This is a genomic window from Brevundimonas sp., from assembly GCF_036676055.1.
In the GTDB taxonomy this organism is placed as follows: domain Bacteria; phylum Pseudomonadota; class Alphaproteobacteria; order Caulobacterales; family Caulobacteraceae; genus Brevundimonas.
This window is the reverse complement of record NZ_JAKFDS010000050.1, coordinates 1-54685: the sequence shown is the minus strand read 5'-3', so window position 1 is coordinate 54685 and position 54685 is coordinate 1. Positions and strand designations below refer to the sequence as shown.

52 protein-coding genes and 1 tRNA gene are annotated in these 54685 nt (G+C 68.8%); 24 read left to right on the top strand and 29 right to left on the bottom strand.

Annotated elements, in window-relative coordinates; translation table 11 throughout:
- The 3 genes from V6M45_RS08495 to V6M45_RS08485 all read left to right on the top strand — a co-directional run.
- A partial coding sequence (locus V6M45_RS08495) for a response regulator (protein ID WP_332655478.1) occupies positions 1 to 3206 on the top strand: 3206 nt, incomplete at its 5' end.
- Positions 3206 to 5242, top strand: a complete 2037-nt coding sequence (locus V6M45_RS08490; RefSeq protein WP_332655476.1) for a response regulator — start codon at positions 3206 to 3208, stop codon at positions 5240 to 5242. The genes V6M45_RS08495 and V6M45_RS08490, both read left to right, overlap by 1 nt.
- A 56-nt stretch (positions 5243 to 5298) precedes the next feature.
- The gene (locus V6M45_RS08485; protein WP_332655475.1) at positions 5299 to 6447 is read left to right on the top strand and encodes an acyltransferase family protein; all 1149 of its coding nucleotides are present in this window, start codon (positions 5299 to 5301) and stop codon (positions 6445 to 6447) included.
- 11 nt (positions 6448 to 6458) lie between these two features.
- Here the strand turns inward: V6M45_RS08485 and V6M45_RS08480 are convergent, their stop codons facing one another.
- The 4 genes from V6M45_RS08480 to flgB form a co-directional block, all read right to left on the bottom strand.
- Complete coding sequence (locus V6M45_RS08480; protein WP_332655474.1) at positions 6459 to 7778, bottom strand: amidohydrolase family protein; 1320 nt, start codon at positions 7776 to 7778, stop codon at positions 6459 to 6461.
- A 98-nt stretch (positions 7779 to 7876) separates the two neighbouring features.
- Positions 7877 to 8176, bottom strand: coding sequence for a flagellar hook-basal body complex protein FliE (gene fliE / locus V6M45_RS08475; protein WP_332655473.1), 300 nt, complete (start codon positions 8174 to 8176; stop codon positions 7877 to 7879).
- 9 nt (positions 8177 to 8185) lie between these two features.
- Positions 8186 to 8572, bottom strand: a complete 387-nt coding sequence (gene flgC / locus V6M45_RS08470; protein WP_332655482.1) for a flagellar basal body rod protein FlgC — start codon at positions 8570 to 8572, stop codon at positions 8186 to 8188.
- 46 nt (positions 8573 to 8618) lie between these two features.
- Complete coding sequence (flgB, locus tag V6M45_RS08465) at positions 8619 to 9023, bottom strand: flagellar basal body rod protein FlgB (RefSeq protein WP_332655472.1); 405 nt, start codon at positions 9021 to 9023, stop codon at positions 8619 to 8621.
- 164 nt (positions 9024 to 9187) lie between these two features.
- Here flgB and V6M45_RS08460 point away from each other — a divergent pair, with 164 nt between their 5' ends.
- From V6M45_RS08460 to V6M45_RS08450, 3 genes are all read left to right on the top strand, one after another.
- Positions 9188 to 9475: a FliO/MopB family protein gene (locus V6M45_RS08460; protein WP_332655470.1), complete on the top strand. Its 288-nt coding sequence runs from the start codon at positions 9188 to 9190 to the stop codon at positions 9473 to 9475.
- Between the two features lie 32 nt (positions 9476 to 9507).
- Positions 9508 to 10314 carry a flagellar type III secretion system pore protein FliP gene (gene fliP / locus V6M45_RS08455; RefSeq protein WP_332655480.1) on the top strand — a complete coding sequence of 269 codons (807 nt, stop codon included), beginning with the start codon at positions 9508 to 9510 and terminating at the stop codon, positions 10312 to 10314.
- A gap of 121 nt (positions 10315 to 10435) precedes the next feature.
- The gene (locus V6M45_RS08450) at positions 10436 to 10714 is read left to right on the top strand and encodes an HU family DNA-binding protein (protein ID WP_324799332.1); all 279 of its coding nucleotides are present in this window, start codon (positions 10436 to 10438) and stop codon (positions 10712 to 10714) included.
- A gap of 12 nt (positions 10715 to 10726) precedes the next feature.
- On the opposite strand, the gene V6M45_RS08445 is transcribed toward V6M45_RS08450, so the two are convergent.
- Together V6M45_RS08445 and V6M45_RS08440 are read right to left on the bottom strand one after the other, a co-directional pair.
- Positions 10727 to 13597: a tetratricopeptide repeat protein gene (locus tag V6M45_RS08445; RefSeq protein WP_332655465.1), complete on the bottom strand. Its 2871-nt coding sequence runs from the start codon at positions 13595 to 13597 to the stop codon at positions 10727 to 10729.
- A gap of 37 nt (positions 13598 to 13634) precedes the next feature.
- Positions 13635 to 14147 (bottom strand): CinA family protein, encoded by a 513-nt coding sequence (locus V6M45_RS08440; RefSeq protein ID WP_332655463.1) that lies wholly within the window; start codon positions 14145 to 14147, stop codon positions 13635 to 13637.
- 105 nt (positions 14148 to 14252) lie between these two features.
- On the opposite strand from V6M45_RS08440, the gene V6M45_RS08435 reads away from it, so the two are divergent.
- Positions 14253 to 14660 carry a DUF983 domain-containing protein gene (locus tag V6M45_RS08435; protein WP_332655461.1) on the top strand — a complete coding sequence of 136 codons (408 nt, stop codon included), beginning with the start codon at positions 14253 to 14255 and terminating at the stop codon, positions 14658 to 14660.
- Between the two features lie 7 nt (positions 14661 to 14667).
- On the opposite strand, the gene V6M45_RS08430 is transcribed toward V6M45_RS08435, so the two are convergent.
- From V6M45_RS08430 to V6M45_RS08415, 4 genes are read right to left on the bottom strand one after another with little or no spacing between them, the layout of a single operon-like run.
- Entirely contained in the window at positions 14668 to 15102 is a 435-nt protein-coding gene (locus V6M45_RS08430; RefSeq protein ID WP_332655459.1) for a DUF805 domain-containing protein, read from the bottom strand.
- 22 nt (positions 15103 to 15124) lie between these two features.
- Positions 15125 to 18106, bottom strand: coding sequence for a hypothetical protein (locus V6M45_RS08425; protein WP_332655456.1), 2982 nt, complete (start codon positions 18104 to 18106; stop codon positions 15125 to 15127).
- Between the two features lie 6 nt (positions 18107 to 18112).
- Positions 18113 to 18544 carry a hypothetical protein gene (locus tag V6M45_RS08420; protein ID WP_332655454.1) on the bottom strand — a complete coding sequence of 144 codons (432 nt, stop codon included), beginning with the start codon at positions 18542 to 18544 and terminating at the stop codon, positions 18113 to 18115.
- A gap of 25 nt (positions 18545 to 18569) precedes the next feature.
- Positions 18570 to 19016 (bottom strand): DUF3617 domain-containing protein, encoded by a 447-nt coding sequence (locus V6M45_RS08415; protein WP_332655452.1) that lies wholly within the window; start codon positions 19014 to 19016, stop codon positions 18570 to 18572.
- Positions 19017 to 19238: 222 nt separating this feature from the next.
- Here V6M45_RS08415 and V6M45_RS08410 point away from each other — a divergent pair, with 222 nt between their 5' ends.
- Positions 19239 to 19709, top strand: coding sequence for a pyridoxamine 5'-phosphate oxidase family protein (locus V6M45_RS08410; protein WP_332655450.1), 471 nt, complete (start codon positions 19239 to 19241; stop codon positions 19707 to 19709).
- The gene (locus tag V6M45_RS08405; RefSeq protein ID WP_332655448.1) at positions 19706 to 21046 is read left to right on the top strand and encodes a GAF domain-containing protein; all 1341 of its coding nucleotides are present in this window, start codon (positions 19706 to 19708) and stop codon (positions 21044 to 21046) included. Before V6M45_RS08410 ends, V6M45_RS08405 begins: the two co-directional genes overlap by 4 nt.
- A 39-nt stretch (positions 21047 to 21085) precedes the next feature.
- Here V6M45_RS08405 and V6M45_RS08400 read toward each other — a convergent pair whose 3' ends face one another.
- The 5 genes from V6M45_RS08400 to V6M45_RS08380 all read right to left on the bottom strand — a co-directional run bounded on the left by V6M45_RS08400 (position 21086) and on the right by V6M45_RS08380 (position 30292).
- Positions 21086 to 22600 (bottom strand): tryptophan halogenase family protein, encoded by a 1515-nt coding sequence (locus tag V6M45_RS08400; protein ID WP_332655446.1) that lies wholly within the window; start codon positions 22598 to 22600, stop codon positions 21086 to 21088.
- Positions 22601 to 22625: 25 nt separating this feature from the next.
- Positions 22626 to 24569, bottom strand: coding sequence for a glycoside hydrolase family 3 protein (locus V6M45_RS08395; RefSeq protein ID WP_332655445.1), 1944 nt, complete (start codon positions 24567 to 24569; stop codon positions 22626 to 22628).
- Between the two features lie 106 nt (positions 24570 to 24675).
- The gene (locus V6M45_RS08390; RefSeq protein ID WP_332655444.1) at positions 24676 to 27510 is read right to left on the bottom strand and encodes a TonB-dependent receptor; all 2835 of its coding nucleotides are present in this window, start codon (positions 27508 to 27510) and stop codon (positions 24676 to 24678) included.
- Positions 27511 to 27662: 152 nt separating this feature from the next.
- A complete protein-coding gene (locus V6M45_RS08385) occupies positions 27663 to 29114 on the bottom strand; it encodes a glycoside hydrolase family 30 protein (RefSeq protein ID WP_332655442.1) in 1452 nt (483 codons plus the stop codon).
- 110 nt (positions 29115 to 29224) lie between these two features.
- Positions 29225 to 30292, bottom strand: coding sequence for a LacI family DNA-binding transcriptional regulator (locus V6M45_RS08380; RefSeq protein WP_332655440.1), 1068 nt, complete (start codon positions 30290 to 30292; stop codon positions 29225 to 29227).
- Positions 30293 to 30385: 93 nt separating this feature from the next.
- Between V6M45_RS08380 and V6M45_RS08375 the strand changes: the two genes are divergently transcribed.
- Positions 30386 to 31612 (top strand): MFS transporter, encoded by a 1227-nt coding sequence (locus V6M45_RS08375; protein WP_332655438.1) that lies wholly within the window; start codon positions 30386 to 30388, stop codon positions 31610 to 31612.
- A 20-nt stretch (positions 31613 to 31632) separates the two neighbouring features.
- Here V6M45_RS08375 and V6M45_RS08370 read toward each other — a convergent pair.
- Positions 31633 to 31709: transfer RNA gene (locus V6M45_RS08370), tRNA-Arg, on the bottom strand.
- 300 nt (positions 31710 to 32009) lie between these two features.
- Between V6M45_RS08370 and V6M45_RS08365 the strand changes: the two genes are divergently transcribed.
- Together V6M45_RS08365 and V6M45_RS08360 are read left to right on the top strand one after the other, a co-directional pair.
- Entirely contained in the window at positions 32010 to 34484 is a 2475-nt protein-coding gene (locus V6M45_RS08365; protein WP_332655436.1) for a helicase-related protein, read from the top strand.
- On the top strand, positions 34481 to 34777 hold the full coding sequence (locus V6M45_RS08360) for an RNA-binding S4 domain-containing protein (RefSeq protein WP_332655434.1): 297 nt from the start codon (positions 34481 to 34483) through the stop codon (positions 34775 to 34777). The genes V6M45_RS08365 and V6M45_RS08360 overlap by 4 nt, the downstream gene beginning before the upstream one ends.
- On the opposite strand, the gene V6M45_RS08355 is transcribed toward V6M45_RS08360, so the two are convergent.
- A complete protein-coding gene (locus V6M45_RS08355; protein WP_332655432.1) occupies positions 34764 to 35387 on the bottom strand; it encodes a YceI family protein in 624 nt (207 codons plus the stop codon). The two genes, V6M45_RS08360 and V6M45_RS08355, sit on opposite strands and share 14 nt — an antisense overlap.
- Before the next feature lie 180 nt (positions 35388 to 35567).
- On the opposite strand from V6M45_RS08355, the gene fdxA reads away from it, so the two are divergent.
- Positions 35568 to 35909 carry a ferredoxin FdxA gene (fdxA, locus tag V6M45_RS08350; RefSeq protein WP_332655430.1) on the top strand — a complete coding sequence of 114 codons (342 nt, stop codon included), beginning with the start codon at positions 35568 to 35570 and terminating at the stop codon, positions 35907 to 35909.
- Positions 35910 to 36235: 326 nt separating this feature from the next.
- Entirely contained in the window at positions 36236 to 36793 is a 558-nt protein-coding gene (locus V6M45_RS08345; protein WP_259548078.1) for a CarD family transcriptional regulator, read from the top strand.
- Between the two features lie 53 nt (positions 36794 to 36846).
- On the opposite strand, the gene V6M45_RS08340 is transcribed toward V6M45_RS08345, so the two are convergent.
- Together V6M45_RS08340 and V6M45_RS08335 are read right to left on the bottom strand one after the other, a co-directional pair.
- Positions 36847 to 37227 carry a c-type cytochrome gene (locus tag V6M45_RS08340; RefSeq protein ID WP_332655425.1) on the bottom strand — a complete coding sequence of 127 codons (381 nt, stop codon included), beginning with the start codon at positions 37225 to 37227 and terminating at the stop codon, positions 36847 to 36849.
- Between the two features lie 64 nt (positions 37228 to 37291).
- Positions 37292 to 37765 (bottom strand): DUF3617 domain-containing protein, encoded by a 474-nt coding sequence (locus V6M45_RS08335; RefSeq protein ID WP_332655424.1) that lies wholly within the window; start codon positions 37763 to 37765, stop codon positions 37292 to 37294.
- 209 nt (positions 37766 to 37974) lie between these two features.
- Between V6M45_RS08335 and rpmB the strand changes: the two genes are divergently transcribed.
- From rpmB to V6M45_RS08320, 3 genes are all read left to right on the top strand, one after another.
- A complete protein-coding gene (gene rpmB / locus V6M45_RS08330; protein WP_332655423.1) occupies positions 37975 to 38274 on the top strand; it encodes a 50S ribosomal protein L28 in 300 nt (99 codons plus the stop codon).
- Positions 38275 to 38357: 83 nt separating this feature from the next.
- Positions 38358 to 38696 carry an MmcQ/YjbR family DNA-binding protein gene (locus V6M45_RS08325; RefSeq protein WP_332655421.1) on the top strand — a complete coding sequence of 113 codons (339 nt, stop codon included), beginning with the start codon at positions 38358 to 38360 and terminating at the stop codon, positions 38694 to 38696.
- A gap of 59 nt (positions 38697 to 38755) precedes the next feature.
- Positions 38756 to 40513, top strand: a complete 1758-nt coding sequence (locus tag V6M45_RS08320; RefSeq protein ID WP_332655419.1) for a M1 family metallopeptidase — start codon at positions 38756 to 38758, stop codon at positions 40511 to 40513.
- Here the strand turns inward: V6M45_RS08320 and V6M45_RS08315 are convergent.
- From V6M45_RS08315 to V6M45_RS08295, 5 genes are all read right to left on the bottom strand, one after another.
- Positions 40510 to 41286 carry a transglutaminase-like domain-containing protein gene (locus V6M45_RS08315; RefSeq protein ID WP_332655417.1) on the bottom strand — a complete coding sequence of 259 codons (777 nt, stop codon included), beginning with the start codon at positions 41284 to 41286 and terminating at the stop codon, positions 40510 to 40512. The genes V6M45_RS08320 and V6M45_RS08315 overlap by 4 nt on opposite strands.
- A gap of 55 nt (positions 41287 to 41341) precedes the next feature.
- Positions 41342 to 41563 carry a hypothetical protein gene (locus V6M45_RS08310; RefSeq protein ID WP_332655415.1) on the bottom strand — a complete coding sequence of 74 codons (222 nt, stop codon included), beginning with the start codon at positions 41561 to 41563 and terminating at the stop codon, positions 41342 to 41344.
- A 191-nt stretch (positions 41564 to 41754) separates the two neighbouring features.
- Positions 41755 to 42315 carry an HNH endonuclease gene (locus tag V6M45_RS08305; RefSeq protein WP_332655413.1) on the bottom strand — a complete coding sequence of 187 codons (561 nt, stop codon included), beginning with the start codon at positions 42313 to 42315 and terminating at the stop codon, positions 41755 to 41757.
- A 133-nt stretch (positions 42316 to 42448) separates the two neighbouring features.
- Positions 42449 to 43099, bottom strand: coding sequence for a trimeric intracellular cation channel family protein (locus V6M45_RS08300; protein ID WP_332655411.1), 651 nt, complete (start codon positions 43097 to 43099; stop codon positions 42449 to 42451).
- Positions 43096 to 43752 (bottom strand): DNA-3-methyladenine glycosylase family protein, encoded by a 657-nt coding sequence (locus V6M45_RS08295; RefSeq protein ID WP_332655409.1) that lies wholly within the window; start codon positions 43750 to 43752, stop codon positions 43096 to 43098. Before V6M45_RS08295 ends, V6M45_RS08300 begins: the two co-directional genes overlap by 4 nt.
- A gap of 44 nt (positions 43753 to 43796) precedes the next feature.
- Between V6M45_RS08295 and V6M45_RS08290 the strand changes: the two genes are divergently transcribed.
- A complete protein-coding gene (locus V6M45_RS08290) occupies positions 43797 to 44936 on the top strand; it encodes a JmjC domain-containing protein (RefSeq protein WP_332655407.1) in 1140 nt (379 codons plus the stop codon).
- Positions 44933 to 45784, top strand: a complete 852-nt coding sequence (gene gluQRS / locus V6M45_RS08285) for a tRNA glutamyl-Q(34) synthetase GluQRS (protein ID WP_332655405.1) — start codon at positions 44933 to 44935, stop codon at positions 45782 to 45784. Before V6M45_RS08290 ends, gluQRS begins: the two co-directional genes overlap by 4 nt.
- On the opposite strand, the gene ppk2 is transcribed toward gluQRS, so the two are convergent.
- On the bottom strand, positions 45785 to 46534 hold the full coding sequence (gene ppk2 / locus V6M45_RS08280) for a polyphosphate kinase 2 (protein ID WP_332655402.1): 750 nt from the start codon (positions 46532 to 46534) through the stop codon (positions 45785 to 45787).
- Positions 46535 to 46693: 159 nt separating this feature from the next.
- On the opposite strand from ppk2, the gene V6M45_RS08275 reads away from it, so the two are divergent.
- From V6M45_RS08275 to V6M45_RS08265, 3 genes are all read left to right on the top strand, one after another.
- Entirely contained in the window at positions 46694 to 47818 is a 1125-nt protein-coding gene (locus V6M45_RS08275; RefSeq protein WP_332655400.1) for a serine hydrolase domain-containing protein, read from the top strand.
- Positions 47819 to 47866: 48 nt separating this feature from the next.
- Complete coding sequence (locus V6M45_RS08270) at positions 47867 to 48625, top strand: extensin-like domain-containing protein (RefSeq protein ID WP_332655399.1); 759 nt, start codon at positions 47867 to 47869, stop codon at positions 48623 to 48625.
- A gap of 220 nt (positions 48626 to 48845) precedes the next feature.
- Positions 48846 to 49049: a cold-shock protein gene (locus tag V6M45_RS08265; RefSeq protein WP_183254651.1), complete on the top strand. Its 204-nt coding sequence runs from the start codon at positions 48846 to 48848 to the stop codon at positions 49047 to 49049.
- Positions 49050 to 49218: 169 nt separating this feature from the next.
- On the opposite strand, the gene V6M45_RS08260 is transcribed toward V6M45_RS08265, so the two are convergent.
- Positions 49219 to 50130, bottom strand: coding sequence for a DMT family transporter (locus V6M45_RS08260; RefSeq protein ID WP_332655395.1), 912 nt, complete (start codon positions 50128 to 50130; stop codon positions 49219 to 49221).
- Positions 50131 to 50320: 190 nt separating this feature from the next.
- Positions 50321 to 50866: a hypothetical protein gene (locus V6M45_RS08255; protein WP_332655393.1), complete on the bottom strand. Its 546-nt coding sequence runs from the start codon at positions 50864 to 50866 to the stop codon at positions 50321 to 50323.
- 483 nt (positions 50867 to 51349) lie between these two features.
- Here V6M45_RS08255 and V6M45_RS08250 point away from each other — a divergent pair, with 483 nt between their 5' ends.
- Together V6M45_RS08250 and V6M45_RS08245 are read left to right on the top strand one after the other, a co-directional pair.
- Positions 51350 to 52162, top strand: a complete 813-nt coding sequence (locus V6M45_RS08250; RefSeq protein ID WP_332655391.1) for a BglII/BstYI family type II restriction endonuclease — start codon at positions 51350 to 51352, stop codon at positions 52160 to 52162.
- A gap of 131 nt (positions 52163 to 52293) precedes the next feature.
- Positions 52294 to 52941, top strand: coding sequence for an MT-A70 family methyltransferase (locus tag V6M45_RS08245; RefSeq protein WP_332655389.1), 648 nt, complete (start codon positions 52294 to 52296; stop codon positions 52939 to 52941).
- Between the two features lie 11 nt (positions 52942 to 52952).
- Here V6M45_RS08245 and V6M45_RS08240 read toward each other — a convergent pair whose 3' ends face one another.
- Together V6M45_RS08240 and V6M45_RS08235 are read right to left on the bottom strand one after the other, a co-directional pair.
- Positions 52953 to 54176: a GTP pyrophosphokinase gene (locus V6M45_RS08240; RefSeq protein WP_332655387.1), complete on the bottom strand. Its 1224-nt coding sequence runs from the start codon at positions 54174 to 54176 to the stop codon at positions 52953 to 52955.
- A 2-nt stretch (positions 54177 to 54178) separates the two neighbouring features.
- The coding region (locus V6M45_RS08235) for a UvrB/UvrC motif-containing protein (RefSeq protein WP_332655385.1) at positions 54179 to 54685 on the bottom strand (507 nt) is incomplete at its 5' end.

Here is a 54685-nt window from a genome sequence, read left to right as displayed (position 1 = left end):
TGGACGCCAAGGGCGAGATCGCCTCGCTGGCCGACACCATCAACGGCATGATCGAGACCCTGGCCATCTTCGCCGACCAGGTGACCAACGTGGCCCGCGAGGTGGGGATCGAGGGCAAGCTGGGCGGACAGGCGCGGGTGCCGGGCGCCGCCGGCCTGTGGCGCGACCTGACCGACAACGTCAACCAGCTGGCCGGCAATCTGACCACCCAGGTGCGCGCCATCGCCGAGGTGTCGACTGCGGTGACCAAGGGCGAGCTGACCCGCTCCATCACCGTCGAGGCCTCCGGCGAGGTCGCGGCGCTGAAGGACAACATCAACGAGATGATCCGCAATCTGAAGGATCAGACGCTGAAGAACACCGAACAGGACTGGCTGAAGACCAACCTGGCCCGGTTCACCCGCATGCTGCAGGGCGAGCGCGACCTGGCCACGGTGTCGAACATGGTGCTGTCGGAACTGGCCCCGCTGATCAACGCCCAGCACGCCGTCTTCTATGTCGCCGACAAGGACGCCGAGGAGGAACCGATCCTGGTGCTGGCCGCGGCCTACGCCTCGACCGAGCGCGAACAGCTGTCGCCGACCTTCCGCCTCGGCCAGAGCCTGATCGGGCAGTGCGCCAAGGAAAAGGAGCGCATCCTGCTGACCAATGTGCCCCGCGATTATGTCCAGATCGGCTCGGGTCTGGGCGGGGCGGCGCCGCTGAACATCATCATCCTGCCGGCCCTGTTCGAGGGCGAGGTCAAGGCGGTGATCGAGCTGGCCACCTTCGGCGAGTTCTCGGAGACCCACCAGTCGTTCCTGAGCCAGCTGATGGAGTCGGTCGGCATCGTGCTGAGCACCATCGCCGCCAACATGCGGACCGAAGGGCTTCTGAGCCAGTCCCAGCTGCTGACCGCCGAACTCCAGGCGCAGCAGGAAGAGCTGAAGATGACCAACGACCGGCTGGAGCAGCAGGCCGCGAGCCTGCGCCAGTCCGAGGAGCTGCTGCGCGCCAAACAGGAGGAGCTGCAGCAGTCCAACGCCGAGCTGGAGGAAAAGGCGGTCCTGCTGTCGGCCCAGAACAAGCAGGTGGAGGCCAAGAATTTCGAGGTCGAGCAGGCGCGTTTCGCGCTGGAGGAAAAGGCCGAACAGCTGGCCCTGACGTCGAAATACAAGTCCGAATTCCTGGCCAATATGAGCCACGAGCTGCGGACGCCGCTGAACAGCCTGCTGATCCTGTCGAAGATGCTCAGCGAGAACACCCAGGGCAATCTGACCGGCAAGCAGGTGGAGTTCGCCAAGAACATCCACGCCGCCGGCTCCGACCTGCTGGGGCTGATCAACGACATCCTCGACCTGTCGAAGATCGAGTCCGGCACCGTCACCCTCGACATCGGCGAGACCCGTTTCGACTCCCTGCGCGACCAGATGGAGCGGACCTTCGCCCAGATCGCCCAGGACAAGAAGCTGGGCTTCCGGATCGATCTCGATCCCGCCCTGCCGGCGGCCATGTACACGGACGACAAGCGGCTGCAGCAGATCATCAAGAACCTGCTGTCCAACGCCTTCAAATTCACCGCCGCCGGCGAGGTGAGGCTGAGCGTGAAGCGGGTTGAGAGCGGCTGGAGTCCCGGCAACGAGCACCTGAACACCTCCGGCCAGGTGCTGGCCTTCTCGGTGTGCGACAGCGGCATCGGCATTCCCGAGGACAAGCAGCGGATCATCTTCGAGGCCTTCCAGCAGGCCGACGGCACGACCAGCCGCAAATACGGCGGCACCGGCCTGGGCCTGTCGATCAGCCGCGAGATCACCCGCACCCTGGGCGGCGAGTTGAAGGTCGAGAGCGAGCCCGACAAGGGCTCGACCTTCACCCTCTATCTGCCGCTCAACTTCAGCCCGAGCGCGGTCGTTGCGGGTCCGGCCGGGCGCGAGCCGGGCCAGGCCGTCACCGTGCGCACCGTGCCCGTCGAGGAAGAAGCGGAGACGGTGGAGACGGTCAGCGACGACCGCGACAGCCTGGCGGCCGGAGAGCCGGTGATCCTGATCGTCGAGGACGATCCCCGCTTCGCCTCCATCCTGCTGGGTCTGGTCCACGATCGCGGCTTCAAGGGGGTGATCACCCAGCAGGGCGCCGCCGTCGCCTCGCTGGCGCGGCGTTATGCGCCGGAGGCGATCATCCTCGATGTCGGCCTGCCGGACATGGACGGCCTGGCCCTGCTGGACCTGCTGAAGCGGACCCCCGAGACGCGCCATATCCCGGTGCATGTCATTTCGGGCGACGACCAGGCGTCGCTGGGTCTGGCCATCGGCGCCTTCGGCTTCACCGCCAAGCCCGTCGACCGCGAGGGCGTCACCGCCAGCCTGGACGAGGTGCGGACCTTCATGACCGCCCCCGACCGCCGGCTGGTTTTCGTCGGTCCAAGCGGCCCGGCGGCGGCGAGCCTGAAGACCGCGTTCCGGTCGGTGACGCGCGTCGAGGGTCTGAAGGGGCTCGGCCGGGCGAAACTGAAGCCGGCCGACAGTCTGGTGGTGGACACGGCGGGCACGCCCGTGCCGGCTCTGGTCGACTATATGAAGGAGGCCGACCGGACCGTGCTGGTCTATGCGGGGGACCGGCTCGACGCGGCCGACGAGCGCCGGTTGCGGCTGGCGGTCTTCGCCGGTCAGGCGCGGCTGGCGCGGACGCCGGAACAGCTGCTGGAGCAGGCCACCCTGCTGCTGCACGCGCCGACCGACCGGCTCTCGGAAGCGGCCCGCGCGACCCTGGCCCAGACCCGCAAGGAGGACGCCATCCTGACCGGGCGGACGGCGCTGGTCATCGACGACGACATCCGCAACATCTTCTCCATGGCCAGCGCGCTGGAGGAGTTCGGCGTCGACCTGCATTACGCCGAGAGCGGCCGGGCCGGGCTGGACCTGCTGAGCCAGCATCCGGAGATCGACATCGTCCTGGTCGACATCATGATGCCGGACATGGACGGCTACGAGACGATCCGGGAGATCCGCTCGATCGCCCGGTTCGCAGACCTGCCGATCATCGCCGTCACCGCCAAGGCGATGAAGGGCGACCGGTCGAAATGCATCCAGGCCGGGGCCTCGGACTATGTCTCGAAGCCGGTCGACATCGACTATCTGATCTCGGTCATGCGGGTGTCGATCCAACGCACCGACGCGCAGCGGCTGGGCCGGCGGCCCGAGGCCGTCCGCCTTCCGGCGGACGCCTGATGGCGGGCGCGCGCAAGACCGCCGCCGCGCAGCCGCTCAAGGCGCGGGTGCTGATCGTCGACGACGACGAGCGCAACGCCTTCGCGGCCTCCGAGGCGCTGGAGGTGCTTGGGCACGAGCTGGTGGTGGCGCGCTCGGGCGAGGAGGCGCTGCGCCTGCTGCTGGGCCAGGAGTTCGCGGTCATCCTGCTGGACCTGCACATGCCGGGCATGGACGGCTACGAGACGGCGCGGCTGATCCGCGAGCACCCCCGCACGAGGGACACGCCGATCGTCTTCGTGACGGCCGTGTTCCGCGACGAGTCCCACATCTTCCAGGCCTATTCGGTCGGGGCGGTGGACGTGGTGTTCAAGCCGGTCGACCCCTTCATCCTGCGCTCCAAGGTGGCGATCCTCGCCGACCTGCACCTGAAGACGATCGAGGTCCGCCGCCAGGGCGAGGAGCGCTCCGCCCTGCTGGAGGAGAACGCCCGGATCAGCGAACAGAAGCTGGCGGCGGAGATGGCCCTGCGGGCGGCGCGGGAACGGCAGGACGCCATTCTAAAGTCGCTGCCGGTGGTGTTCACGGCCCGCACCAGCGTCCACCCGTTCGGAGCGCGGTTCGTCAGCGACAGCATCACGCCTCTGACCGGCTTCGAGCCCAATCGCTTCGTCGAGGAGCCGGAGATCGGGCTGGGACGGATTCACCCCGACGATGTCGAGGGGGTGATCAATTGCCTGCTGAAGGCGTCGGAGACCGGAGCCTACGCCTGCGAATACCGGTGGCAGTGCGCCGACGGCCAGTACCGGACCTTCCTCGACCAGGGCGTCTGGACCGTGGACGAGGACGGCGAGAGCCAGATCCTCGGCACCCTGCTGGACGTGACCGAGCGGCGGCATCTCGAGGAGCAGCTGACCCAGGCGCGCAAGATGGAGGCCGTCGGCCAGCTGACCGGCGGTGTCGCGCACGATTTCAACAATCTGCTGACCGTGGTGCTGGGCAACGCCGACATCCTGCTGCGCCGGATCGAGGACCAGCCGAACGTGGTCAAACACCTGACGGCCATCCGCGCCGCGGCCGACAAGGGCCAGACCCTGACCCGTCAGCTGCTGGCCTTCTCGCGGCGACAGCAGTTGAACCCGAGCGTGGTCGACCTGAACGGTCTGATCCGGGACTTCCTGCCGCTGATGAGACAGGCTGTGGGCGAGGGAGTGGCGATCGAGCTGGAGCTGGGGGCGGAGCCGCTCCACGCCATGGTCGATCCGACCCATCTGGAGACCGCCCTGTTGAACCTGGCGGTCAACGCCCGCGACGCCATGGACAGCGACGGCGTGCTGACGATCCGCGCCCGGCGCGCGGTCGGCGACGACGGCGCCGCCGTCGGGGAGATCCGGGTATCCGACACCGGCTCGGGGATGAGCGCGGAGGTGGCCGACCGGGTGTTCGAGCCGTTCTACACCACCAAGGACATCGGCCGGGGCTCGGGGCTGGGCCTGTCCCAGGTCTACGGCTTCGTGGCCCAGTCCGGCGGACGGGTCGAGGTGGACAGCACCCCGGGCGAAGGCGCGGCCTTCACCCTGACCCTGCCCCTCACCACGGACCTTCCGGCGGAGATCGCCGCGCCCGGCGAAGTGATCGAAGCCGAGACCGGGTCGGAGCGGATCCTGATCGTCGAGGACGACCCGGCGGTGCTGAGCGTCTGCCTCGATATGCTCAACGGGCTCGGTTACCGCTGCGACGTGGCGGCGGACGCGGCCGGAGCCCTGCACCGGCTGGCCGGCGACCAGAGCTACGACCTGCTGTTCTCGGACGTGGTCATGCCCGGCGGGCTGAACGGGATCGAGCTGGCGCGCCGGGCCCAGAAGATGCGGCCGGAGCTGAAGGTGCTGCTGACCTCGGGCTATCTGGGTGACGCGGTGCAGGGCCTGTCGCACGAGTTCGCCCTGATCGAGAAGCCGTACGAACGGGCGGCGCTGGCGGCGCAGATCCGCGGCGTGCTGACGAGCCCCCCGGCGGCCGCCCCCCGCCCCGCCGGTCTCAAGGCGTCGCCGGCCTGACCACGGGCGGCTGCGGCCCGGTCCTTGCGGATTGCGCCTCGAAGGAGGCTCTTCCGATGGCCTGGACGGCGATATCGACCCGAAATGAGACACTTCCCATCGTCCGGGGAGGATGGCTCGACGCGCTGCGTTTCATCGTGGCCGGGCTGATCATTCTGCATCACTTCCAGGGCGCGGGACCGATCGCCCTGGCCGAGAGCCTGCATCCGGTGTTCGAGCGGGGCGGCTTCCTGCTGACCAATTTCTTCCTGATCGACAGCGGCTATGTGCTGATGCGGGTCTACGGCGCCTCGGTGGCGGCGGGCCGGATGTCGGCGGGCGACTTCTTCCTGAAGCGCTATCTGCGGGTGCTGCCCGCCCACCTCATGATGGGGCTGAGCCTTGTCGTCCTGATCGTCGGCGGCGGCCTGCTGGGCTTCGCGCCCCGGGCGCCGGAGTGGTTCCGCTGGGACCAGCTGTGGGCCCAGCTGACCCTGACGCAGGCGTTCGGCGTGCCGGGCGGCTACGGCTGGAACGCGCCAAGCTGGTCGATCTCGGCCCTGATCGGCTGCTACCTGGTCTTCCCGTGGCTGCTGAAAGGCCTGTCGCGGCTGGGGCCGTGGAGCGTGCTGGCGCTGGGCGTCGGCGGCTATCTGCTGGTCAACCAGCTGACCTGGAGCCTGCTGGGTTATCCGGTCTACCAGATGCCGATGGGCTACGGCTTCATCCGCGCCCTGCCCCTGTTCGCCCTCGGCATGGCGCTGGCCTGGTTCGCCCAGAAGGTCTGGATCAGCCCGCGGCTGGCGGGTTGGGCCGGGATCGGCGCGGCCTTGGCGCTGGCCTTGGTCCAGTATTTCGACAAGCACGCGCTTGTCTCGCTGGCCTGCATCTCGATCATCATCCTCGCGGCGGGCGCGACGCCGACGCCCCGGCCTTCGAAATGGGTCGAGAAGGCGGCCCAGGTCTCGTTCTCGATGTTCATCACCAACGAGGTGGTGCGGATCGCCTGGTTCGGCGTCGTCAATGTCGCCATCGCCCGCTTCGCCCTGCCTGTCGGCGTGCAGTGGGCGCTGTGGGCGGCGGGCGTGGTCGCGGCCTTCGCCTTCGCCTTCCTGTTCCACTTCACCATCGACAACCCGATCCAGAACCGCATCCGGGCCTGGCTGAAGCGGCGGTCACGTCGCCCCGCGGCCGCGACCCAGCCGGTCGTGTCGCTGGAGGGCTGACCCTCGCAGGATCAGCCGGCGCAGCCCGTCGCGTCGCCGGCCTCGGTCCGCCCGCCCTTCATGACCAGACGCGGCGTGCGCAGCGGCGCCAGGCCCTGCGTCGGATCGCCTTCGACGGCGACCAGATCGGCCCAGGCGTTCGTCCGCAGGACGCCGAGCCCGTCATCGCCGAGCAGACGCCCCGCCTCCCAGGTCGCCGACTGCAACGCCTGCGTCGGCGAAAGGCCGGCCTCGACATAGCCGTCCATGGTCGCGCGCGAGCCGGCGCCCCGCCCGGGGCCGTAGGGGATGTAGAGATCCGAGCCCAGGGCGATGCGCACGCCCAGCCGATGCGCGCGCGCCAGCCGTTCCCGGCCTGTCTGGAGATGACGGTCGATTTCCTCGCGCGGCGGCTGTTCCGGCCAGGTGGAGGTGAACTCAAGCGCCATCTCCAGCGACGCGTCGGTCGGCACCAGCCAGACGCCTTTCGACGCCATCAGCCGAAGGGTCTCGTCAGAGACTTCATAGGCGTGCTCGATCGAGGTGACGCCGGCCTCGACGGCCTCGCGGATCGCCTCGTCCGAGGTGGCGTGGGCAGCCACGGGAATGTCGTGGCGCCGGGCCTCGGACACCACGGCCGCCATCTCGGCCACAGACATACGGGTGCGCTGAGGCGTCGCCTCCGGGTACATCTTGATGACATCGGCGCCGCGGGCCACGGCGTCGCGTACAGCGGCGCGGGCGTCGTCGGGGCTGCTGACGATGCGGTATTCGGCGTCGACGAGGTGGTGCGGATCGGACGGCATCGGCTCCATCTGGCCGCCAGCGGGCGCCAGACCGGGGCCCGATCCATAGATGCGCGGTCCGGAGACGAGGCCGTCGTTGATCCCGCGCTCCAGCATCAGGTCCAGATATCCGCCGGAATTGCCGAGGTCGCGAACGGTGGTGAAGCCGGCCTCCAGATACTGACGTCCCCGACGGGCCCCGCTCAGCACCCTGTACACGTCGCCCTGGGCCGCCTGGTCGCGCGCGGCGACGTCGGACAGGCCCTCGCCCTCGCGTTGTTCCAGCAGCAGGTGGGTATGGGCGTCGATCAACCCCGGCAGGACCGAACAGCGGGACAGGTCGACGACGGTCGCGCCTTCGGGGGCCGCCAGTCCCTGCCCGACCTCGGCGACGCGCTCGCCGCGGATCAGGATGTCGCGCGGCCCGACCATGCGGCCGGCCTCCGAGTCGAACAGGTTTCCGGCTCTCACCAGGGTGACAGGCTGGGGCCCGCGCTGCGCGGCGGCCGCGGTGGGGAGGCAGGCGGCGAGCAGGGCCGCGGCGGCGGCGAAGGTCAGGCGGGACATGGCGGCTCCGGATCTGGGTCCTGACTCGAGGCCCGCGCCCGGCCCGGCGGATGCGAACCGCCGGATGAAATCGCTGTAAGGTTCGATGCAGACGACCGTCAGATCGGCATCCGCATGATCTCCTGATAGGCGGAGATGACCTGGTCGCGGACGGCCATGACGGTCTCCAGCGAGGCCTCGGCCGAGCTGACCGCGGTGACGACGTCGATCAGGCTGCCCTGACCCTGGACCATCGAGGTCATCTGGGTCTCGGCCGCGCGCGTGGTCTGTGTCATGTCGCCCATGACGCTGCTCAGCATGTCGGCGAAGCCGGGCCCGGCCGGAGCGGCCGCGGGCGCGACCGGCGTCGCGCCGCCCTGGATCGCCGCATAGGCCTTGGCCGCCATCAAGGGGTTCATCGCTCAGTCCTATTTCTTGAGGATGTCGAGGGTGCGGGTGTCCATCGACCGCGCCGTCTCGATGACGTTGAGGTTGGCCTCGTAGGCCCGCTGGGCCTCGCGCATGTCCATGGCCTCGACGAGGGTGTCGACGTTGGGACGCAGCACATAGCCCTCGGCGTTGGCGGCCGGGTGGGACGGGTCGTATTCGCTCTTGAAGTCGCCCATATCGGGCCGGACCTCGGCCAGGGTGACGCCGGTGGCCCCGTCGATCTCGCGGGCCTGAAAGACCGGGATCTGGCGGCGGTAGGGCTGGCCGCCGGCGACATCGGCCGTCGACTGGGCGTTGGCGATGTTCTCGGCGATGACGCGCATCCGCGACTGCTGGGCCTTCAGCGCGCTGGCGGCGACGGCCATGGCGCTGTTTCTCGGGGGGACGGGATCGGTCATCGGCTATCGTTCCTCAGCGGCCCGGCGCGCGGGCGGCCATGCGCAGCATCTGCATGGATTTCTGGTAGAGACCGATGGCGGCGTCATAAGCCATGCGGCTCTCGGCCATCTTCAGCATCTGCTCCTCGACCACGACGGAGTTGCCGTCGAGCGTGGTCTCGGAGTCGGGCGCCTTGTGAGCGTCGAAGCGGGCGGCCGGACCCGCGGGCGCGATGTGCATGGCGCTGGTGCGGGTCATCGGCAGGGCGCCGCCGCCGCGCAGGGCCGCCGCGAAATCGGTCGGCTGGTTGAGGTCCCGGCCGACATAGCCGGGCGTATCGGCGTTGGCGACGTTCTCGGCGATGACGCGCTGGCGCTCATCCAGCCACGACAGGCGGCCCTTGATCTGGCTAAGCAGCGGCAGGTCGGCGATGGCCAAGGGCGTCTTCCTCCCTCTGTGCGGGCCGGGCGCGATTCGCCCACGGTTCGATGGGCAGAAACTGCCGCCTCCATGGTTAATGGGAGGTTATCTCAACGCGTCGTTAACCATGATCGCGGAAGGCTGGAGCGCCGGACAAGCTTCGCCGGCGGGGCGGCTGTCGCATGAATTTCCTCGATCTGCTGCGGGCGCTGTTCGCCCTGGCCTTCACCCTCGGCATCATCGGCCTCGCCGCCTGGGCCGCGCGCCGCTATGCGCCCCAGCTGATGGCGAAGCTCAGCGCCGAGCGCGGCGAGCGACGCATGACGGTGGTCGAGACCTTGGTGCTGGACCCCGCGCGCCGGCTGGTGCTGGTCCGGATCGACGACGAGGAGCGGCTGCTGATCCTCGGCGAGGGGCGGGAGCTGATCGAGCCGCGCGGCCCCGGGACGGATGCGGGAGCGGGCGCGTGAGCCCCAGGGCCGTCTTCGGGGGCGTCTTCGTCATGCCCACCCGCGCCGAACTGAAGCGCGCGGCGCTGCTGTCGCTGATGACCACCGCCCTGTGTCTGGTGTGGCCGCTGGCGGCGTTGGCCCAGGACCTGGCCGGGGCGACGGCGGGCGGGTCGGGCGCGGCGATCAATGTCGACCTCGGGACCGGCGCGGGACTGACCGAGCGGGTCGTGCAACTGGTCGGACTGATGACGGTGCTGTCCCTGGCGCCGTCGATCGTGATCATGACCACCAGTTTCGTGCGCATCGTCGTGGTGCTGTCGTTGCTGCGCACCGCGCTCGGCATGCAGCAGTCGCCGCCCAACGCCGTGCTGGTGTCCCTCGCCCTGTTCCTGAGCGCCATCGTCATGGCTCCGACGTGGCAGGACGCCTATGATTCGGGCATCCGCCCCCTGCTGGACCAGCAGATGGAGCTGCCCCAGGCCTTCGATGCGGCCTCCGAACCTGTGAAGACTTTCATGCTCGAGCAGGTCGACCGGGACGACCTCGCCCTGTTCACCCGGCTGTCCAATGTGGAGGCGCAGACTCCCCTCGCCGACCTGCCCCTGAGGGTGGTCACTCCAGCCTTCATGATCAGCGAGTTGAAGCGGGCCTTCGAAATCGGATTTCTCCTTTTCGTTCCGTTCCTTGTGATCGATCTGGTGGTCGCCAGCGTACTCATGTCGATGGGCATGATGATGCTGCCTCCGGTAGTGATTTCCCTCCCGTTCAAGCTGATCTTTTTCGTGCTCGTGGACGGCTGGAGACTGGTCGCCGGAAGCCTTGTCGAGAGCTTCCAGAGGGCCTCGGGAACCGGTTAAATCCCCAGCCCGTGGGGGTTTGAACGGCAATGTCGCTTGCCAAGGGAATAAAAACCGGCGTCAATCCGTCCGTCATCGCCCTTGAATCGAGGGGCGAGCTTCAATCGGGAAACCACCCACAATGACCACTCAAGCCGAACTCATCGCCGCCGTCGCCAAGGACGCGGGCGTCTCGCAAGCCGACGCCGGCAAGGTGCTGGCCGCCATCGTCGAGAACATCCAGAAGTCCCTGACCTCGGGCGGCGATGTTCGCATCTCGAACCTGGGCGTGTTCGACACCGCCGCCCGCGCCGCCCGCGAAGGCCGCAACCCGGCCACCGGCGCGACCATCAAGATCGCCGCTTCCAAGGCCGTGCGCTTCCGGGTGTCGAAGCCGCTCAAGGATGCGGTCAACAAGTAAGACCTTCACAGGTCAGGCGGCCGGTCTCGCAGGAGCCGCCGCTGCAGCTTGAGGACGGGCGGGGGCCGCGGGTCGGTTCCCGCCCGTTTTCTGTCTGAGATCGGCCTTCATGGTCGCCACCCAGCCGGCGAAGGTGTCGGCCGAAGCCGTCAGGCCGGCGAAATCGCCGGCGGAGGGGCCGTCTCCCTCCCCTGCATCCAGAGCGATCGACAGGGCCGACTTCGCCCGCGCTCCGGCGACGAAGGGGCGGTAGTTGCGGGACAGGCGCGTCAGGGCCGGCGCGTTGCGGCCGAGAGAATAGCCGACCCCCGCCCGAATCAGACGGGCCTCCTCGTCCGCCGTCAGGGCGGTCGGATCCTTGAAGCGGTCGCCGAGACGGGCTTCGTACAGGGCGGCGGCCTCGGCCCATTTCTCCTGTTTCCATAAGATCTCGGCGCGGACATCGCGGGCCTCGGCGGTGGAGTCCGAGCCCAGCACCTCCAGCGCGTGGTCATAACGGCCAAGTCCCGCCAGGGCCCGGGCCTCCAGCGCGCGGCGCTCCGCGTTCAGGGCGGACGGCAACAGGGTGGTGCGCGAGCTCCAGATGGCCTGCAGCGCGGCTTCGGGCTGGCGGTCCATCAGATAGACGGTGGCGAGATCGGTGGCGACCTGGGCCTTGGCCACGCCGTCCAGCCGGTTGTCGACCTGGTATTTGAGCAGTTCGGCGGCTTGGTCGAGCAAATCGACGTCGACCAGCCGGCGGGCGAGACGGCGAACCATCTCGTCCCCGTCGGCGCCGATCGGGGTCAGTTCGCGGAAGTCGTAGAACAGACCCAGCGCCTGCACCGGCTGCAGCCCATCGGCGCCGCCCTCGAGGAACAGCATGCGGAAGGCGGCGCCGAGGTCAGCCTGGATGTCGGCGGCGCCCTCGAGGCGGTGCAGGCCGGGACCGGCGCCCTTCAGGGCCGTCAGCGCCTCTCGGTACAGACCCTGGGACAGGTAGAGCTGGCCCAGCTGGCGGATCACGGCCAGTTCGGTGGCGTCGCCACGCCAGCGCCAGCGCAGGCCCTCCAGCGCTGCGGCGGCGTCGGCGGGCGTCATCTTGCCCCCGGCCAGCGACATGCGGACGGCCCCCAGTTTGGCCGGCACGGCGACGGCGTCGAGGGGCGCGCGGCCGATGACGGTGTAGACCGCCAGCGCCCGGTCCGACTGACCGTCGATCTCGAACAGCTTCGCCTGCACCAGACGGGCGGTCAGCTGATCGGCGGCGGGGGCTTCCTGGCTGAAGCTGTAGGCCAGCAGCGCGCGGGCGGCCTCAAGGTCGCCGGTCTCCAGCGCCGACAGGGCGTGGGCGGCGCCGAAGCGGGCCCGCCAGGCGGCCGGAAAGGCGTCGACGGCCGCGGCCCCGGCGGCGAAGGCCTGCCGGGCCGCGGCGTGGTCGCCCTGGGCCGAGGCCATGTAGCCGCGCCAGACGGCGGAAGCGGGGTCGCCGGCGACGGCGGCGGAGGCGAAGTCGCCCTGCGCCTCCTCGAACCGGCCGATGGACGCGCGGGCGGCCCCGCGCAGGCCGCGGACCTCGGGCTCGCCGGCCATGTTGGGCGCCTTGGCGACGATGGCGTTGAGCACGCCGACGGCCTCATAGCCGAGCCCCGAACCGACCAGGAAGCGGGCCAGGGCGAGGCGGGCCTCGATCGGGGCGCGGGGATTTTCGCCGGCGTCCATGGCCTCGGTGGCGGCGGCGTCCTGCAGCTGGCGGTGGCGAGCCGAAAAGCCGGCGTGGCCGACCTCGGCCCACTGGCTGAGGATCAGGCCGGGATAGCGGGCGCGGGCCGGGGCGCCGCCGTCGGCGGCCGCGGCGTCCAGCCCGGCCGACGGGAGCGACAGGGTCAGGCCCCCGGGTCGGCTGAGGGTGACCAGATCGCCGTCGGCGTGGACGGCCAGGTCCGCCGCCGAGGTCTCGACCGCAAGGCCGTGGGCCGTCGGCAGCAGGGCCAGGTCCACCATCTTGCGCCGGTCCGCGAATCCCTTGCCCGGGGCCAGGGCGGTGACGGCGGCGAAGCGGTCGCCGACCAGCGGATCGGTCAGCCAGACGGCGCGGGTGGCGCCGGCCATACGAGCGACCAGGGCGGGCTTGCCAGCATCGTCGCGGTCGATCCGGACGCCCTCGACGGCGACCGGCGGGCCGCCGATGGTCACGGTCCAGGTCGTGCCGTCGGCGACAGCGGAGACCGGCGCTCCGGTCGGCGCCGCGAGGCGGACGGCGACGTGATCCGGGCCGGCGGTCCAGTGGGCGTCGGAGGCAGGGCCGAGCTGCGTCGCGCCAGACATGTCGAGCCGGGCCGGCGTGTCGAACACGATCCAGACGGCCTCGCCGCGCCGGAACACGGCGGCGCCCACGGCGGTCGGCCAGCGGAAGGCCAGGCTGACCCTTGCGGCTGAGGCCTGGGCGACCACGGGCACGGTGGCGACCGGCGATCCGGCCCGCGGCGGAGGGGCCTCGGCGTACAGGTTCAGATAGACGGACCCGTCGGCGCTGCCCGAGCGGGCGTCGGCGCCCTCGGCCAGAGTCAGGACCAGTTCGGTCGCGCCCTCGACGGCGCGGGTCTCGACCTTGCTGACCCCGCGGGGCGGATCGACCTTCAGGCGCGAGACGTCGGGGGCGGCGGTCGAGCCGATGCGGACGATGACCTTGTCGCCCTCGCGGCGTACGCGCGACCGGGCGCCGATGACGCCGGCGAACTCGATCCGGGTGAACTCGGCGTTGGCTCCGATGCGGATGGTGATCGGGTCGACGGCGCCGCCCGCCTCCTGGGCGAGCGGGGCCAGGGGCGCGAAGGCGACCGCGCCGGCCGCGGCGGCGGCGACGGTGGTGCGAAGGATGCGCTTTGACGAGGCCCCGGACATGCGCGCGCACCCTCGCGCGCGTCGCCTTTCAACGCGGTTAACGGTTGGTGACCGCCGTCTCCAGCAGTCGCAGGGCGACGCGAAGGCAGTCGAGCCGGACCGGCCCGCGCCCGATGTCGCCGAAATGATGCTCCTCATGCACCGTGGGCGACCCGGCGGCGGCGAGCGCGAAATGCACCAGGCCGGGCTCATCGTCGGGGCCGGCGGCGCCCGCGAAGCCGGTGACGGACACGGCGATGGTGGCGCCGGAGCACCTGAGCGCCCCCTCGGCCATGGCCCGGGCGACCGGCTCGGACACCGCGCCATTCTGGTCGATCAGACGCGACGGCACCGCCAGCTCCTCGGCCTTGGCGTCGTTGGTGTAGACGACATAGCCCCGCTCGAAGACATGGGACCGGCCTTCCACATCGGTCAGAACGGAGGCGACCAGCCCGCCTGTGCAGCTTTCGGCTGTGGCGAGGGTCAGGCCCCGCTCGCAGGCCTGCTGCAGAACCCGATCGATCAGCGCCTCAACATCGTCCGGCAGGGCCGGGCTCAGGGTTTCCGTCATGAATCCGGAACGGTCACGCTGGCCCCGTGTTCCCGCGACAATGACGCCGCTTGTCCCGTCCCTCCTTCGGGCCGACATGAGGAGCCTCCCCGTCAGGACTTCGCCGTGACTCCGACCGAATATCCACCCCTCAAGACCTTCTCGACCGGCATTCGCTGCCGTTGCCCGCGCTGCGGCGAGGGCCCGTTGCTGAAGGGCTACCTCACCATCCGCGAGTCCTGTCCGAAGTGCGGCCTCGACTACGGCTTCGCCGAGCCCGCCGACGGCCCCGCCTTCTTCGGCATGAGCCTGGTCGGGGTGATCGGCATGGCGCTGTTCATGTGGTTCGAGTTCGGCGTTCACCCGCCGGTCTGGGTGCATATGGTGGTGACCATGCCGCTGCTGGTCATCGGCTGCCTCGGCGTGCTGCGGCCGTTGAAGGGCTGGCTGGTGGCCGAACAGTACGTCCACAAGGCCGCCCCGCCGGAGTTCGAAAGCGTCGGCAAGCACGGCGAAGGATCTCGCTGGCGCTGAGCGCGCCTCAGCCCTCGACCGCCGCCTCCGGTCCGTAGGCGTTGGGCCGGGGATCGCCCGGCTTGACGCCGACCCAGATCAGGAACCCCAGGGAAACGATCAGGGCGATGAAGGACACGGCCAGGGTCAGGCCCGCGCTGGCGAAGGCCGCGCCCATGGTGGCGGCGTTGGTGGCGGCCAACGCCGTGAACAGACCGAGGGCGGCTGAGCCTGCGGCCGGGATGAGCGCGATCAGGACCAGCCAGGCCGAACGACCAAAGTCGTGCAGCCGCTTCGCCATCAGGCAGGTCCAGGGCGCGATGAGCGCAAGCGAGACCAGCGGGCCGATGATCGGCATCAGGCCGGCCAGCAGGCCGACGCCAATCAGGACGGCGGCGCCGATCCAGAAGTCCTTGCGGCCGATCCGACCGTCGAGAGACAGAAAAAGGGGATACCAGTTCATGGATATTCTTTCGGCAGGCGGCTCAACGGCCGGCGGTGAAGACCTGTTCGATTGAGCCGTCGCTGATGGTCAGCGGGCCGGAAACCGGCGCTTCAAACAGGTAGCGCAGGCGGGCCTCGCGGCCGGGCTCAATGTAGACAAGCAGGGGAAGCTCGGCGGACCGGGGACCGCGGACCGGATACAGGGCGCTGCGGGTCGTGATCCTCACGCCGTCGGGACCCTGGGCGCTGATCTTGATCCAGCCCTTGGAGGTGGTGCGGACCCGGTCGCCCGGATTGCGCAGGGTCAGGAACACCTCCATGCGGCCGTCCCGCGCGCGGGCGACGCCGTCGATGCGGACGTCCAGTTCGCTCAGGGCCTTGAACCCGCCCGAGCCCGCCCCCGCCGCCGGAGGCGCAACCTGGCCGACCGTGACGCCGGAGACGTCGAACGCGATCGACCGGGCGTCGCTCTCACGGATGGCGACCACGCTCAGCGGCGAGACCCGTGACGCCGGGCTCATCACGAAGCGGAAGCTGAATTCCTCGCCCGGCCCGACCACCGGCGTGGCGTCGAAGGACTCCGGCGCTTCGGACGTGGCGCGCCAGATCTGGCTCTCGCTGACGCCGACACCGTCGATGTCCGTCATCACCGCCTTGAAGACGCCCGCGCCGATCAAGCGGTTGGCCCGGGTGGTGTTCCTGACGGTGAGGAAGACGTGCACCGAACCGTTGCGCGCGGCGACGGCGCGATCGAAGCGGACGTCGAAATCCTCCAGCTCATGGAAGACGCCGGCCGGGGACACGGGGCGTCCGGGCGAGGCGGGCGGCGGGGTCGTTTCCGGCGTCGGCGCCGGGGCCGGGGGCGGGGCAGGCGTGGGCGCAGGCGGGGGCGCCGGTTCCGGCTGCGGCGCGGGGGTCGCGGCTCGTTGTCCGGTCCAGTTGGACTTGCTGGTGGCGCCCTCGGCCTGCAACGTGCCGGTGAAGGTCCGGCGTTCGGCGTCGAAGGTCAGCACCACGTCCGAACGATGCGCGGCATAGAGGGACGCTCCCGTCAGGACACCGGCCTGGCCGCCGTCACGCAACTCCAGCCGCTCGCCCTCGCGCTCGCCGCCGTCGCTGTCCCGGACCATCAGCCGGCCGCGCAGCACCCCGTCCTGCTCGACCGCCAGGGTCACCCGCCCATAGGTCGTCACCCAGTCGCCGGCGAACGGCGCCAGATCCTGAGCCGGCGCGGACGGCGGCGACGTCGCGGCGTCTTCCGCCGGGTCCGGCCCGGCGATCCACGGCCTCTCTCCGACCTGGTTCAGGAACAGCAGGCGCCAGGCCGAGCCGCCCTGGGCGGCGAAGGCCGGCTGCGGCGCGCCGCCGCCCTGCCATTGGTTGCCCGCGTCGAGCGAGCGAATCCAGCCGAGCAGCAGATTTCGGAACTGGCCTGGATTCTCGCCCATGCCAGCCCCCTTGGCCGCCAGTTCGGTCTTGATCTGCTCCAGCCCTGCGTCGCCCAACAGCATCAGCTTGGTGAGCTGGACCGTGTTGAAGGCCGGCGGCAGGTCCTCGATCTTCCACTTCAACGAAGCGTTCTGGTAGCCGGGATCTTCGATCTTCAGATAGTCGCGGTTGAAGGTCGCCAGATCGATCGGGTGGTCGCTCTCGCCCCCATGCCCTCCGCCGGGCCGGGTCATGACCTCGTCGAAATGGGTCTCAGGATTCTTGAGATAGTCGGCCCACTCGTCCGCCGTCCGCCCGCTGACGCCCTTGATCAGCAGGTCCATCGGCGCCTGCATCATGGCGCGCAGCGCCTCGCGCGCCGGGGGCGGCAGGATGGCGTCGATGACCCCCGAGATGAAGGCGGCCGTGGCCACCACAGCGTCCGGCGTGCCCGCCATCGAGGCCAGGTGGTCGACCACATACTGGTCCATCACCGCCTTGGCCCGGGCCATGTCGGAGCCGCCTTCGTTGTAGACGATGGCCTTGGCGATCTCGTGGCTGACCGCGGGGAAGGCGGCGAGACCGTCGTCGATGTCCTTGATCCACGCGCGCTTGTACTCGGCCACCGGCCCGTGCAGGGCGGCGTAGGCCAGCCGTGCGGGGCCCGACCGGGACATCCGCTCGCGATCATAGGTCTCGACCTGGGCCTGGAGGCCGTTGCGCAGGGTCGAGAAGACGAAGGGAATCGACCGGGTCGTCCCCTCCCCCTTCATGAGGCTTCGCTCCAGCACGCTGCCGGGCCGCGCGTAGGTCAGCTCCTCGTAGATGAAGCCCTCGACCCCGGCGATGCTCGTCTGTTCCTGGGTGATCGTGCCGTAGTAGGTGGACCTTGAGCGCGTAACCTCCGGCTCGAGACCGAGGTCCTCGCGCTTCCGTTCATTCAGCGGTCCGCCCGTGGTCACCGTCGAGGAGACGGCGCTGACGGTCGAAGGCGTGCGTTTGCCGATATAGCCTTCGAGGACCAGATGTTTGACGGCATTGGTCGGATCGGGCGTCAAAGCGAATTCGCCGCCGGCGAAATGGTTGACGAAGGTGTGGGCGAAAACGTCGCCGGCGGCGTGGGTCAGGTAGCCGATGGTGAAGGCCCGCACCTGCGGGCTGCCGGACTCGACGAAGCCCCGGCGCCAGAGATGGCTCAGCCAGGCGTTGGAGCCGGCCGCGCCGCTGTCGTTGTCCAGCGCGTGGGCCGCTTCCGGATGGATGACCTGCTGGCCGGTCAAAATGTCCGGATAGGCGTCGGGACCGAGCACCCCGGCGCGGAATTGCTGGGGAGCCGCGCGCAGCGCCGCGAGGATGGCGGGATCGACCGGATATTCGCCGAGGACGCCCACGATCCGACCCGCGTGATAGTCGGTCTGGTAGATCGTCACCTTGCCGTTATCGAGCGCGTCGCGCAGGACTTCCTCGGCCAGATAGATGTGGGTCTTCGGCTTCCAGGCGTAGGCGGGGGCCGCCGGAAGCGAAGCCAGCATGGCGAAACCGCAGATGCCGCTGATCAGGGCGCGTCGGGCGCGCGAGGGCTTGAGCATGGCCATGAACCGCTAGTTCCAGACGTCCGCGGGCGGCGGCGCATCGCCCGCGGCGGGGACGCAGTCACTGGCGGCCGGAGCGTCCCGCGCCGACCGCGCCATATTGGCCGCCACGCCGGCGAGGGCGGCGGTCGCCCGGGCGGTGCGCCCGTCGCGTCGGGCGCCCGGGATCGCCCCGAGCGCCGAGGCGGGGTCGCCGGACAGGACCGCCGCCGCCGCCTGGCTCTCGACCGAGGGTTCAAGTTGGGCGACCAGAGCCTGGCCCAGCCCCGAATCCCTGGCCGCGGCGAACAGGCCGCCGAGGGGATTGCGACGCGGCGGCGGCGGGGCCTCGACGGGGCAGGCGTCCGACGGGCCGACCTGCGTCCCGGCCGCAGACTGGGCTTGGGCGGGCGCGGCGATGAAGAGGGCGGCGAGCGTCGCCGCCGCACGAACTGCGGTCATGGTTCCGGTCCTTGTCATAAGAGGGTCAGCGCGCGCCGGACGGGCAGACGGCGGCGATGCGCCGGCTGCTGGTCGTCAGGACGATGTCGATCGGCGTTCCGCCGACCATCGTCCGGGAGTTCAGGTTCACGCTGTACGAGGTGGGGGTGTAGGTCCCCGTGTTCCGGAATGTGGTCCGCACGCCCTCGTTGATGCAGGCCCCGGCGAAGGCGAAGCGTCCGCCGCCGATCTGCCGCTGGCTGAAGGTGCACCGTCCTTCGGTCAGTTCGGCCAGGACGCGCTCGAGCGGACGAGCCCTGACCTCGGCGGGGGTCAGGCATTCGCGCTTCCGCTCGACCTCGGGATCCCCCGCAATCCGGGTGGTGGTTTCGTAGTAGCCCGGAGACATCAGCGTCTCTCCGGCGGCGCTGGCGGTCAGGGGGGCGACGAGCAGGGTCGTCAGCGCGATCAGGGCGAATTGGGTCTTGTTCATTGTCGTCTCCGGGTCAGGCGGCGGGCGGAGGTCGGGGGAGGCCGCGCGCCGCAGGGCGTTCGCCAAGGCAGGCCAGGCGGTCGGCCCATGGGCGACCGGGGGCCTTGGTGTTGGCGTTCACCTAAAGACCGCGGACGGACGGCTCATCCTAAATGCTTCCTAAGCGCGGTTGAGCTTCCTAAAAGAACCCTATGGCTGAGGGCGTTCAGGGGGAGGCGACGCGTGATTGATGCCGACCTGGCCGCCTTCATCGAGGGGCCCGTCATGATGGTGTTCGCCGCGGCCGACGCCGCGGGCCGCCCCACGATCGGGCGCGCCACGGGCGCGCGCCGTACCGACAGCGGCGAGGTGGAGCTCTTCGTCTCACGCGGGCGCTGGGGCGAGGTGACGGACGATCTGAAAGTCGGCGCCCAGGTCGCCGTGACATTCTCCCGCCCCGCCGACTACCGAACCTTCCAGATCAAGGGCGTGTTGACGGCGATCACGCCCGCGCAGCCGGCGGACCTCGCGGCCGCGTCGACATATATGCAAGCGGTGACGGGATCGCTTCTGGAGCTCGGGGTGCTTCAGTCCCAGGTGGATCAGTGGCTGGCTTGCGACGACCTGATCACCCTCAGGTTCAAGCCGGGGGCGACCTTCGCCCAGACGCCCGGACCGGGGGCCGGCGCTCCCCTGTCGAGGGTCCGCCGATGATCGCCCTGACCAGCATCCGGGACTGTTTCGAGGGCGTCATTCCCTCGGTCGTGGCGACCCTGGACGCCGAAGGCGTGCCGAACGTCTCCTACCTGTCCCAGGTCTATCTGATCGACGACGACCACGTCGCCCTCTCCAACCAGTTCTTCTCCAAGACGGCCGACAATGTCAGGGCCACCGGCCGGGCCACGATCATCGTGGTGAGCGGCCGCTCCGGCATCCAGTACCGGCTGGATCTCGTTCATGAGGCTTCGCTGACGACCGGCGATCTGTTCGACCGCATGGCCGCCCAGCTGAGCGCCATCGGCACCCAGCAGGGCGCGGGCGAGATCATGAAGCTCCGGAGCGCGGAGCTCTATCGGGTCGAGGCCTGCCGCCCGCTCGCGGGTCCGACGGACGCCGCGCCGGCCGCCCCGGCCACGCCCCATCCGAAAGCCGACGAACGCCTGGCCCAGGCCGCGCGGCTGAGCGCCGCCATCGGGGCCGAAAGCGACGCGGACGCCATGGTGGATCGCACCCTGGAGGGCCTGATCTCGGACTTCGGCTTTTCCAACGCCATGGTCCTCGCCGTCGATCCGGCCGAAGGACGACTGACCACCCTGGCCAGCCGGGGATATCCTATCGGCGGCGCGGGATCCGAAGTGGCGCCGGGCGAGGGCGTGATCGGCATCGCCGCGAGCAGCGGACGCCCGGTGCGGCTGAGCGACATGAGCCGTGGACGCCGGATGGCGGCGGCGGTCCGGGCTTCGGCCCGGATAGATGCGGATCGCTACATTCCCCTGCCCGGGCTGGCCGAGCCTCAAAGCCAGCTGGCCGCCCCCATGATCAGCCGCGGAAAGACCTATGGGGTCCTGTTCACGGAATCTCCCGAGCGGTTCCGGTTCGGACCGGACGATGAAGCGGCGCTCACCCTGATCGGCGGACAGCTGGTCGCCTCCCTGCGGCTGGCTGACATGGAAGCCGGGGAGCTGCCCCCCGAACGCCCAGGCGACCTGCAGCCGCTCCCGGGCGCGCCCTTCAGGGTCAAGCTGTTCGCCTATGACGACAGCCTGTTCATCGACGAAACCTATGTCATCAAGGGCGTGCCCGGCCGCCTTCTGTTTCACTTCCTGCGCATCTATGCCGAAAGCGGGCGCTGCGACTTCACGAACCGCGAGGTCCGCCTCGAGTCCACGCTTCGGCTGCCGGACCTGAAGGACAACCTCGAGACCCGGCTCATCCTGCTGCGGCGGCGCCTCGATGAGCGGCGGATGCCCGTCCGCCTGTCGCGTCCGAGACGGGGTCAGATCCGGCTGGAGGTCGAGGGGAGCCCGCAGCTGGAGCTGATCGACAAATAGGCCGCGTCGCCGGGCGGAATGGTCCGAAGACCTCGACGGTCAGGCGGCCGACACAGGTTCGGCGGGGCAGGTGCGCGCGACATAGTCGCTGTGCCCGGGCATGACGGCGACGCATTTGCGGATGACGCCCTCGACATTGCCCAGGAAGGCCTCGATCTCCGCTTCGCTCCTGATGTCGACCAGCGGATCGTAGCCGCGCGGGATCACGCCCTGACCAAGGAACACCTGGATCCAGCTTTCCTCGGCGAACAACTCCTCATCCTCGCGGAAGATGCGGCCATTGGCGGTGAACAGGTCCATTTTTCGCTGGAGAGTGTCGGGGATCTCCATGTCGCGGCAGTAGCGCCAGAACGCCGTGTCGTCCCGCTCCGTCGCCTTGTAGTGGAGGATGATGAAGTCGCGGATCCGCTCGTATTCGAAGTCGGTCTGGCGGTTGAACTCGGCGATGCTGGCGGGGTCGAAGCCGGCGTCGGGCAGCAGGCGGACCAGGCGGATGATGGCCGACTGAATCAGGTGGATGCTGGTCGACTCAAGCGGTTCGAGAAACCCGCTGGACAGGCCGATGGCGACGCAGTTCCGGTTCCACGTCTGTTTGCGCTTTCCGGTGACGAAGCGAAGCCGGTTCGGTTCGGCCAGCGGCTCCCCGTCAAGGTTGGCCAGCAGGAGGGCCTCGGCCTCGGCGTCGTCCATATGCTGGCTGGAATAGACGTGGCCGTTGCCGGTGCGGTGCTGCAACGGGATGCGCCACTGCCAGCCGGCCGGCCGCGCCGTCGAGCGGGTGTAGGGCGTCAACGGCTCGACACGGGCGCACGGCACGGCCATGGCGCGATCGCACGGCAGCCAGTGAGTCCAGTTCTCATAGCCGGTCTTCATGGCCTGCTCGATGATCAGGCCGCGGAAGCCCGAGCAGTCGATGAACAGGTCGGCCTCGATGACCGCTCCGTCCTCCATCGTCACGGACTCGACGAAGCCGTCCTCGCCGCGCAGCGTGACGTCGGCGATCTTGCCCTCCCGCCGGACGACGCCCTTCGCCTCGGCCAGACCGCGCAGGTAGCGGGCGTAGAGGCTGGCGTCGAAGTGGAAGGCGTGGGCGATGTGGCCGATCGGCGAGTCGACCATCTTGGGGTCGGCGCGCATGAATTTGTTCTCGAGCGCCGCCGCCGTGTTGATCGAAAAGTTGGCGAAGTCCGAGGCGCGGCCGAGGCCGTTCATCTTCAGCCAGTACTGGTGGCATCGCAGCCATTCGAGGTCGCGGCCGATCAGGCCGAAGCCATGGATGTAGCTGTGTCCCTGCTTCCACCAGTCGACGAACTGGATGCCCAGCTTGTAGCTGCCCTGGGTCCTCTGCATGAACTCGGTCTCGTCGAGACCCAGCAACTCGTTGTATTTCTTGATCGCCGGGATGGTGGCTTCGCCGACCCCGATGATGCCGATAGCTTCGGACTCGATCAGGGTGATCTCGTACCGGCCCTTGAACAGCCTGGCGAGCAGCGCCGCCGTCATCCAGCCGGCCGTGCCGCCGCCAACGATCAGGATTTTCTTGAGCTGCTGCATGCCGGTCCCGTCCGCTCCAGTGGACCTAGCTTTCGCAGGCTGCGGGCGTCGTCGGCAAGGGCAGGCGTCCGACCGTGGAAGGCCCCGCGTAGCTCAGGCCATAGCCCCGGGCGAACTGGACGACGTCGCCCGACCTCTCGCCGGTGCTGCAGGCCGAGCCCGGCCAGGCGAAGGACAGACGGCCGGTGAAGTCATGGGCGCCGCCGACCAGCACATCCGCCAGTCCGGCCCCTTCGGTGCCCGGCAGGAAGGCGGCGACAAAGGCGTCCGACAGGTTGATCAGGTCGTTGGCGTAGGCCGGGCGGCCCGAATACAGCACCGTGACGACCGGCACGCCCTTGCCCGAGACCGCCTGCAGGGCGGCGAGATCGGCCGGGTGCTGCAGGCTGTGCTGAACCGGCGTGGGGAAGCGGACGTCGCCGTTGAACTCGGCGTAGGGCGTTTCTCCCAGCACGGCCACGACGGCGTCGAAGCGCGACACGTCCACGCCGGCGCCATCGGCCGAATAGACCACGTTGTCGGCGCCCAGAGCCTGCCGCAGCGCAGTCAGCAGGGTCTGGCCGGTGGCGAAGTCGGCATTGGCGTTCTCGGTGCCCTGCCAGGTCAGGGACCAGCCTCCGGTCTGGTTGGACAGGCTGTCGGCGCTGGCCCCCACGACGAGGATCTTGCGTCCGGACTGCAGCGGCAGGGCCGCGTTGTTGTTCTTCAGCAGGACCACCGACTTGCGGACCGCCTCGCGGGCGAGTTCGGAGGCGTCCAGCGCCTCGGCCCGACCGGTCAGCGGGCTGGCGTCGGCCGGGCGGTCGAACAGGCCCGAGCGCATCTTGACGCGCAGGATGCGGGTCACCGCGTCATCGATGCGGGCTTCCGAAATACGGCCCTCGCGGACGTCGGCCACGGTGTTGGCGATGAAGGCGCGCCAGTCCTCGGGGACCATGAAAACGTCAATTCCGGCGTTGACCGCCTGGGCGCAGCGATCCTTGGCGCAGCCCGCCACCTGTTCGATGCCGTTCCAGTCCGAGACAACCAGGCCGTCGAAGCCCAGCTCGCCCTTGAGCACGCCGGCGATCAGGTCGCGGTTGCCGTGCATCTTGCCTTGGTCCTGACCCGACGCGGTGTCGAACCAGCTGCTGTAGGAGATCATCACCGTCTGCACATCGGCGTCCAGGGCGCCGAGATAGCCGGCGCCGTGGCGGCCCAGCAGGTCGTCGCGGGTGGTGCGGGTCTGGCCCTGGTCGACGCCGTTGAAGGTGCCGCCGTCGCCCAGATAGTGTTTGGCCGACGCCAGCACGTCGCCCTCCCCGGTGAGCTCGCCCTGCAGGCCACGCACCATGGCCTCGCCATAGACGCGGACAAGGGCCGGGTCGCTGGACCAGCTTTCGTAGGTGCGGCCCCAGCGGCGGTTCCCGCCGACGGCGAGGGTCGGAGCAAAGGCCCAGGTGATGCCGGTGGCGCGCACCTGCCGCGCCGTGGCCCGCCCGATCCGCTCGATCAGGTCCGGATCATGGGCGGCGCCGAGGCCGATGTTGTGTGGGAAGATGGTCGCGCCCGAAACATTGTTGTGCCCGTGCACGGCGTCGGTGCCCCACAGCAGCGGGATCTTCACCGCCATGTCGGTGGCGAGGGCCGCGTCGGCGTAGGCGTCGGCCCAGGCGGCCCACTCCGCCACCGTCGAACGCTTGTCCATTTCCGGCCAGGCGCCGCCGCCGTTCAGCACCGTGCCGATATAATACTGGCGCACCTCGTCCGGGGTGATGAAGCGGACGTCCGGCTGGGTCATCTGCCCGACCTTCTGCTCCAGCGTCATACCGGCGACGATGCCGGCGATCCGGCGCTCCATCGCAGGGTCCAGCCGGCTGGCCGAAGCCGCCGCAGGTGCGTCGACCGCCTGCGGCGGGACTACGGCCATCGGCGCGCAGCCGGCCAGCAACAGGAGCGTAAGCGAGAGCTTCAGGGCGGGGCGCTTCATACGTCTACTCAACTACTCACGGGAGAAGGAAGGCCGCCGTGGAGCGGGGCGGCGAAGCGCTCCGTCCACGGCGGGTCAGGTTCCGGCGCGTCGGGCGCGCCGACGGTCAGAACCGGTAGTTGACGCCGAACAGATACTGGCGGCCGTACTCCTCGTAGGTTTCCGGCAGGTAGCTTCCGTCCGCGGTGGTCGTGCCGCCGCTGTCGATGCCAAGCCGGGTCCGGTACGGTGAGTTGGTCAGGTTGTTGACCTGGAACAGCAGACCCAGACCTTCCATCGGTCCGCTTTCGAACGTGTAGCCGATCTGGGCGTCGATCTGCTCGTCGTCCATGATCTCCGTCTGACCACGGGTGGCGAACAGCTGCACCACCTCACCCTTGAAGGCCTCGCGGAAGCGCTTGCTGATGCGGGCCTGGAAGCCGCCGCGTTCGTAGTAGGCGGTCATGTTATAGACCATGCCGGACAGGCCCGGGATGCGGACCGGAGCGCCGCCCGCGGTGGGGTTCAGATCCGATTCCGTGAACGAGACGCTGCCGAGCACGCCGAGTCCGTCCAGCGCATCCGAGATCGTGCCGAAGTTGAAGGCCCCGCTGATCTCGACCCCTTCGATGGTCCCCCCATCGCCGTTGGCGGGCAGGGTGATCTGGCCGATCGGGCTGATGGTCGCGCCCGCCGCGATGATCGCCGCCGCCGTCGTCGGCAAGGGAATGCCGGTGAAGTCGAAGGTGCCGGTCTGCTGGTAGATGTAGCTGTCGAGGTTCTTGTAGAAACCGGCGATCGACAGATAGGTCGTCGGATTGACGTACCATTCATAGGCCAGGTCGAAGGCGGTGGCGCGCCAGGGCTCGAGGTTTGGATTGCCGCCCGAGGCGGACCACGGATTGACCGTCTGGCCCTGACAGGCCTGGGCGGTGCAGACCAGGGCGTTGAAGCTGGGCGTCACATTGGCGCGCATCTCGTCCATGCGCGGCCGGGCCATGGTCTTGGACGCGGCGAAACGGATACGGTGACCGCCGCCGAAGTCGTAGATCATGTTGAGGCTGGGCAGGACGTCCGTGTAATCGTTCCCGGCCGTGATGGAGATCGGCACGATCGGCTGGCCCTGCTCGGTGCCGTTGATGACCACGCCGGTCGATTCCTGCGACTGCTGGACCACCTGCAGCCCGAAGTTGCCGCGGACGCTTCCCTTCTCGAACTCGGCCCGCGCGTACCAGGTGACGACCTCTTCATCGATATCCCAGTTCTTGTCGAAGAAGTTGGCGTCGAGGATCGGCGCCCGGTCGTAATAGACGTCCAGCGCCCGCGTCAGGTCGACGCTCAGGACATCGCCGAAACCGGCGAAATCCAGCGATGTCGCTTCCACGAGGTACTGCGGGTCGACCAGCACCTGCTGTCGCCCGTTCTTGAGGAACAGGTCGAAGTCGTCGACGCGCTTGGTCTTGCTGCGGTTGGCCAGGTTCACGCCGCCGCTGACGGTGTGGATGATGCCGGTCAGGTCACGCTCGAACTTCAGGTCTGCGGCGTAGATGCGCTCCTCGACGTCGGGGAAGCGGATGGCCCCGTCGTGACCCCAGCCGCCCCAGGGTGCGCGATCACCCAGCGACACCTGCGAGGCGTCGGCGTAGTTCAGGCCCTCGCTGTAGGTCGGATAGCCGTCGTCGTTGACCTCGAAGGTGATCGTGTCGAGCGTCCGTCCGCCGCCCTGCGGGCCAAGGCCATAGCCGGCGTAGGTTTCAAGGATCTGCTCGCGCCGCTGGTTGGTCGAGTATGACAGGTCGGCCTCGACCCGGGTGCGTTCGTCGATCTCGTATTCGGTGTTCAGACCGGCGGAGAACAGCTCGTCCTCGCGGGTGTTGTAGTCGTTGCGGATGATCGGCACGCCGCCGTTCAGGGTGCCGCTTCGGGCGAACAGCGAGCCGCCGCGGTCCTCGGTCTGCACATCGGTGAAGGTGGCGTTGTCAGCCCAGCCGTTGGAGAACCACTGCGCCCCGCGCATGGTCTCTTCCTGGTCGAACTTCGAATAGTAGAGGTCCAGCGTCGAGTGCAGCCGGTCGTTCGGCCGCCATTCGACGATGCCGATGACCGCGTCGCGCTGGTTCATGCGCGAGGTCGCGAACAGTTCCTGTCCATTGAGGATCAGGGCGTCGTCGGCGCTGTCCGGCGTGACGGCGAAGCCAAACGCTTCATAGCCGTAGGCCTTGTAGTGGCGGTTCTGCGAGGGCGAGTCGAGGTGGGCGTAACCGAGGGCCACCCCGAGGGTGTCGTCCGCGAACTGGTCGATATAGCTGATCGAGAAGCGGCCGCCGTAGTTGTTGACGTCGTCGTTCAGGCTGTCGCCCTCAACCACCTCGCCGCGCAGATTGACGGCGATGGCCTGGCTGCCGAACTCGAGGGGGCGGACAGTGCGAAGGTCCGCCGTGCCCGACAGGCCCATGCCGGAAATCTCCGCGTCCGGCGTCTTGTAGATGACCACGCCCGACAGCAGCTCGGACGGGTACTGGTCGAATTCGACGGCCCGGTTGTCCCCGGAGCTGGCCTGCTGGCGGCCGTTCAACAGGGTGGTGGTGAAGTCGGGCGCGAGACCGCGGATGGAGATGACCTGGGCGCGGCCGTTGACGCGTTGCGCCGCCAGACCGGGCAGGCGCGCGATCGACTCGGCGATCGAGACGTCCGGCAGCTTGCCGATGTCTTCGGCCGAGACGGCTTCGACGATCGAGGTCTCGTTACGCTTGATGCTGATCGAGTCCGCCAGGCCGCGACGCAGGCCGGTGACGATGACCTCATCGATTTCGGTCGCCTCCTCGGTCTGGGCGGGCGCGGGATCCTGGGCATGGGCGACGCCGGGCGCGACGAGCGCCAGCGCCAGAGCCGACACGGTAAGACAAAGCTGCGACGGCGAGACTCCGCCGGTCTTGCGAACGCCTGCGAACTGGCTGCGCATGAGTACCCCCTGTTGTTTCCCCGGCGTGGACCCTTGAGCCGCACGTCCATTTTGTTTCGCCGCAAGCCGCTCTGTGGAACCGGATTGGAAGCGCTTCCAACACGTAACCGAATTGATCCCGTTGTGCAATCGAAACCCGGATCGACGGGCGATCAGCCGCCCCGCGGCCCCTCCGCTGGCTTCCAGACATAGGTCGCTGCAGTTTTCGCCGGCAGCTCGGCCGCCAGGCGTCGCCCGCCCTCGCGAATATCGAAGGCGACCGAACCGGCGCCTTCGTTGAGGACGATCAGCACCCGCTGGCCGTCGGGATTGACGAAGGCGACCGCCGCCAGTCCCTCGGGCTCGATCGACGCGACGCGCCGGGCGCCAGGACGCACGAACCGGCTGGCATGACCAAAGGCGTAGTATTCCTGGTTCCGCTCGATCACGCCGGTGCGGCTGTTGATCCTGACGACGCCGCGGCAGTCCCCGCAGCCGCCGGCATGGGGTCCGTAGGTCTCGTCCAGCGCCAGATTCCACATCAGGACGCCGCGCGCCCAGTGCTCCGTTGATCCGATGATCAGGGTCTTCATCGTCCAGCCGAAGCTGTCGGCGAAGTCCGCGGCCCATTCGCCGCCCGAACACTCGGTGAAGAAGACGTCCTTGTCGGGCCAGACCTCGCGGACCTGGCTCTGCGCCTGAACGTCTCCGGCGTAACAGTGCCAGGCGACGCCCGCGATGAAGGGGCGGGCCCGCTCGTCAGCCAGCGCCGTCAGCGGCTGTTGCGGCAGGTCCCAGTTATGATCCCATTCGAGTATCCGCGTGGAGATGCCGGCGTCCCGCAGCCTTGGGCCCAGATGGGCGCCGATGAAGGTCGCGCGGTCCTGCGGAGCCCATCGCATGCCGGGGTAGCTGTCGGGTTCGAAGTCCGGCTCGTTCTGGATGCTGAGGTAGTCGGTCGGCACGCCGTTGGCCCGAGCCGACTCGATGTAGCGACGGAAATAGTCGGCATAGACCGGGTAGAATTCCGGCTTCAGCTGGCCCCGGATCATTGAGCCGGTCGTCTTCATCCAGCCCGGCGCGCTCCACGGCGAGGCCATGACCTTGAGGTCCGGATTGATCGCCAGCGCCTGCCGGACGGTCGGGAACACGTACTCTTCCATCCGCGCCGTCGAGAAGGTCGCCAGGGTCGGGTCCGGCGTCTCGGCGAGGCTGTAGTGGTCGAGTGAGAAGTCCGACGCTCCCACGGTCACGCGGGTGAAGCTGAAGCCGAGGCCATCGCCTTCGCGTCCGAACAACTCGCGCATCAGCGAGTCCCGCTGATCGCCGGCCAGCCTCGTCCGGATCAGGAAGGCCGAGGCGTCGGTGATCGCCGCGCCGAAGCCGACCATTTCCTGGAAGCGCTGGTCCACGTCGACGGTGATCGCAGGACCGGCCGGCGCCGGGTCGGCCTCGAACCGCAGAGGGGTCTGCTCCGACAACAGGCGGCTGCGGTCGCCGGACGTCATCCAGACGCGGGCGGAGGGGTCCGCCGGGATCCCGGCGCAGGCGGCCGCGCCCAGCGTCGCCAGCCCCGCGCTGACAGCCAGTACGCGCCGTGCGAACGTTGTGATTCGCCTGTCCATGGCCTTTTTCCTCCCGTCGGTTCGGACGTTCACGGGCTTCGGGCGACGTCCGGTGATCTCAGGCTTCACCATTGGAAGCGCTTCCAGTAGGAAGCGGTCTGAGCCTCAGGTCAAGCGATAGCGCTGGCGAATCCCGGCGCGGCGCACCCGGCCGACGCCCGGGCGACCACCGAATGGGGCAGGACGGTGAAGCGCCAGTCGGAACCCCGCCGTGTCCCCGCGAGTCGCTCGGCGATGATCTTCACCGCCTCGCCCCCCATATCTTTCAGGGGCTGATGGACGGTGGTGAGAGGCGGCCATACGATCTCCGACACCGGGGTGTCGTCGAAGCCGGTGATCGACAGATGTCCCGGCACGTCCAGGCCGCGGCCGTGCGCGGCGGACAGGGCCCCGGCGGCCATGTCGTCGTTGGCGCAGACCAGAGCCGTGGGCGGATCCGACAGGTCGAACAGTCGCGCGGCGAGCACGCTTCCGGACCGGAAGGTGAAGTCGCCTCGCACCACGGTCACCGCGTCCGGGTCGAGGCCGCGTTCACGCAGGGCGCGCTTCAGCCCGTCCATCCGCTGCTCCGCCGACAGGTGGCCCTCGATCCCGCTGATGAAGGCGAGGCGCCTGTGGCCGAGATCCAGCAGGTGTCGCGCGATGTCGTAGCCGCCGGCCTCGTCGTCGATGCCGACTCCGTCGGCGGCCGCTCGGCCAGGCCCGCCAGCCGAAATGGTCGCGACTTCGCAGCCCTGCCGGCGAATCTCCTCGATCAGGGTCGCGTCGTCGGCGAAGGGCGGGGTCAGGATCAGGCCCTGGCACCGTTGGGTGGTCATCACCTCCAGCACCTGCTTGCGCCGGTCGGGACTCTGTTGCGGCACATGGCGGGTCATCAGCTGGAAGCCGAGCGACAGGCATTCGCGCAGCGCGCCGAGCTCCAGCGCGGAGGCGTAGAAGGAGTTGGGCTCCGCCTCGAGGTCGGAGGCGAGGATCAGGGCCAGCATGCGGCTGCCGCCACCCGCCAGCGAGCGCGCCTGCGGATTGACGCTGTAGTTCAGGGCCGCAACCGCCGCCAATACGCGCGTACGGACCGCCTCGCTGACATTGGGTCCGCCGTTGAGCACGCGCGACACAGTGGTGCGACCGACGCCGGACTGGCGCGCCACATCGTCGATGGTCGGTCTTTTCGACGTCAAGATCGCTCCCCGCGTACAGGGCGCGCCTGTTCCCGCGCCGCCCGACCTCTACAATAGGTCGACGCGGCGCGCAGGGCGACCTCATATGTCGCCATGATCGTACCCGCCGCCGAGTCGCCGCCGTCTCATCGATCCCGCTGGTTCATCCTCGGCTACGGCGCGGCCCAGGCCGGCGCCTTCATCTGCTTCATTCCATTGCTGACCCTGCTGTTGCCCGGCAAGGCCCAGCTGATCGGCGGCGCTGACAAGGCCCTGTTGCTCAGCCAGATGGCCATGTTGGGCGGGCTGACCGCGGCCGTGGCCAATCTCCTGTTCGGCAGTCTCAGCGACCGCACCCGGGGGCCGCTGGGCCGACGGCGTCCGTGGATTCTCGCGGGGCTGGGACTGGTCGCCGTGGCGCTCGCCCTGATCGGCTGGGCCCACAGCCCCCTGCACCTGGCCCTGGGGGTGGTGGCCTTCCAGCTGGCGGTCAACGCCCTGTATGCGCCGCTCACCGCCCTTGTCCCCGACATGGTGGCGGACGCCCAGAAGGGACTGGTCTCGGCCTGGGCGGGCGCGGCCCTGCCGATCGCCAACCTGTTCACGGCGGTGGTGGTGACGCGTCTGGCCGGATCGCCGCCAGCGCAGTTCGCGATCATCATCCTGGTGGCGGCGGCGATGATCCTGCCCTTCGCCCTGACCCTGCGCGAGCCGCAGCCGCCCCGCGTCGCGGCGGGCCCCCTGCGGCTGTCCTTCGCCGCCCTCAGGGACCGACGCTTCTTCTGGACCTTCATCTCCCGCCTGCTGGTCGAGAGCGCCGTGGCCATCAACACCCTCTACCTGCTGTTCCTGCTGCAGGACCTGCCCGGCGCAAGACCGCAGGGCTGGTCCGCCCTGCAACTGTTCGGCGCACTGCTGATCGCCTCGACCGTGGCGGCGGCGCTCGGCGGTTTCATGGGCGGCGTGGGCTCGGACCGGCTGAGGCGACGCCGGCCCTTCGTCGTCGCCGGGGGCGTGGGCATGGCGGCGGCGCTGGCCCTGATGGTCCTGTGGCCCGCCTGGCCGGGTCCGCTCGCCGCCCAGCTGCTGTTCGGCGCGGCCCACGGCCTGCACGCCACCACAGTGGCGGCCATGACGGCGGAGATCCTGCCGGACCGCGCCATGGCCGGGCGCGACCTCGGGGTGATGAACATGGCCATCGCCCTGCCGCAGAGCCTCGCCCCGGCCGCCGCCGCCGTCCTTCTGGGTCTCGGCCTGCCGCTGACCGCGGTCTTCCTGGCGGCGTCCCTCGCCGCCCTGACCGCCGCCGCCGTCCTCGCGCCGCTGAGGCGTCTGGCCTGAGCGCCCTTTCAATGGCGGGATGGCGACCCCGGCAGGACTCCAACCTGCGACCTCGGCTTTAGGAAAGCCTTGCTCTATGCAGCTGAGCTACGGGGCCATCGCCGGCTGACCTAGCGGGTCGTGACGCGCGGGGGAAGCGCGCCGGCGGCCAAAATCACCAGCTCGCAAACTGGGACGCCCCGACGCACCGGAAACCGCCCGTTCCGCGGTTGTGGTTAATCCATCTTAAGATACAATATCTTGGGGTGAACAAATCCCGAATCGGGCCGTGTCGATGATTCGGTCCTGATTCGTTTCGCCCCTGTTCCGCCTGATCGAGCTTTGCTGTTTACCGACCAGGGGAAACCGTACGGCGCCGCTTGAGGAACCGGGCGGGAAGAGCCACCTTTTCAGCATCATGAGCGACCGCGGCACAGGACAGGCCCCCTCTCGCGTCGTCGCGGTGCTGGGGCCCACCAACACCGGCAAGACCCATCTGGCGGTCGAGCGGATGCTCGGTCACGCCTCGGGCATGATCGGCCTGCCGCTGCGGCTGCTGGCGCGCGAGATCTATGACCGGATCGTCAAGCGGCGTGGCGCGGCGGCGGTGGCGCTGGTCACCGGCGAGGAGAAGATCGTCCCGCCGCGGGCCCACTATTTCGTCTGCACCGTCGAGGCCATGCCGATGGAGCGGTCGGTCGAATTCCTCGCCGTCGACGAGATCCAGCTGGTGGCCGATCCCGAGCGGGGCCACGTCTTCACCCAGCGGCTGCTGCACGCCCGCGGCCGGTTCGAGACCATGTTCCTGGGCGCCGGGACCATGGCGCCGCTGATCCGGTCGCTGGTTCCGGACGTGGAGATCGTGTCGCGCGAGCGGCTGTCGACCCTGTCCTACGCCGGATCAAAGAAGCTGACCCGCCTGCCCGCCCGCAGCGCCATCGTCGCCTTCAGCACCGACCAGGTCTACGCCATCGCCGAGCTGATCCGGCGCCAGCGCGGCGGGGCGGCGGTGGTCATGGGCAGTCTGAGCCCGCGCACCCGCAACGCCCAGGTCGAGCTGTTCCAGTCGGGCGAGGTCGACTTCCTCGTGGCCACGGACGCCATCGGCATGGGGCTGAACATGGAGGTCGACCACGTCGCCTTCGCCGGCCTGCGCAAATTCGACGGACGGCGCACGCGCTGGCTGCACGCCCACGAGATCGGCCAGATCGCCGGCCGCGCCGGCCGCCACCTGCGCGACGGCACCTTCGGCGTCACCGGCGAAGCGATCGAGCTGGACCCCGACCTCGTCGAACAGGTGGTGGAGCATCGCTTTGACCCGGTCGAGGCGGCGGAATGGCGCCATGCGCGGCTGGACTTCGACACCCTGCCCGACCTGTTGCGCTCGCTGACGGTGACGCCGGGCGTCCGGGGGTTGAACCTGACCCGGCCGGCGCTGGACGAGACCCTGCTGCGCCGCCTGATCAAGGACGAGGACGTGGCCCGCGTCGGCCGGTCGCGCGGCGCCATCATGCGGCTGTGGGAGGCCTGCCAGCTTCCGGACTTCCAGAAGACCACCCTGGATGAGCATTCCCGGCTGGCGAAGCAAATTTTCGAAGCGTTGACCGGCAAGCGCGGGCGGCTGACGGCCGACTGGATCGCGCCACGCTTCGCCGACCTCGACCGCGACGACGGCCAGATCGACCAGCTGTCGGCGCGGCTGAGCGGCGTGCGGACGCTGAGTTATATCGCCAACCGCCCCGACTGGCTGGATCAGGCCCAGGGCTGGCGGGACAAGACCAAGGCGCTGGAGGAGCGGCTCTCCGACGTGCTTCACGAGCGGCTGACGGCGCGGTTCGTCGACCGGCGCACCACCGCCCTGATGCGGGCCCTGAACGTCCGCGAGGACGCGGTCGCGGATGTCGACTCCGAGGGCGCGGTGGTGGTCGAGGGCCATGCCGTCGGTCGGCTGATCGGGGTGGACTTCCAGATCGACAAGGGCGGCAGCGCGCTGGAGGACAAGGCCCTGCGTCATGCGGCGCGCCAGGCGGTGACGCCGGAGATCGCCCGGCGGCTGGGTCGGCTGGCGGCCGACGCGGACGAGGCGTTTTCCGTCACGCCCGACGGAGCGGTGCTGTGGCGCGGCGCCCAGGCGGGCCGGGTCGTCGGCGGCGACTGGTTCACGCCGCGCGTGCGGCTGCTGGGAGAACTGGGCCCCGTGGCGGCCCGCGAGCGGGCGCAACGCCGGTTGGAGGCCTGGCTGGCGGCCGAGGCCGGACGGGCGCTGCGGCCCCTGCGGCGACTGAAGGCGGCTGTCGAGAGCGGCGCGCTGAAGGGGTTGCCCCGCGGCCTCGCCTTCCGGCTGATCGAGGCCGGCGGCGTGATCGACCGGCGGGAGGTGGAGCGGGATCTGGCGGCGCTGAGCCAGGTCGAGCGTCGCACGCTGAAGACCTTCGGCGTCCGGTTGGGCGCGCATTCGGTGTGGCTGCCGGCGTTGATGAAGGGACGCGGCGCGACGGTGGCCCAGGCCTTTGTCGCCGACGAACCCTTCCGGCCGGGGTCCGGGGTTCTGACGCCCCTGCCCGCGACGCCGCCGTCGGCGCGGCTGCTGTCGGCCTTCGGGCTGCGGGCCGTCGGACGGGTCGCGGCGAGTGTCGAGATGCTGGAGTCGCTGGCCGAACGGCGGGCCCGGAACAGGGGCGTGCTGGGCGAGACGGACCTCGCCGAGCTGGGGATCACCCTCGAACAGGCTAAGGCGCTGGCCGGCGCGCTGAGGACGACGCGGGCCCAACAGGCCGACCGCCCGAACCGTGCGCCGAAGCCGGTATCCGACTCCCCCTTCGCCGCCCTGTCGGCGTTGACCACGCCGGCGCCGGCGCGCCGGAAACGCCCCCGGCGCCGGAAACCCGCGTGAGCGAGGCCGCCTGCCGCATCGATGTCTGGCTGTGGCGGGCGCGGTTCGCGAAGAGCCGCTCCCTGGCCGCCGGCATGGTCGAACGGGGCGCGGTGCGCCTCACCCACAACGGCGTGCAGACGCGGCTCGACAAGCCGAGCCGCTGCGTCCACGTCGGGGACGGCCTGGTCTTCGCCATCGGCGGTCGGCTGTTCGACCTCGAGGTGCTGCAGATGGGCGAAAGGCGCGGACCGCCCGAAGAGGCCCGCGCCCTGTATTCGCTCGTGGAGCCGGGGCCGCCTACTGGCGAATGAACTCGCCCTCGATGTGCAGGCTGACCTCGTCGCCCAGCACCCGCAGGGCGTAGTTGATGCCGAAGTCCGACCGCTTGATGGTCGCCTCGCCGTCGAAGCCGGCCCGATAGGCGCCGCCCATCGACGGACCGGCCTGGTTGAACCGGACCGTCATGGTCACCGGCCGGGTGACGCCGCGCAGAGTCAGATCGCCGACCACGGTGGCCCGGTCCGGAGCCGTCGGATCGACGGTCACCGAGCGGGAGACATAGGTCGCGACCGGGTGGTTGGCGGTATCGAAGAAGTCGGCCGTCTGAAGGTGGGCGTCGAGGCCGTCCGAGTTGGAATCCACCTCGGTCAGCGGAATGGTCGCAGTCAGAGTCGCCGCGGACGGATTGGCCGGGTCGAGGGTCAGGTCGGCGTCGACATTCACGAACTGGCCCTTGTAGGTCGAGAACCCGAGATGGCTGACCGACCAGGTGATCTTGCCGTGGTCGGAATCGAGCGCATAGGCCCCCGCCTGGACCTCGGCCGGCGCCCGGGTCAGAGCGGCCTGGGCGACGACGGCGCCGCCGGTCAAAAGGCTGATCGAGGCGGCGGCGGCGATGACGGTGCGGGAGACGAGACGCATGAGGCGAAATCCTGTGATGATGGAACGATCTGCAATCGTGTTTGATACAGATAGCGCGCCGCGCCGGCATCGCAACCCCGGTGCGGGATGCGTCACGTCCGCTCACCGAGTTGACAGCCGGGGTCTCCGGGGTCATCTGCGCAGCCCGTCCCACCAACCGCGCGATCACCGTTCCGCTCCATGACCTACATCGTCACCGACGCCTGCGTGAAATGTAAGTTCATGGACTGCGTGGAGGTCTGCCCCGTCGATTGTTTCTACGAGGGCGAAAACTTCCTCGTCATCGCCCCGGACGAATGCATCGACTGCGGCGTCTGCGAGCCCGAGTGCCCGGTCGACGCAATCAAGCCGGACACCGAGGACGAGCCCGACGGCAAATGGCTGATGGTCAACGCCGAATACGCCAGGACCTGGCCGAACATCACGGTCAAGGGCACGCCTCCCGCCGACGCCGAAGCCTTTGAGCGCGAGACCGGCAAGTTCGAGAAATATTTCTCGCCGAACCCGGGCAAGGGGTCCTGAAGCTCAGCCGCCTCCACTCGACGGCGCGCTGACACGATCCGGAGAGGTTTTACAGCCTTCCGTATGCTGACGCTGTGGACGTTTTGAAATTCCGCAAATTTGTGATAGGTTACTGTCATTGGGTCGGGCGGTCTGCGATTTCTTCGCGCCGCCCGCGTTTGCGACAGAATCCCTCCCATGCAGGCGGGATCGGCCAGAGGTTTGGTGATCCGTTTCCGTTTTGACGACTGAGAGCATTTGCGCCGACGGCCTCCCCGCCGCCGGTCGATGCCCTGTCGTTTCCTCGTTTTCGTCTCGCCCGTCCTCCGCGCCGGGAAAGGAATGACATGACGAACAAGACCGGTCTGGAATTCAAGGTTGGCGACGCGGTCGTCTATCCGGCGCACGGCGTCGGCAAGGTGGCGGCCGTGGAGACCCAGGAAGTCGCGGGCATGTCTCTGGAGGTCTACGTCGTGACCTTCGACCACGAGAAGATGACCCTGCGGGTCCCGACCAAGAAGGCCAAGACCGCCGGCCTGCGTTCGCTGGCCGCCGACGACGTCGTGTCCAAGGCCCTGACAACGCTGAAGGGCCGCGCCCGCATCAAGCGCACCATGTGGTCGCGTCGCGCGCAGGAATACGAAGCCAAGATCAACTCGGGCGACCTGATCTCGATCGCCGAGGTGGTCCGCGACCTGCACCGTGCCGACAGCCAGCCGGAACAGTCCTATTCCGAGCGTCAGCTCTATGAATCGGCGCTGGACCGGATGGCTCGCGAAGTCGCCGCGGCCAACCGCATCGACAAGGACGCCGCCGTCGAACTGCTCGGCAAGTCGCTGAGCGCCAAGAAGGCCGTCATCGCCGCGGCCGAAGCCGCCGAGGCCGAAGAAGCCGAAGCCGCTTGATCGGACGACCAGCGCGGAAATGGATAAGGCCCGGGAGCGATCCCGGGCCTTTTTCAGTCGGGGCCGCCGCCGCCGGTGCTGGAGACGGATTCAAGGTAGGCGATGACATTGGCGACCTCGCCGGCCTCCAGTTCGATCGGCGGCATGGCGGGGTGAGCCGTGACCAGTCCCTCAGCCAGCGCCTCCTGCAGGTCCCGCACGGGATAGGTGCGGCCCATCTGGCGGAAGGGCGGAGCGGCCTTCATGGGGCTGTCGCCCATCAGTTCGACGGCGTGACAGCCGGCGCACCTCTGCCGGACCAGGTTTCCGCCCAAGGCGGCGGAGCCGACGGGGGCCGCGTCCATCCGGACCGCAGCGGGACCTTCGTCAGTCGCGCATGCAGCCAGCCCGAACGCCAGCAACCCCGTCACGACAAGCACCTGGTTGCGTTTCATGTCTGCCTCCTCCGGCATTCGATACCGGAGCATGCCGACCAATGATGATCCAGGTCAAACGCCGTCAGAAATACTCGGCGTTGGCCGGGCACTGGGCGGCGAGGCGGCGGGCGGTGATGCTGGCCGGCAGATAGGGCGTGCCGCGCGCCAGTTGGGCCCCGCCGCGGAAAGTGAAGTTCTCGGGCTGATAGGTGCCGTGCAGGCGGACGTTGACGCGCCGGCCCTTGCGGTCGGTGCAGGTTCCTTCGAAGCGGGCGTTGCCGTTGCCGACCTGGCGCACCGGATAGGTGCACTGCCAGCGGCGGGTCGAGAGGCCGCCGAAGAAACGGTTGATCTCGCTGGGCCGGACGCACTTGGTCTCGGTGTCGCGAACACCGACCGCGCTGGTGGTGTATTGCCAGTAACCCGGCAGGACAGTGTCGGCGCTCGACTGCGGCGCCATGGCGGCGCGGGGCGCGGCGGGGGCGGCGAGGAACAGGGCCCCGGCGATGACCGGCGCGGCGGTCGCGGCTATGCGGACAAGGACGGAAGGGTTCATGGCGGTCCCGGAGTTGAACATCGGTCTCATGACCAGAGCGGTACAGGGTGGCAATTGAACGGCGGCTGAACGGCTCCGCCCGGTAGTCCGAGTCTTGACGGGACGCGGACTCCTCCTCTATACGCCCCCCTCTCGCGCGGGATGACCTCCCGCGCGCACCTGTTTCATGCGTCCGCTTCGTATCGCGGACCGCTCCGAAGGATAGTCAGATGTCGCGTCGTTGCGAACTCACCGGTATCGGCCCCATGGTCGGCCACAGCGTGAGCCACTCGAACATCAAGACCAAGCGCCGGTTCCTGCCGTCGCTCAAGGCCGTCAAGGTGACCTCGGAGGCCCTCGGCCAGACCTTCTCGCTGCGCATCTCGAACGCCGCGCTGCGCACCCTCGACTACAAGGGCGGCCTGGATCCGTTCATCGTCAAGGCCAAGGACGAGCAGCTGTCGATCGCGGCCCAGCGCATCAAGCGCCAGGTCAAGGCCAAGCTGGCCGAGCAGGCCGCCGCCGCCTGATCGGCGACGCCATTACGATTTGAGGGGGGCCGGTGGAAACGCCGGCCCTTTTTCTTTGCCTGCCGGGGCGGCACTGTCCGTCCATGACCCGGGACCAGATGTACGCCTACGCCCTCTCCCTGCCCGATGTGGAGGAGTCCACGCTGCACGGGGTCCGTTGCGTGCGGCTGCGGGGCAAGCTGCTGATCAATGACACCCGCCTGCCGGACGCCGTCTCCCTGTCGCTGGACCACGGCGACATCGACCTGCTGATGGAGACCGAACCCCGGACCTATTTCAAGACCCCGCATTTCGAAGGCTGGCCCGCCGTCCTGGTGCGGTTCGCGGCCGCGGACGACGACCGCCTGCGGGACCAGATCGACAAGGCCTGGGCGCGGCGGGCGACCAGGGCTCAGCGAAGGGCCCGCGGCCTTCCGGCTTAACGGTTGCACGGCTGCAGGCGGGCTTTAGGCTGGCTCCGATCCACCGTCGGGAGTTGTCCGTGTCCTTGATCGCCTGTCGCGCCGCCCTGATGGGCGCATCCCTGATCGCCCTCTCGGCCTGCGTCACCACGGCGGCGACCGTGGAGCCGGCGGCGGCCCAGGCGGGCCCGGCTCAGGCCGCCGCCCGCGAATCGACCGCCTTCACCCTCGGCACCGACCAGCCCCGTGCGGCCGAACAGCTGGCGGTGACCTTCGACAAGGCCGACCTGACGATCAAGGTGATCCCGGACGAGAAGGCCATCGACGCTGTCGCCCTTCTGGACTTCACCGCCATCGCCCCGGTCGAGCGTCTGGTGGTCGAGCTGGATACCCTGCTGACCGTGTCCGCCGTCGCGGTCGACGACGTGGCCGTTCCCGCCGACCGCTGGTCCAATCCCGAGGGCCGGATGACTGTCGAGCTGGGGCGAACCCTGGCCGCCGGAGAGACGGCGCAGCTGCGCATCGCCTATGCCGGACAGCCCCGCGTGGCCCCCCATGCGCCCTGGGACGGCGGCTTCGTCTGGGCCACGGCGCCGTCGGGCGAGCCGTGGATCGCCACAGCGGTCCAGCCCGAGGGCTGCGACCTGTTCTGGCCCTGCATCGATCATCCGCTGGCGGAACCCGGCCGGGTCGACCTGCACATCACCGTGCCCTCGAACCTGTCGGCGCCGTCCAACGGCAAATTCCTCGGCGCCGTCGATCACGGCGACGGCTGGACTACCTGGAACTGGTCGGCCGCCAACCCGAACACCTACGCCATCGCCCTGAACATCGGGCCCTATGTCGAGATCGCCGACACCTACCAAAGCCGCTTCGGCAACCGCTATCCGATCCAGTACTGGCATCTGAGGTCGGACGACCCTGCGAAAGCGCGGGCCCTGTTCGACGAAATCGCTCCGATGCTCGACTTCTATGAAGCCACCGTGGGCCCCTACCCCTTTGGCGACGAGAAGATGGGCGTTGTCGAGACGCCGCATCTCGGCATGGAGCACCAGACGATCAACGCCTATGGCAACGGCTACAAGCTGGACGGCCGCGGCTTCGACTGGCTGCTGCACCACGAGCTGTCCCACGAATGGTTCGGCAACCAGCTGACCAACCGCAACGCCGACGACATGTGGCTGCACGAGGGGTTGGGCAGCTATATGCAGCCGCTCTACGACCGCTGGCTCAACGGCGAGCGGTTCATGGAGGCCTCGCTGCTGGAGCAGCGACGCGGGCTGATCAACAAATTCCCGGTCGTGTCGGGCGAGGAGAGGTCCGAGGACGAGGTCTACCAGGGCGACGTCGGCCCGGGGCTCGACATCTACAACAAGGGCTCCCAGATCGCGCACAGCCTGCGCATGCTGATCGGCGACGAGGCCTTCTTCCGTTCGGTGACCCGGCTGGTCTACGGCACGGCGATGCCGCGTCCCGGCACGTTCCAGCCCCGCTACGGCACGACCGACGAATTCCTCGCCATCGTCAACGAAGAGACCGGTCGCGACCTGACCTGGTTCTTCAAAGGCTATCTGTACCAGGCCGCCCTGCCCGATCTGCGCCAGACCCGGGCCGATGGCGAACTGACGCTGGAATGGGTGACCGGGAACGGCGGGGTCTTCCCCATGCCGGTGGAGGTCGAGATCGACGGCCGCCGCCAGACGGTGGCGATGTCAGGCGGACGGGGGCGGATCGTCGCGCCGGCGGGCGCCCACATCCTGATCGACCCGGACAACAAGGTGTTGCGCCGGCTCGAATTTATCGAGGCGTGGAAGGCGGCAGGCGGCGCGGACGACTAGATCGCCTCTGCGGTCACCGACTGGCGGACCAGTTCGCAGCGCCCCTGTGTCGTCAGGAAGGCGATGTCCGCCGCGTCGCGGCCGCAGGCGATGCGCACCAGTCCCTCGACCGGCGCGAGCCCGGTCGGGTCGACCAGCCACCAGCCGTTCGACAGCCAGACTTCGAAGATGGCGTGGAAATCGGGCGGCGTCAGCTGGTGCGCATAGGCGCTGACGGCGCGGGCGGGGATGCCGGACGCGCGGCACAGGGTGATGCCCATGTGGGTGAAGTCGCGGCACACGCCGGCGCGGTCGATGAAGGTGCGGGCGGCGGTGGTCTCGCTGTCCGACACGCCGGGCTCGTAGTCGATCTCGGCCCTGATCCAGTCGAGGATCTTCAGCACCCGGTCGCCGCCCACCGTGCCCCCGAAGGTGCGCTCGGCGAACCGGCCGAACTGGTCGGACGGGCAGTATCGGCTGGCGTTGAGATAGGGCAGAACCTCGGCCGGAAGATCGTTCCAGTCGTGCTGGACGGTGACGGGGGGCAGGCCCTTGAGCGTGCCGTTATCGACCACGGCCTCATAGGTCAGCGTCACCTCGCCCGACAGGTGCGCGCGCAGCGTCCTCGCGCCGAACTCCTCGTCCTCGCTCTCGATGAAATCGACGGCAGGGTCGGTCGTCAGCCGCTCTTCGATGAGGGTCTGGCCCGGCCAGTGCGCCACCTGGATCTTGTAGATCGCGTCGGTGGGCGGGTCGAAACGATAGACGAGGTCGGCGCGGACACGAATTTTCATGGGGCCGGCCTGCGCCGACCCCATGATTTCGTCAATCGATCACGACGTTCGAAAATCAATCGCTCTCGGAATCGTCGTCCGAAACAACCACGACCGCAGCCGCGATGACGCCTGCGATGGCCAGGAGGCCGATGACCGGAATCCCCGCGAACTCGCTGGACGATTCAGCCTGCGCACCGACACGGTCGCCGACGCGGGTCGCCGCCTGGCTGGATGCGGCGGCCTGGCCTGCGATCAGCAGACATCCGGCCGTGATGGCCGCAAGTGTTTTCTTCATTGGTATCTCTCCCGATTACCTCGGGACCTGAACCGGGAACGGCCGGATTTGGTTCCCGTCTGGAGCGAGTCTCTTTCTCAAACCCGCCGACACCCGGTCGAACAATGATCCTGTAAAACAAGGGTTCGCGAGACGCCCGAGCCGCGAACGGTTGTATCCATCCGGCGCTCGCGCGCGAGTTCCGTCGGCGATCAGGGCTCGAGCTCGATGTCCCAATAGAGGTAGTCGAGCCAACTCTGATGCAGGTAGTGCGGCGGAAACCGGCGGCCGAACTCCTGCAACTGCCAGGCGCTGGGCCGATGCGGGGCGCGACGTATCGGCATCCCCGCCTGTTGCGGCGTGCGTCCCCCCTTCCTCAGATTGCAGGGACCGCAGGCGGCGACGATGTTCTCCCACGTTGTGCGCCCGCCCCGGCTGCGCGGAATGACGTGGTCGAAAGTCAGCTCGGTCGTCGCGTTGCAGTACTGGCAAGCGAAGCCGTCGCGCAGGAAGACGTTGAAACGGGTGAAGGCGGGTTGCCGGTCCTGATCGACATAGTTCTTCAGCGCGATCACGCTGGGCAGGACGATTTCCATCGAGGGACTGCGGACGACCTTGTCATAGGTCGAGACCACGTCGACGCGGTCCTGGTACACCGCCTTGACCACCTCCTCCCACGGCCAGATCGACAGCGGATAGTAGGACAGCGGCCGGAAGTCGGCGTTGAGCACAAGCGCCGGCCAGCCGGACGGAGGGCGGCTCAGGACCTGCATCAGGCCCTCGCCGTGCGAACGGGATTTATCGACGCGACCGGACTGAAGACACGTCTCCTTCCCTGGCTGTGCCGGAATCCTACGCCTGATTCGACGGCTTGGCGATGACGGCGCCGAGACGGTTGCGCGACGGTCAGCTGCGGGTGGCGGCGCCCGGGAAGGCCGGCAGGCTCCATCCCCAGACAAGGGCCCCGGCGCGCAGGGCGAACCCACACGGCGCCGCGATAAGGGCGGCCGGCCAGGCGTCGAGGCCGAACAGGCGCGCTGTCACGAAGATGGTGGCCGCCAGCAGCGCGGCCGAGACCGTGATCTCGCGCCGCAGCAGAATCGATGGCTGGCCCGCGAGGAGGTCGCGCACGATGCCGCCGAAGCACGCGGTCAACGCCCCCATGACGATGCAGATCAGAGGCGCGACGCCGAACAACTCCGCCTTGGCAGCGCCGAACACGCCGTAGGCGGCCAGGCCGATGGCGTCGAGCCATAGCAGGGCCCGGAACCGCCACGGCCGGGCCCCCACCATCCACACCGCGACCGAAGCGGCGACGCAGACCGCGATGTAGCGCCAGTCGCCGACCCAGAAGACGGGAGCGCCGATCAGAAGGTCGCGCAGGGTGCCGCCGCCCACGCCCGTGATGGCGCCGAAGAAGGCGAAGGTGACGAGGTCGTGCCGCTCCCGCGCCGCCGCCAGGGCCCCGGTCGCCGCGAACACCGCAACGCCGGCGAAGTCCAGCGCGCCCAGAACGGTTTCCGGGGTGGCGAGGGCAGGGTCGACGATCGGGGTCACGCGGCGGGCTCCTCCAGCGCGATCTCGCCGCGCTTGACCGCTCCATACCATCCCCACAGCAGATGCGCCGCAATGCTGCGATGGGGTCGCCACGCCTCGGCCCGGACATAGGCCTCCTTCTCCCGCGGGCGCAGCACCGCGCCGTCGGCCCAGCGCATCGCCTCCTGCAGGGCGATGTCGCCGGCGGGAAAGACGTCGCGCCGCCCCTCGCAGAACATCAGGAAGGTCTCGGCTGTCCATCGACCGACGCCCCGGATGGCCGTCAGGCGGGCGATGGCCTCGTCATCCGCAAGCCGCTCGAGATGGTCGAAGTCGATCCGCCCGTCGACGTGCGCCTGGGCGATCTCATGGCCGTAGCGGGCCTTCTGGCCGGAGAGGCCGAAACCGCGCAACGTCTCGACATCGCGGGCCAGCACGGCTTCCGGCGTGATCTCACCCTCCAGCCCCTCGACCACTCGCCGCCAGATGGCTGCGGCGGCGGCGACCGAGACTTGCTGCTCCACGATCATGCGGAACAGGCCCTCGTAGCCGCCTGTGCGCGAGCGCCATTCGAAGGCCGGAGTCCGGGCGTCGGCCTGGGCCAGGGCGGGATCGGCCGCGATCAGCGCGCGACGGGCGTCCGCGATCTCGAGCGGCGTGGGCGCGGGGATCATCGGACCTCATCGACAGTGTGGGACGCGGGATTTAAGCCTTCCCCATGCACAGTCTGGACGATCTTCTGCACCCGATCACCCCCGTGGCGTTCCGCGAGGCCTACGAGGGCCGGAAACCGCTGCATATTCCCGCCGGGCAGGGTGCGCCGAAACGAGCGATCCTCGACTGGGCCGGGTTCAACCGGCTGCTGAACCAGAGCTCGATCTGGAACTCGGCGTCCCTGAAACTGGTGGCCAACGGTGAGCCGATCCCGCCCGCGCAGTATTGCATCGCCTCGCAGACACAGGCCGGTGCGGTGGTCCGCCCTTCCCCCGCCAAGGTCCAAACCCTCCTGAGCATGGGCGCGAGCCTGATTGCGGGCGAGGTTGAGGCCCTGACGCCCGAGTTCCAGGCGCTCTCGACCATGCTGGGGCGAACCTGGGCCGCCTTGGTCGGGGCCAACATCTATTGCTCATTCGGCGGCGTGCAGGCGTTCGGAACGCATTTCGACCTGCATGACGTCTTCGCCATCCAGACCGAGGGCGAGAAAACCTGGAGGCTCTACCAGAACCGGGCCGAAAATCCCGTCGCCCCGCCCGACGAGCCCGACCCGCGCTCATGGTTCGCCCGCACCCGCGGCCCCCTGATGCAGGAGATCCGGATGCGGCCCGGCGACGTCCTTTACCTGCCGCGGGGTTGGTACCATGACGCCCTGGCGACCGAGGGCGCCTCACTGCATGTGACCTTCTCGGTGACGCCCTTGTACGGACGGGTGCTGTTCTCCCTGCTCGAGAGCGCCGCCTTGCAGGACCCGGCCTTCCGCGCCTGGCTGGCCCCGGCCGCAGCCGAAGGCGGTCGCGCCCTGTCCGAACAATTGGCCGACCTCGGGCGCCGGCTGCAGGCGCTCGCCGCCCTGCCGGAGTTTCGCGACGAGATCGCAATGGCGCAGGAGCGGCTGGTGGCCCGGCCCTCCACCTACACCCTGCCCGAGCGACTGCCGCTGAGCCTGTACCGTCCCACCGGCCTGGCGGCGCCGCAGATCGACGGCCCGGCGCGGGTGGCGGTCGCCTGGGCGCTGGGACAGCAGCGTTTCGCCCTCGAGGATATGATCGCCCAATTCGATTTCGTTTCCGAGGCGGCGATCCGCGAAGCGGTGGCCGTGACCGAGCGGGCAGGGGCGCTGGAGCGGGTGCGCCTGGCGTGAGCTTCGTCACCCGCTTTGCGCCTTCGCCGACCGGCCGGCTGCACAAGGGCCATGCCTTCTCCGCCCTGACCGCCTGGACGGCGGCGCGCGAGGCGGGCGGTCGCTTCATCCTGCGGATCGAGGACATCGACCCGACGCGCTGCCGACCCGAGTTCGACGCGGCCATCCTCGAGGACCTGGCGTGGCTGGGCCTGGACTGGGAGACGCCGGTCCGGCGCCAGTCCGAACACCTGGCGGACTACGCCGCCGCCGTTGAGACCCTGAACCGGCGCGGCCTGCTGTACCGCTGTTTCCGCACCCGAAAGGAGATCCTCGACGCCATCGGCGACGCGCCTCACGGCCCGGCCGAGGCTGTGCGGCCGGGTCCGCATCCGGCCGACGAGGAGGCGCGCCTGCTGGCGGAGGGGCGGCCCTTCGCCTGGCGTTTGTCGCTCGACCGGGCGCGCGACACCCTGGGCGGCGCGGCCTGGGACGGCCTGTCCTTCGTCGAGGAGGGAAAGGGACCGGAGGGCGAGACCGGAATGGTTCAGGCCCGGCCCGGGACGGCGGGGGACGTCGTGCTGGCGCGCAAGGATGCCGGGACGGCCTACCATCTGGCGGTGACCCATGACGACGCGCTGCAGGGCGTCAGCCACGTCATCCGCGGCGAGGATTTGTTCGAGGCGACGCATATCCAGGTGCTGATCCAGGCCCTGATGGGCTGGCCGACGCCCGTGTACAGGCACCACCGGCTGCTGACGGGACCGGACGGCCGGCGGTTCGCCAAGCGGGACGGCTCGGTCACCCTGGCTCAGTTGAGGGCCGACGGCATCACGCCGGAGGCGCTGAGGGCGGAACTGGGCTTCTGATCAGACGGCCAGCCGTCCCTGCGCCTTCGCGGCGGGGAAGACCACCTCGGGATCGGGCTTGTCGGCCGCCGCGCCGGGGCCGCCGATCGACCGCAGGATGTGGCGGATGATGTTGAGGCGCGCCGTCTTCTTGTGGTCGGTGGCGATCACCGTCCACGGCGCCGTGCGGTGGTCGGTCTGATCCAGCATGCGGTCACGGGCGGCGGTGTAGTCGTCCCACCGGTCCTGGGCCTCCGCGTCCAGCGAGGAGACCTTGAACCGCTTCAGCGGATCGGCGACGCGGGCGGCCAGCCGCTCGGCCTGCTCGGCCTTCGAGATATCCAGCCACAGCTTGATGATATTGACGCCGCCGTCGGCCAGCATCCGCTCGAAATGCGGGGCGTCCTTGAGGAACTGGGCGTACTGGCCGGGTTCGCAGAACCCCATCACCCGCTCGACCCCCGCCCGGTTGTACCAGGAGCGGTTGAACAGCACGGTCTCGCCCTCGGCCGGCAGGTGCGGGACATAGCGCTGGAAATACCACTGGCCGGTCTCGCGCTCGGTCGGCTTGGGCAGGGCGATGACGCGCGTCTGGCGCAGGGCCATGTGTTCGGTAATGCGCTTGATCGCGCCGTCCTTGCCGGCGGAGTCGCGCCCCTCGAAGACGATCACCGTCTTCACGCCCTCGTCGATCGTCCATGCCTGGGTTTCGACCAGCAGCGTCTGCAGGCGGACCAGCTCGGCTTCGTAGTCGTCGGTTTTCTTGCCCATGAAGCCACCGTGCGCCCGCCGGGAGCGCACGGCAATGTTGCAGATCGATTGCGCACCGGTTGCGGTCGGGGCCGCAAGCCGCCGCGTTCCTGTCGCCGAACTCACGTGCATGGCTCCCCGCCCCTGTCGTAACCTGGCCCGACTGTTGAGGGGATGCCCATGATCGCCAGCCGCCGGACCTTGCTGACCGGACTCGCCGCTTGGCCCGCGGTGATCGCCCTGCCCCGCCTCGCCCATGCGCAGGACAGGGCAGCCCGCGCCGGGGCGGCGCTGGACGCGGCCTTTGTCGGCGGCCCGCCCGCAATGGCAGCCGCCGTGGTCGGACCCCAGGGCCTGATCTGGTCGGGCGTGCGCGGCGTCCGCCGCGCCGGCGGCGACGAGCCCGCCACGCTGGACCAGCGTTGGCACCTCGGCTCCAACGGCAAGGCGATGACGGCGGTGCTCTACGGCCGTCTGGTTGAGCAAGGCCGGGCGCCATGGGGCGCGACGCTGCAGACGCTGTTTCCGGACGCCGCCATCGACCCGGCGCTGGCCCCGGTCACCATTGACGATCTCCTGTGTCACCGCAGCGGACTGCTGGACCGGGACATTCTCAGCCGCGAGGTCCTGATGGCGGGGCATCAGGATCAGCGTTCGGCCCGGGACCAGCGCAGCGACTTCGCCGACATCGTGCTGGGCAAGCCGCCCACCGGTCCGCGCGGGACGTTCGCCTATGGCAACGTCAACTACACCCTCGCCGGAGCGGCGATCGAGCGGCTGACGGGCCAGCCGTGGGAAGAGGTCATGGCGGCCGAGCTGTTCACGCCGCTGGGTATGACCTCGGTCGGCCACGGCGCGCCGCAGGGCGAGAATCCGTGGGGTCACCGGATGATGGGCGACCAGCTCGCCGCCGTCGATCCGGCGCGCGGGGCCGACAATCCCGCCTTCATGGGGCCGGCCGGGCGAATGCATATGACCGTGGCCGACTACGCCCGGTTCCTGTCCCTGTATCTGAGCGGCGGCGGCGGCGCAGTCCGGCCCGGGACCCTGGCGCATCTGCTGACCCCGCCTGAGGGCCCGCCCCCGGCCTATGCCTACGGCTGGGGCCTGCAGGCGGGGCAGGCGTGGGCCGCGGGCGGTCCGGCGCTGGCGCATGAGGGCTCCAACACCATGTGGCACGCCATCGCCCGCGTCGCGCCGCAGCGGGGGCTGGCCGTGCTGTCGCTCGCCAACGAGCGCACCAGGGGCGCCCCGGCGAACCAGGCCCTGGCCCAGGCGCTGATCGACATCCACGCCCCCGCCTGACGGCTCCGCTTTGCGTTGGCGGTCCGGCTGTTTAAGGCTGGATCGGGCATGGATCGCGACTTCGCCGACTTCTGGAATCTGCTGTGGGAAGCCGGCCTCGGCGTGTGCGCGGCCTTCGCCCTGCTCAACGCCTTCGCCCCGGCCCAGGACCTGCCGTGGAAGCCGCTGGACCTGAGCCAGCCGATCGGCCAGGCCACCGCCGCCAAGGTGGCCGATTTCGAGCTCGCCCGCAGCGCCGCCCCGGAAGAGACCGCCGCCGTCACCGAGGCCTGCATCCAGGTCCTGCGCGACGCGGGCGTCACGGTCGAGCGGGCCGGGGACAAGGACGACGGCGGCTTCTGCGTGGTGCGCGGGGCGGTGCGGATCACCGGCGGCGCCGTCACCCCCCTGCCCGGCAATCCCGTGATGCAGTGCCCGCTCGCCGTCCGCTACGTCATCTGGGACCGCCAGGTGCTGCAGCCGGCGGCGCAGGCGGCGTTCGGCAGCCGGGTGGCGAAGATGGACAGCGTCGGGACCTACAGCTGCCGCCGCATCTATGGCCAGACCAGCGCCAGCGCCAAACCCAGCGAGCATGCCCGGGCCAATGCGCTGGATCTCGGCGGCATGACGCTCGAGGACGGGCGCAAGGTCTCGGTGCTGGCCGACTGGGACGGGACCGGTCCGCGCGGGGCCGAGGGCCAGGGCTTCCTGAAGCGCATCCGCGCCGGGGCCTGCCGGGTGTTCTCGACCGTTCTGACGCCGGACTACAACGAGGCCCACCGCGACCACCTGCATCTGGATGGGGCGCCCCGCGGCCTGTGCGCGTAAAGGGGGGGCGCCTGACGGGCGCTAACCCTGTTCCCCGCCCGGACGACTCGGTTTGCGGTTGACCGCTTCCGGTTTTTCGAGAGAGAAATGCCCCCGCAGTCCGGATTTCGCGCGGCCTCCACACCCGTGCCCGCTCCTTCACTGAATGAGCTCGTCCAGATGGGCTGTCGGGCGTCCCCACGGGGGCGTTCGCCTGGAAAGCGCGTTCAGGAGACGCAATATGGCGACCGGCACGGTCAAGTGGTTCAACCCGACGAAGGGTTTCGGCTTCATCCAGCCCGATGGCGGCGGTCAGGACGTGTTCGTCCACATCACCGCGGTGCAGAAGGCGGGCCTGCAAGGCCTCGATGAAAACGCCAAGGTCGAATACGAGCTGGAATCCCAGCGCGGCAAGACCTCGGCGGTGGATCTGAAGCTGCTCTGATCCCACTGACAGCATCATGAGACGGGCGCGGAAGCTTCGGCTTCCGCGCCTTTCTTTTTTAGGCCGCGGTCGTCGGCCCTTCGGGACCTCCCGACCCGACGCGGCCCTTCTTGTCTAGGCCGCGGTCGTCGGCCCTCCGGGACCTCCCGACCCGACGCGGCCTTTCTTCTTAGGCCGCGGTCGTCGGCCCTCCGGGACCTCCCGACCCGACGCGGCCTGCGCTCCACTGCGCCAGCACCACCCCCGCCAGCAACGCCGCGGCCCCGCCCAGCTGGGCCGCGGTCATGGTCTCGGCGAACAGCCACCAGCCCAGCATGGCCGCGACCACCGGCTGGATCAGCACCGTCACCGCCGTCAGGGCCGCCGGCAGCCGCCCCAGCGCCCAGGCCACTCCGCCCTGCCCGGCCACATGCACCAGCCCCAGCCCGGCGCAGGCCAGCCAGCCGGCCAGCGACGCCGGCGCCAGCGGCTCGCCCAGCGCGACCGACACGGCCAGCAGCATCGGCGCCCCCAGCGCCGTCGACCACAGCATGATGCGCCCGGCCGAGACCCGCCCGCGCAGCACCTTCACGGTCAGGAAATAGCCGGCGTACCAGAGCGCCGTCACCGCCGCGAAGGCGTCGCCCAGCCGCGGGTTCGCCCCCTGCCGCCCGTCCGCCCCCGCCGACATCGTCCACGCCCCGAACAGCGCCAGCGCCAGCGCCGCCAGAAACAGCGCCCGCGGCCGCTCGCGGAACATCAGCCATGCCGCCGCCGTCACCACCACCGGCGTCAGATTGGTCAGGGTGGTGGCGTTGGCCACCGAGGTGAAGGCGATCGAATAGTGCCAGAAGCTGAGGTCCAGCACGAAGAACAGCGCCGCCAGCGCCATCAGCCCCGACGGCCGCCCGGGCCCGCCCTCGCCCACCGCCTGCCCCGGGCGCGAGACCAGCAGCCACAGCCACGGCAGGGCGAAGGCGAAGCGCCAGAACCCCGCCGCCGCCGGGCCCGTATCGGCCAGCCGCACGAGGATCGGCGCCAGCCCCAGCACCGCGGCCGAGGCGAGGAGGATCAGCAGGGCGGCGGTGCGGGTCGTGGGCATCTTCGCCGTATACGTCCTTCTCCCCTTGCGGGAGAAGGCGCCCCCGGAGAGGGCGGATGAGGGGTGAGACACTCATGCCTCCGACAGGCCGCCAGTCGCCCGACAGCGAGACCGCCGAAACAGCCCCCTCATCCGGCCCACCGGGCCACCCGTCGGGCGTCGCCCTCCACCCTCGAGGGGAGAAGGAAAACTAGGGCCAATCCTTCGCCACCCCGTCCGGCAGACCCGCGTCCTCCCGCCACGCCGCCCGATTGCCCTGCAGCGTCGCCTCGTCCAGCCACGCTTGGTGATACAGCCGTCCCTCCTCCGTCCACATCCCCGCCGTCCAGCCGTACCGCCGCGCCCAGTCCCGGTCCCGCGCCGCCGTCTCGGCCGTCAGATGCGTTTCCCGCCACCTCAGCACGAACCCGAGGTGCCACAGCGGCACCGCCTCCAGCGCCCCGCCCGCCATCGCCTCGGCCAGCCGGCTCGCCACCGCCCGCGTCTCGGTCAGCCGGAACTCGAACTCGTCCCGCTTTCTTTCCGCATACCGCTCCCACCCCTCGACCGGCTCCGGAACCGGGTCCGGCTGCGGCTTCCGCTCCCAGGCCTCCTCGGCCCGCCGCCGCCACAGATTGGCCAGCCCGACGTCATACCGCTTGGCCAGCGACGCCCCCGTCGCCCCGCCCTCCCAGGCGCGCCGTATCTCGGCCCAGTATTCGTCGGATCGGATGCGGGGCGGATCGCGCTCGTACATGGCGCGCAGTATCAGCCGCCGCTGCGTCAAAACCGGACGTAGGCGCCCGTGACCCCTCTCCCATTGGGAGAGGGCTTGAGCGCACGAGCGCGAAGCGGTCGTCCTTGCGCTCAAGGGTGAGGGTCGACCGCCGGGGGGCGGCTTCGCCGCTTCGCCCAGCCGACCCTCATCCGACGGGGCTCCGCCCCGCCACCTTCTCCCATCGGGAGAAGGATCAGGCGCTCCCCCCCTTCCTTTCGTCATCCTCCGGCGCGCGCAGCGCGACCGGGGGACCCATCGTCATCCTCCGGCCGGCGAAGCCGGACCGGTGGAGGCTCCGAAGGCGATCTGTTCAGGCAGGTTGTGGTCGGCGGCGGTGCGCTCGACAGGTTCGCGCTCTCGCGCGCCACTGGGTCCTCCGGTCGCGGCGCTGAAGCGCCTTGCCGGAGGATGACGAAAGCTGGGGAAGTTGTTCGCCGCCGAGAATCCGGGGCATGGTCGCACATGAGCGAAGAAGAAGACGCCTTCGAGGAAGAGATTTCGCGCGACGAAATTGCGCTGGAGCCCGGCGAAGCAGCCGACCCGCGCTCGCTTGTCGAACGGATGGTCCCCCCAGACCTGCTCGAGAAATACGAGGTCTACAGCTACCGCAGCGCCGCGACGATCTTGTCCGTCAGCCACCGCGAGGCCTTCGACGAGCTGTGTCAGGCGCTACGGGAATTCATGATCACGGAAGCGATGATCCGGACCGCCGGCGGGAACGAATCCGACATTCCGAAGCTGCTATCGGCAAGCCTTAGGCCGAAGGACTGGCGCGAAACCATCATTCGCGGAGACCTTCATGTTCAGAAGATCGCCAAGCGGTACGTGACCACCGGCAAGACCGGAAAAGCGCTGAAGAAGCCTCGGTACGAGAAGATGCCCCCCGAGACTCTCACGAGGGCGAAGTATCTGGACGGACACAAGGTCGACTACGTCAAAGGCAAGGTCGCGTTCGATCTGGAGTGGAACAGCAAGGATCAAACCTTCGATCGCGATCTTTATGCGTTCTCCGCCTTCGCCCAGACCGGCGTGATCGACGTCGGCGTCCTTGTGACGCGCGGCACGGAGATGACCGACTTCATCAAGGGATTGGGACCCGCCTTGACCAAAAGCGGTCAGATCGAAATGAAGGACGGGAAGCCTCGGACGACGGCCGCCAAGTACGGTGCCAGCACCACCTGGATGGGCAAGCTGCTCTATCGATTGAATGCCGGCCGAAACGGCGCCTGTCCCGTTCTGGTGTTCGGCATCACCCCCGCGTGTGTGAAGGACTGATCCCGCGCGAGGGCTGCAATCACTGGAACAAAAGCCGAACTGTGGTGTAGCTAATCCGTGGGTGTTTCGTGGCTGTCGCGTTACCCTTCGTAACGTGCGGCCCGATTCGTTTTCGGGCGCGGAGTGATTGAATGGCCTACGACGCCGAACAGCCGGATCCCATCGAGAACCTGCGCGCCTTCGCCAACGGCCGGAAGTTCCGCACGATCCTCGCCGACCCGCCGTGGCAGTTCCAGAACCGCACCGGCAAGGTGGCGCCCGAGCACAAGCGGCTGAACCGCTATTCGACCATGGACCTGAAGGCGATCTGCGACCTGCCGGTGGCCGAGGTCGCGCAGGACACGGCGCACCTCTACATGTGGGTGCCGAACGCCCTGCTGCCCGAGGGGCTGGAGGTCATGAAGGCCTGGGGCTTCAACTACAAATCCAACCTGATCTGGCACAAGATCCGCAAGGACGGCGGCTCGGACGGTCGGGGCGTGGGCTTCTATTTCCGCAATGTGACCGAGATCCTGCTGTTCGGAACGCGCGGCAAGAACGCCCGCACCGAGGCCCCGGGCCGCAGCCAGGTCAACATGATCCAGACCCGCAAGCGCGAACACAGCCGCAAGCCCGACGAACAGTACAATCTGGTCGAGGCGTGCAGCACGGGGCCGTATCTGGAACTGTTCGCGCGCGGCGAACGGCCGGGCTGGGCCGTCTGGGGCAATCAGGCAGACGAGACCTATGCGCCGACATGGAAGACGTATTCGTACAACTCTTCGGTGGCGGCGGAATAGAGGGCCTCAAACTACTCGCTACCGATAGTCTGCAATATAGCCCTCTGCAACTCAGCGCCGAACGGGTAATCAGATAATATGATCTGCGCTCTCGGCGATGGCGAGTTGAGTATTACTAACATCCGCAGGAGACTGTGAATCGGCATAACAATTTTCGCTGGTTTATCAGCCGTTTTCCAAGCCTCGTAAACTTGGTTTAGCATCTCTTGCAGATTTTTCTTCGGCTGCCTGAGCACAGCATCAACGTCTTCCAAGTTCTTTAAACCCGCTGCTCGCAGGGTTAAGAGAAGCGCTACAAACGGATTAGAACTTGGCCGACGAGTTTGCTCTATATGGTAGCCATGATTTGTAGCCAATTCGGCGAACCGTTTCAGATTCTTATTCTCTTCGACGAAGATTCCAACCGATTCACTATCGATAAGAAGGCCCAAATTGCCTTTCTTGATCTCCTCCGCGTATGATTTCCTGAGCTCAGCCGTTTCTCGCATCAGCACGGAAAATTGGTCGTCCGCGGTCTCAAGAAGAGCGCTAATCCTGAACAATCTCCTGCGCAGAGGCTTCGGTGCCTCGATAGCGCTCTTATAGCGCAACCTCCAGTCAATAACTGCCCACGCATGCTGGAGTATGGTTCGAACCTGAATCTCGACTTTCAGCCCTTCGTACCGACTAAACTCCGGAAGTTTTAGTCGTTCTGCATTATATGCAGCCACAAAATGGACGGAAAGATATCCGAAGCGGTCAGGATCCGCATCTTCGATCTTGTCTACAGAGTTGGACTCATCAATATCAAAGTGATTTCGGATTATTTCACAAATCTGATAACATTCTTCGCGTAAGAATGAGACTACTCGGACACCTGCAAGATCGGTGATATCCTCAAGGTTATCGTACCGACCTTCTTTCTCGGGCCGGAGAACCTTCCCCCGTAGGCTGTCAGCATCCTTCTCCCGACTCTCAAGTCGATGGTAATCGATGTTGGCTTGGCGCAGGAGCTCCTTGGTCAGGTTCTCAACGCTAGCTGAAAAATCGGCGTAGAGCGCGCGCTTCTGCTCATACTCCGAAGCAAACCGGTCCGCCTTGGCCTGCAGCTCTTCGTGATTGTCCGACAGCTCGCCCCCCTTCCCCCCCCGTGCGCCCCAAGAGGCCAATAGGGCAGGACTTAACGTTTCCCCACCATATCCTTCTGGAACTCCAGATCCAGCAGCTTGATCCGCTTGACCATCTACAGCGGACACCCCTACCGCCCCTTCCTGAACGCCTCCGCCTTCTCCGCCGCCGCGTCCGCCCGCCACCGCTTCGGCGCGGACTTGTCGACCGTCTCCCCCTCGGCCGTCAGCACCTCATTGGCGAACTCGAGGTCCATCAGCTTCATGCGCTTGATCTCGTCGCGCAGGCGGGCGGCCTCCTCGAATTCGAGGTTGGCGGCGGCGTTGCGCATGCGGCCTTCGAGGTCCTTGAGGGCGGCCTGGAAATTCGTGCCGGTGAAGGGGCGGGACTCCTCCTTCACGCCGGGCGCGGTCAGCTTGTCGAGGGCGCGGGACTCATAGGGGCTGGCCATGATCTCGCGGATGTCGCGCTTGACCGACTCCGGGGTGATGCCGTGTTCGGCGTTGTAGGCCTCCTGCTTCTCGCGGCGGCGGTTGGTCTCGGCGATGGCGCGCTCCATCGAGCCGGTCATGCGGTCGGCGTAGAGGATGACGCGGCCGTCGACGTTGCGGGCGGCGCGGCCGATGGTCTGGATCAG

Excerpts from the sequence above, each read along its gene's own strand:
- V6M45_RS08490 (WP_332655476.1), top strand. The coding sequence starts at position 3,206 with ATGGCGGGCGCGCGCAAGACCGCCGCCGCGCAGCCGCTCAAGGCGCGG.
- V6M45_RS08485 (WP_332655475.1), top strand. The coding sequence starts at position 5,299 with ATGGCCTGGACGGCGATATCGACCCGAAATGAGACACTTCCCATCGTC.
- V6M45_RS08480 (WP_332655474.1), bottom strand. The coding sequence starts at position 7,778 with ATGTCCCGCCTGACCTTCGCCGCCGCCGCGGCCCTGCTCGCCGCCTGC.
- fliE (WP_332655473.1), bottom strand. The coding sequence starts at position 8,176 with ATGAACCCCTTGATGGCGGCCAAGGCCTATGCGGCGATCCAGGGCGGC.
- flgC (WP_332655482.1), bottom strand. The coding sequence starts at position 8,572 with ATGGCCGTCGCCGCCAGCGCGCTGAAGGCCCAGCAGTCGCGGATGCGC.
- V6M45_RS08460 (WP_332655470.1), top strand. The coding sequence starts at position 9,188 with ATGAATTTCCTCGATCTGCTGCGGGCGCTGTTCGCCCTGGCCTTCACC.
- fliP (WP_332655480.1), top strand. The coding sequence starts at position 9,508 with ATGCCCACCCGCGCCGAACTGAAGCGCGCGGCGCTGCTGTCGCTGATG.
- V6M45_RS08450 (WP_324799332.1), top strand. The coding sequence starts at position 10,436 with ATGACCACTCAAGCCGAACTCATCGCCGCCGTCGCCAAGGACGCGGGC.
- V6M45_RS08445 (WP_332655465.1), bottom strand. The coding sequence starts at position 13,597 with ATGTCCGGGGCCTCGTCAAAGCGCATCCTTCGCACCACCGTCGCCGCC.
- V6M45_RS08440 (WP_332655463.1), bottom strand. The coding sequence starts at position 14,147 with ATGACGGAAACCCTGAGCCCGGCCCTGCCGGACGATGTTGAGGCGCTG.
- V6M45_RS08430 (WP_332655459.1), bottom strand. The coding sequence starts at position 15,102 with ATGAACTGGTATCCCCTTTTTCTGTCTCTCGACGGTCGGATCGGCCGC.
- V6M45_RS08425 (WP_332655456.1), bottom strand. The coding sequence starts at position 18,106 with ATGGCCATGCTCAAGCCCTCGCGCGCCCGACGCGCCCTGATCAGCGGC.
- V6M45_RS08420 (WP_332655454.1), bottom strand. The coding sequence starts at position 18,544 with ATGACCGCAGTTCGTGCGGCGGCGACGCTCGCCGCCCTCTTCATCGCC.
- V6M45_RS08415 (WP_332655452.1), bottom strand. The coding sequence starts at position 19,016 with ATGAACAAGACCCAATTCGCCCTGATCGCGCTGACGACCCTGCTCGTC.
- V6M45_RS08405 (WP_332655448.1), top strand. The coding sequence starts at position 19,706 with ATGATCGCCCTGACCAGCATCCGGGACTGTTTCGAGGGCGTCATTCCC.
- V6M45_RS08400 (WP_332655446.1), bottom strand. The coding sequence starts at position 22,600 with ATGCAGCAGCTCAAGAAAATCCTGATCGTTGGCGGCGGCACGGCCGGC.
- V6M45_RS08395 (WP_332655445.1), bottom strand. The coding sequence starts at position 24,569 with ATGAAGCGCCCCGCCCTGAAGCTCTCGCTTACGCTCCTGTTGCTGGCC.
- V6M45_RS08390 (WP_332655444.1), bottom strand. The coding sequence starts at position 27,510 with ATGCGCAGCCAGTTCGCAGGCGTTCGCAAGACCGGCGGAGTCTCGCCG.
- V6M45_RS08385 (WP_332655442.1), bottom strand. The coding sequence starts at position 29,114 with ATGGACAGGCGAATCACAACGTTCGCACGGCGCGTACTGGCTGTCAGC.
- V6M45_RS08375 (WP_332655438.1), top strand. The coding sequence starts at position 30,386 with ATGATCGTACCCGCCGCCGAGTCGCCGCCGTCTCATCGATCCCGCTGG.
- V6M45_RS08365 (WP_332655436.1), top strand. The coding sequence starts at position 32,010 with ATGAGCGACCGCGGCACAGGACAGGCCCCCTCTCGCGTCGTCGCGGTG.
- V6M45_RS08355 (WP_332655432.1), bottom strand. The coding sequence starts at position 35,387 with ATGCGTCTCGTCTCCCGCACCGTCATCGCCGCCGCCGCCTCGATCAGC.
- fdxA (WP_332655430.1), top strand. The coding sequence starts at position 35,568 with ATGACCTACATCGTCACCGACGCCTGCGTGAAATGTAAGTTCATGGAC.
- V6M45_RS08345 (WP_259548078.1), top strand. The coding sequence starts at position 36,236 with ATGACGAACAAGACCGGTCTGGAATTCAAGGTTGGCGACGCGGTCGTC.
- V6M45_RS08340 (WP_332655425.1), bottom strand. The coding sequence starts at position 37,227 with ATGAAACGCAACCAGGTGCTTGTCGTGACGGGGTTGCTGGCGTTCGGG.
- V6M45_RS08335 (WP_332655424.1), bottom strand. The coding sequence starts at position 37,765 with ATGAACCCTTCCGTCCTTGTCCGCATAGCCGCGACCGCCGCGCCGGTC.
- rpmB (WP_332655423.1), top strand. The coding sequence starts at position 37,975 with ATGTCGCGTCGTTGCGAACTCACCGGTATCGGCCCCATGGTCGGCCAC.
- V6M45_RS08325 (WP_332655421.1), top strand. The coding sequence starts at position 38,358 with ATGACCCGGGACCAGATGTACGCCTACGCCCTCTCCCTGCCCGATGTG.
- V6M45_RS08315 (WP_332655417.1), bottom strand. The coding sequence starts at position 41,286 with ATGAAAATTCGTGTCCGCGCCGACCTCGTCTATCGTTTCGACCCGCCC.
- V6M45_RS08310 (WP_332655415.1), bottom strand. The coding sequence starts at position 41,563 with ATGAAGAAAACACTTGCGGCCATCACGGCCGGATGTCTGCTGATCGCA.
- V6M45_RS08305 (WP_332655413.1), bottom strand. The coding sequence starts at position 42,315 with ATGCAGGTCCTGAGCCGCCCTCCGTCCGGCTGGCCGGCGCTTGTGCTC.
- V6M45_RS08295 (WP_332655409.1), bottom strand. The coding sequence starts at position 43,752 with ATGATCCCCGCGCCCACGCCGCTCGAGATCGCGGACGCCCGTCGCGCG.
- V6M45_RS08290 (WP_332655407.1), top strand. The coding sequence starts at position 43,797 with ATGCACAGTCTGGACGATCTTCTGCACCCGATCACCCCCGTGGCGTTC.
- ppk2 (WP_332655402.1), bottom strand. The coding sequence starts at position 46,534 with ATGGGCAAGAAAACCGACGACTACGAAGCCGAGCTGGTCCGCCTGCAG.
- V6M45_RS08275 (WP_332655400.1), top strand. The coding sequence starts at position 46,694 with ATGATCGCCAGCCGCCGGACCTTGCTGACCGGACTCGCCGCTTGGCCC.
- V6M45_RS08270 (WP_332655399.1), top strand. The coding sequence starts at position 47,867 with ATGGATCGCGACTTCGCCGACTTCTGGAATCTGCTGTGGGAAGCCGGC.
- V6M45_RS08265 (WP_183254651.1), top strand. The coding sequence starts at position 48,846 with ATGGCGACCGGCACGGTCAAGTGGTTCAACCCGACGAAGGGTTTCGGC.
- V6M45_RS08260 (WP_332655395.1), bottom strand. The coding sequence starts at position 50,130 with ATGCCCACGACCCGCACCGCCGCCCTGCTGATCCTCCTCGCCTCGGCC.
- V6M45_RS08255 (WP_332655393.1), bottom strand. The coding sequence starts at position 50,866 with ATGTACGAGCGCGATCCGCCCCGCATCCGATCCGACGAATACTGGGCC.
- V6M45_RS08250 (WP_332655391.1), top strand. The coding sequence starts at position 51,350 with ATGAGCGAAGAAGAAGACGCCTTCGAGGAAGAGATTTCGCGCGACGAA.
- V6M45_RS08245 (WP_332655389.1), top strand. The coding sequence starts at position 52,294 with ATGGCCTACGACGCCGAACAGCCGGATCCCATCGAGAACCTGCGCGCC.